This is a genomic window from Nesterenkonia sp. Act20 (assembly GCF_019173455.1).
GTDB lineage: Bacteria > Actinomycetota > Actinomycetes > Actinomycetales > Micrococcaceae > Nesterenkonia.
The window spans coordinates 229,016-286,559 of sequence record NZ_JADPQH010000001.1 but is presented as its reverse complement, the minus strand read 5'-3'; the positions used below and the strand labels follow the sequence as shown (position 1 = coordinate 286,559).

The window sequence follows — 57,544 nt, the reverse complement described above, 5'->3', positions numbered from 1 at the left end:
CTCCAGTGCTCGGTCCCGGTCACGACGAGCCCGACGCGGCGCTTCGAGTAGAGCAGCCCATGGGACTCCAGCACTTTCACGCTGTCCCGCGCGACGGTGCGGGACACCCCGAAACGCTGCTGCAGCGACTCGAGCGTGAGCACCGTGCCCGGACTCAACGCGCCGTCCACGATCTCGCGGCCCAGGGTCTCGGATATCGCGTCGCGGCCTACCCGGGCGACGGCGGAATTCTTCGGCACAGGACTGCTTTCTGATCGACCGATGGTGCAAACATGACACCTTTGGCTATAAAGGTGCTATCTTAGCTGGCACGTGGTTCCCGTCACAGGAGCCCCAGCACATGTCCTCAGCACAAAGGAATTCGATGACGAATCCCCCCACCAATCGTCGCCCGAGTAGAGCGGCTCCCCCTTGTCACCTCGTCGTGATGGGGGTCTCCGGCTCAGGCAAGTCGACGCTCGCCGCAGCGCTGGCCGAGCAGCTTGAGCTGCCCATGGCCGAGGCGGACGAGTTCCATCCCGAGGCGAACATCGCGAAGATGGCCGCCCAGACCCCGCTCACCGATGAAGACCGCTGGCCCTGGCTCCGCGCTCTGCGGGACTGGATGTCAGTCCAGGCCGAGACCGGTTGCGTCATCACCTGTTCGGCGCTGCGCCGAAGCTACCGTGATCTGCTGAGCACGGCCGAGGGGCGGGTGATCTTCCTGCATGTGGATGTCGACATCCCACGGCTGAGCACCAGACTCGCCCACCGCAGCGGACACTTCATGCCTCCGGAGCTGCTTGAATCTCAGCTGCAGACCCTGGAGCCCCTGGACCCGGAGGAAGACGGCGTGCGGCTGCCCAATGACACCACGATCGAGGATCTCCTCTCCGCCGCCCGCCATTGGCTCAGCTCCTCGCTGAACGTGGACTTCTCCGCAGACGCGGACCCTCTCACAGACCACAGCACTGATTGGAAGAACTCATGACCCTCGAAGGCTGGGAACAGACCCTCGGCACCGGACCGCTGCTCGGCATCGCCGCAGCCTCCATCGCGGTGCTCCTGCTGCTCATCATCCGATTCAAGGTCCACGCCTTCGTGGCCCTCATTCTCGTCTCGCTGCTCACTGCTGCCGCAGCGGGCATCCCCACGGGAGAGATCGTTCCGGTGCTGACCTCAGGGTTCGGCTCCACACTCGCCTCGGTCGCGCTCCTGGTGGGTCTGGGTGCCATGCTCGGTCGCATTGTGGAGGTCTCCGGCGGTGCCAAGGTTCTCGCGGACGCCCTGGTCACCCGATTCGGCGAGAAGCGAGCACCGTTCGCCCTGGGCGTCGCCTCTCTGCTCTTCGGCTTCCCGATCTTCTTCGACGCCGGGCTGGTGGTGATGCTGCCCGTGGTCTTCGCCGTGGGTCGTCGACTGGGCGGCTCGGTGCTGATCTATGGACTCCCCGTGGCGGGTGCCTTCTCCGTCATGCACGTCTTGGTCCCACCGCACCCCGGGCCCGTGGCCGCCAGCGAGTTCTTCGAGGCCAATGTCGGCATCCTGCTGCTCGTGGCGCTGCCCATCGCGATCCTGACCTGGTACGTCACCAGCTACCTCTTCGGCATGTGGGCGGGTCGCCGGTTCGAGCTGCCCATCCCGATGCTGCTGGGCCAGGCGGATGAAGAGGCGGAGAAGAATCCACCGAAGTTCTCCACAGTGGTGCTGATCCTGCTGCTGCCGATGCTGCTGATCTTCCTCAACACGGGACTGGACACCCTCTCCACGGCGGGTGTCATCTCGTCCGAACAGACCGATTCGGCCTGGTACGGCCTGCTGATCACCTTGGGCGCGACTCCGGTGGCGCTGATCATCACGCTGCTTGTGGCGGTCGCCGCTGTCGGCACCCGCGGTGGACGTGGCATGGGCGGCGCCCACGACGTCATGGACAAAGCGCTGGCTCCGGTCTGTGCCGTCATTCTGATCACCGGCGCCGGCGGCATGTTCGGCGGAGTGCTGCGTGAATCGGGCATCGGCGAAGCCCTGTCGGACTCCCTCTCAGGCATGGGCATCCCGCTCATCGTCGCGGGCTTCGTGATCGCCGGCGTGCTGCGCATCGCTCAGGGTTCGGCCACCGTGGCGCTGACCACCGCGGCGGGATTGCTGGCCACCGGCGTGGCCGCCGCAGACTTCAACGAGCTGCAGCTGGCCGCGATGGTCATCTCGGTGGCGGGCGGCTCGGTGATCGCCTCCCACGTCAATGACTCCGGGTTCTGGCTCATCTCTCGCTTCTTCGACATGGACGTGAAGACCACGCTGAAGACCTGGACCGTGCTCGAGACGCTCATCGGTGTGATGGCGTTTCTGCTGGCCTGGGCGCTCTTCGGTGTCGCCTCGCTGGTCTGATCATTCCAGCCTGACCTGATCGGAGAGACCCCGGCGCCGGCTCACCACGCTGTGCGCTGACGCTCTGACGGCCCGCCCCCGGGTCTGGCCTGACCAGGCCAGACCCGGGGGCGGGCCGTTAGAGTAGGTGCAATGACCCTGTCCAGGCCTGGAAGGACATCGCATGCCCGATGATCACCGGTACCGCGTGCCGAGCGCCGCCGAGTCCGTGCAGCAGCTCGTCGACATGCTGCAGCTGCAGCACCTTGACCCGAACGATGCCGCGGGAGCAGGTCCCAGCGCCGAGGACCACTTCCTGGGCCCGGTGTTCCAACAGGCATACTGGAGGGTCTTCGGTGGACAGGTCCTCGCGCAGGCCGCTACTGCGGCGATGCAGACGGTCGAGCCGGAGCGGCTGATCCATTCGGTGCACGGATATTTTCTGCGCCCGGGAGATGCCACCAAGCCGATCCAGGTCTCGGTCGAGCGGCTGCGCGACGGCGGCTCCTTCTCTGCACGCAGGAGCCAGGCCTATCAGGACGGCACCCCGATCCTCTCCATGATCGCCTCCTTCCAGCGCCCCTCCCCCGGAGTCGCGCACCAGCGCCGGATGCCGCAGAACGTTCCGAACCCCGAGGACCTCGCGGAGCCGCAGGAGCTCGTCGGCCATGTGAAACACCCGATTGTGCACGAATGGGCGCATGGCCGGCCCTTCGACATCCGGCACGTGGACCGGCCGATCTACCTGGAGGCAGACTTGGACCCGCATGCCACCAGCGCCGTGTGGCTGCGCACCAAGGCTCCGCTGCCCGATGATCCCAATATCCACCGTGCGGCGATCCTCTATGCCTCGGACTACACGCTGCTGGAGCCGATCCTGCGTCGGCATGGACTTTACTGGGCCAAGCCAGAGATGAAGGTGGCTTCGCTGGATCATGCGATGTGGTGGCACCGCGATGCCCGTGCCGACGAGTGGCTGCTCTACGTCCAGCAGAGCCCGAGTGCGCAGAATGCTCGCGGGCTGGCGCAGGGCTGGATCTATAGCCGCGATGGAGCGCTTGTGGCATCGGTGGCCCAAGAGGGCATGGTCCGTCCACCGGAAGGTCTGCGTCCGAAGCTCTCTGAAAAGATGCAGCAGACCCTGGTCCACAGCTCCCGAGCCACCCGGGAGGTCAACAAGAAGTACTCCCAGACCTGGTCCTCGCGCTACCTGGACAGCTGAGTCAGCTGCTGCCCACCAGGGCCACGCTGCGATAGGCCTGCAGCGTCGCGGCGGCGGTCGCTTCCCAGGAGTAGGAGCCGGCAGTCGCCGCGGCCGCCGCGCTGTAGCGGCCCCATGCGCCGCGGTGACGCACCAGCCAGCGAAGGTGTCCCGCCCATTCCGCGGGATCCAGGCTGGGAATGAGTCTGCCGCTGCGACGATGTCGCACCAGCGAGGAGAGCCCGCCGACGTCGTGCGCCAGCACCGGAGTGCCGCAGGCCATGGCCTCCAGCGCCACCAGTCCGAAAGACTCGCTGTAGGAGGGCATCAGCACGGCGTCGCTTCGCCGGAAGAGCTCGGCGAGCTCCTCGTGCGGCAGCGGGGGCACCGCGTGCACCGAGTCCGCCACGCCCGCGGCGGCGGCCGCTGCCTGCAGATCAAACAGGTCCTCTCCGCTCTGAGCGCCGGCGACGACGAGCTCCACCGGGATCTCGGGGAGCATGCGGCGAAGCTCCCCGAGCGCCTCGACGGCAACCTGGGGGCCCTTATGCGGCTGCAGCCTGCCTGCGAAGGCCAGGCGCAGCGGTCTTGCTTCGAGCGGGCCGCTGCGCGGATCTTCGCCATACGGAGGGTGGAACACGTTCAAGTCGACACCGGGCCTGACCAGTGCGATGCGGGTTCCGTCGAGCTCGAAGAGCCGCTTGAGGTCAGCGATCTCACGGTCGGTGTTTGCCGTGACGAGGTCGGCCGCCGCCGCGATGCTGGCCTCGGCGAGCCGACGCTGCGGATTCTCCACCGTGCTGGGATCGCGTTCGCGCTTGACCGCGGCGATCGTGTGCATGGTGTGCACCAGGGGCGCTCCGAGCTCCTGGGCGATCTTGATGCCGGCGAGGCCGGAGATCCAATAGTGCGCATGGACCGCGCTGATCTGGGCGGAGTCTACCGACTCGAGACTGCGCAGCGCTCGCTCGGTCAGCGCGTCGATCTGCCCGACCAGGAGCGACTTCTCGGACCGTGCCCGGGAGCCGACGGCGAGGGTATGGATGCGGCGACCGTCCTGAAGCTCTTCGAGCCGGTCGGCGTGCAGCGGCCGCTCGGCGTCGGCGTCGGTGGTGACGATGTCCACCGCGACGCCTGCCTGAGCCAGTGCCCGGCTGAGCTCATTGACGTAGACGTTCAGGCCGCCCGCATCACGGCTGCCGGCCTGGGCCAGCGGAGAGGTGTGCAGACTGATCATCACCACACGCATGAACCGGTGACCGGTCTGTGGTGCTCCGCAGAGCGCCGAGGGGACGCAGTCGGTGGACATGTGGCTCTCCATGACGCCGCGCGAAGTCTTGACGCGGCTGAGGGTGTGATGGTTCGGTGCTCATGCTACAGCGCGGTCATGGTCGGAGGTATTCCGCGCACTGCTGGGCGGCGTGCTCGCCGGGCAGCTCTCGGCTCAGCACCCAGAGCCCCTCGTCGTCTTCGATGACCGTGTCGAAGCCCAGCCGCTCCGCGCGAGCGAACGCCTCCGTCGGCGTGAGCGGATCCGATCCTCCCAGCTCCTCGACCTGCTCATCGATGATGATCCAGGTCAGCTTCGCCTCGTCGGTGGTCCCGTTGAGGCCCACCGAGGTGCGGTCCACCAGATGCGGCACCGCGGTATCGGCCGCCTCCACGCAGACACCGTCGGGGACCGCCTCCACGGCGCGCTGGTGCGCCTGTGCACGCTCATCCATGCTCCAGTTCTCCGCCGTGACCGTGCGCTGAAGGGGAAACACCCCGGGAAATGCCAGCGTGCCCACCATCCCCACCGCTATGACGGCGCCCGGAAGCACCAGCGCCAGCGTCTTGAGCCGTGGCCAACGCAGAATGAGTCGGCGGGCGACGTCGAATCCGGCGAGCAGAAAGATCGGAGCCAGGATCGCGTCGTACTGATAGATGACCTCCCAGACGTTCTGCCGATCGTTGAACAGCCGCGAGAGCAGGATCGGAGCCCCAAGAATCACATAGGGCGAAGCCAGCGGCAGCAGGAGCAGGGGCAGGAAATGCAGCGCCCACAGGCCCAGCTTCACCGGGTGATCGAAGAGCAGACCCACGGCGTTCCACGGCTGGGTCAGCAGGAAGGCCACCGCCGCTCCCGCGCTGGGACCCAGCGCGGTGAACTCCCAGTATCCGAACTCACCGGCGGCCGAGAAGTGCGGGATCACCACTTCGACGGCGAACCAGTATCCCGCGACCCCCAGCCCGGCGGTGGCCACCGCAGGCGCCCAGGCCCGCTTCAACGCCAGCACCATGGCCAAGGCGATCAGAGTGACCCCCATGTCTTCGCGGACCAGCAGCAGCAGCGAGCCCAGTCCCGCTGCGAGCCACATTCTGCGCCGCTCGATGGCCCAGATGACCCAGCCGATGATCGGCACGCCGAAGGCGATCTCGTGGAAGTCCCAGTTCACCAGCGCCTGGAAGGGCCAGAAGAGAAGCAGCGCGACGGCGGCGAGCAGCGCTGGAACATGGCTGAACCACCCGCGGACGACCAGATAGACGGGCAACGCCGTGGAGACCAGCAGCGCGACCATCGCGATGTTGAGCACCCGCGGGTCGTCCCAGATCCAGTACAGAGGGGCGAACGTGGCGATGATCGGGTGGAAATGGTCCCCCAGCAGGTGAAAGTCCTCGCCCTTGATCGGGACGATGGGCGCCTTGAACATCGCGTACTGGCGGACGGCCTGGTCGAAGATGCCGAGGTCATAGCCCTTGGCTTCGAAGTTGCGGAATCGCAGCGCGGAATGTGCCAGGTACAGCAGTGCGGCCGCCGTCACGACGGCGGCCAGCTGGAGTCTATGCGGTCTGGACAAGTGCCCCGGGGGGGATTCGAACCCCCGACCAGCGGATTAGAAGGCCGCTGCTCTATCCCCTGAGCTACCGAGGCATGGACGCGCAGGAAGAGCCCTCCCGCGCAGGTCCAGGCAGAGAGTCTACCTGGTCTCCCCCACCTGGGTTCTCCCACACTCGGTGGTTTTCCCCAGGGGAGGTCCCGCGGGGTCCAATGGCAGACATCTCCACAGACCGCAGCACTCGAGGGTGACCACCACTGCGATTGGACAGACTGGGGGCACCCCCACATCGCGGAAACGGCGCTCGAGGTGGGCGGGGAGCGCAGCTCCTACCCTGGCCGCCGTGAAGAGATGGAAGGCAATGATGAGCGAAACAATCACAGTGCGAGGGTTCCTCGGTGGCGAAGTAGAAGACTTCACGACCCAGCAGGGCCTGCCGATCTCGAATTTCCGACTGGGCTGCACCCCGCGCCGCTACGACCGCAAGTTGGAGAGATGGGTCAATGGGGAGACCAACTGGTACACCGTGTCTGCGTTCAGGCAGCTCGCCCAGAACATCAAGAGCAGCCTCTCGAAGGGAGATCCCGTCGTCGTCACTGGAAGGCTCCGGGTTCGCCAATGGGAGAACGACAAGGGCCAGCGTGGCACCTCGGTGGAGATCGACGCCGAATCGGTGGGCTATGACCTCACCTTCGGTACCGGGTCATTCACCCGACTCGCGTCGTCATCCACACACGAGGACGATGGGCGCGACTCCGCCGAGGGCGGCACTGCAGCCCACAGCTCCGAGAGCTCCGACACGAACCGGGAATCCGGCGATCGCGAGCTCCAGGGGACGGCGCAGGCGGCTCCCTTCTGACCGGCCGCCCTCCTCACCCGCAGCGGGCCACGGAAAGCGAAGGCCCGCCTGCATCGTGGGACGCGGGCGGGCCTTGGCTTCTGCGGCGGACTGTCTCAGTCGCGAGTGAGCTTGCGGTGGGTGACTCGGTGCGGGCGCGCTGCGTCAGCGCCGAGACGCTCGACCTTGTTCGCTTCGTAGGACTCGAAGTTGCCCTCGAACCAGTACCAGTTCGCGGGATCCTCGTCGGATCCCTCCCAGGCGAGGATGTGCGTTGCGACGCGATCGAGGAACCAGCGATCGTGCGAGATCACGACAGCGCAGCCGGGGAACTCCAGGAGGGCGTTCTCCAGTGAACCCAGCGTCTCGACGTCGAGGTCATTCGTGGGCTCATCGAGCAGCAGCAGGTTTCCACCTTGCTTCAGCGTCAGCGCGAGGTTCAGACGGTTGCGCTCACCTCCGGAGAGCACTCCTGCCTTCTTCTGCTGGTCGGGGCCCTTGAAGCCGAAGGCCGAGACATAGGCGCGTGAGGACATCTCCACGGCTCCGACGTGGATGAAGTCGAGTCCGTCAGAGACGACCTCCCAGAGGCTCTTCTCGGAGTCGATGCCGGCACGGGACTGGTCGACGTAAGAGAGCTTCACGGAGTCCCCCACGGCCAGCTTGCCGCCGTCGAGCTCTTCCATGCCCACGATGGTCTTGAACAGTGTGGACTTGCCGACGCCGTTGGGACCGATGACCCCGACGATGCCGTTGCGCGGCAGCGAGAAGGACAGACCCTCGATCAGCTGACGGTCGCCGAAGCCCTTCTGCAGGTTCTCGGCCTCGATGACCTGGGTGCCCAGCCGGGGACCTGGTGGAATCTGGATCTCGTCGAAGTCGAGCTTCTTCGTGCGCTCAGCTTCGGCGGCCATCTCCTCGTAGCGGTTCAGACGGGCCTTGGACTTGGCTTGACGCCCCTTGGTGTTGGAGCGCACCCACTCCAGCTCTTCGGAGAGCCGCTTGGCCATCTTGACGTCTTTCTTGCCCTGCACCTGAAGACGAGCCTGCTTCTTCTCCAAGTAGGTCGAGTAGTTGCCCTCATAGGGGTAGAGGCGACCGCGATCGACCTCACAGATCCACTCCGCCACGTGATCCAGGAAGTAGCGATCGTGGGTCACGGCGAGGACGGCGCCCTCGTAGGCGGCGAGATGCTGCTCCAGCCACAGCACCGACTCGGCGTCGAGGTGGTTGGTGGGCTCGTCGAGCAGCAACAGGTCTGGTTTGGAGAGCAGCAGCTTGCACAGGGCCACGCGGCGTCGCTCGCCGCCGGAGAGGACGCTGACGTCGGCCTCTGGGGGTGGGCAACGCAGGGCGTCCATCGCCTGCTCGAGCTGAGAATCTAAGTCCCAGGCGTTGGCCGCATCGATGGCCTCCTGGAGCTTGCCCATCTCGCCCATGAGGGCATCAAAGTCCGCATCCGGGTTCGCCATCTCCTCGGAGATCTGGTTGAAGCGCTGCAGCTTCTCATAGATCTCGCCGACACCCTCCTGGACGTTGCCGAGGACGCTCTTGTCCTCGTTCAGCGATGGCTCCTGCATCAGGATGCCCACTGAATAACCCGGGGAGAGCCGAGCCTCCCCGTTGGAGGGCTCATCGAGCCCCGCCATGATCTTCAGGATCGTTGACTTTCCCGCACCGTTCGGACCCAGCACGCCGATCTTCGCGCCTGGGTAGAACGACATGGTGACGTCGTCAAGGATGACCTTGTCGCCCACCTTCTTGCGGGCACTGACCATGGTGTAAATAAACTCTGCCATGGTCTCCAGGCTAGTCGGCAGACCGGAGTTTCTGCTAATGGGCCACTCTCACGCGGCCAGGCTCAGCTGATCAGGTCAAGCTGATGCGGGCTGCGGCCGGTGGCACTGCGCAGTTCCACGCGCCAGCGCTGCGACGCCAGCTCGGCCACGTCCTCGACGCCGAACTCTGCGCCCTGAGCCTGCGGGGCCCGAAGCACCATCCCAGCCAGCAGACCCCTGGCGTGCTTCGCGAAGTGCGTGACGACCTTGCGAGTGCCGTCCCGCTCGGTGACGCTGTTCACCACCAGCGTCTGCTCAGGTGCTGGGCGATAAACCTGGGCGTACGAGCTGGAGCGGGCATCGACCACGAGCTGATCTCCCACCATCGCATCGAGCGGCTGCTTCAGTGCGGCCCTCCAGAAGCTCCCCAGAGGCCCGGGGCGGGTGTGCGCCGCGGCAGCCCCCGGGCCCTCTCCGGTCCCCGAGCCGGTCAGCGTCACTCCCATGGAGAGTCGATACGCAGGAATCCGGTCCGTCAGCGACGTCACCCCGAACAGACCTGAGAAGACCAGCACGTCGCGCCGGGCTCGCGTGAGCTGCTGCGAATCCAGTGAGCCGGCGTCCAGGGCTTCGTAGAGCACACCTGTGTAGATCTCGTGCGCGGGAGCCGTCGGCGCACTGAACAATTCGGTGTTCGCCCGCACCTCCGCCATGATCCGGGTGCCGACTTTCAACGTCTCCTGTGCGTCCTCGGTTCCGCTGAGCGCGACCAGAGCGCGCATGACCTCACGGCGCTCGTCGGCCAGCTCGGGCAGGGCGAGGCTCTCCGGATCCACCGGCGGCGCGCTGTGGTCTTGAGGGGGCGTCTTGCCTTCAGAGGGCGGGAGGAAGATCAACACCGATCCAGGCTAGCAACGCTCTGGACAGGGCAATGTCGGCCGAGTTCGACGCCGTGGAGAATCGCCGCTGATCCCGTAGGATGATGAGCCGGGACGGGTCGGTCAGACCATCGCGGCCCAGACTGCGGCCCGCTGTTCACAGCGGATAACTGTCTGCGCGCCGAGGAAAGTCCGGGCTCCACAGGGCAGGATGGTGGGTAACGCCCACTCGGGGAGACCCGCAGGCCAGTGCCACAGAGAAGAGACCGCCCGCGGCACTCGATGCCGCTGGTAAGGGTGAAACGGTGGTGTAAGAGACCACCAGCGCCTCAGGTGACTGAGGCGGCTCGGCAAACCCCATCCGGTGCAAGGTCGAACAGGATGTGCTTGAAGGCTGCCCGCCTGAGCATCCGGGTTGATCGCTTGAGGTCCGTGGCAACACGAGGCCCAGATGGATGATGGTCCCGGCAGGTGAGCAATCACGCGCCGGACAGAACCCGGCTTATCGACCGACCCGTCCCCCATCTCTCCTGGCACCCGCTTCCTCTCATTCCTCCGGGGTCAGTCCCGCACAGCGTTGGGCTAGACTCGCTTCCGGACACATCGGCGTGTTCACCCCGCATGGCGTGAGGCCAGCAAGGAGCGAGTTCGCGCGCGGTCACCCGATGGGTCCGACTAGACAATGACGTCTTAAACGTGAGGACACATCTGAACATGCCCACTGAAGCAGAACAGCACCTGCGCAGCTGGAGAGACCGAGAGTCGCAGGCGGAGGCCATGATTCCGCTCATCGGCCAGCTCTACCGAGACAACAATGTCGTCACCGGGATCTACGGGCGCCGCCTGGTGAACCGGTCGGCCATCGACATCCTCAAAGCCCACCGCTTCGCCCGCCAGGTGGACGAGACCGAGCTGCCCGTCTCGGAGACGCTTCCATTGGTCCGGGCGCTGACTGAGCTGGACCTCGGCGCCGCGAGCATCGACATTGCACGTCTGCATGCTCGCTATCGGAGCTCCGCCCACGCCTCCACCGGCGATCTCGACTCCTTTCTGCGTGAGGAGCTGGCCGAGGTTCTCGGACGCGCAGGTGTCGGGCTGGCCCCACCCCGCGACGTCGTCCTCTATGGCTTCGGCCGGATCGGACGCCTGCTTGCCCGCATCATCGTCGGAACAGCCTCCTCGGCCTCGGGGCTGCGACTGCGCGCCATCGTGGTGCGCCAAGGCGGAGCCGATGACCTCGCCAAGCGCGCGTCGCTGCTGCGTCGCGACTCGGTCCACGGGCCTTTCGAGGGCTCGATCAGAGTCGATCAGGAGAATCAGGCGATCATCGCCAATGGCACGTTCATCAAGGTCATCTATGCCTCTGATCCTGCCGCAGTGGACTACACCGCGCATGGAATTTCTGACGCGGTTCTTGTCGACAACACGGGCAGGTGGCGCGATGAAGAAGGGCTGAGCCAACATCTGCGTGCCAGGGGCGTCTCGCGGGTGCTGCTGACCGCTCCGGGCAAGGGCGAGCTGAAGAACATCGTCTTCGGGGTGAACCACGAGCAGATCGGTGCGGAGGACCAGATCCTCTCGGCCGCCTCGTGCACCACCAATGCGATCACCCCGGTGGCGAAGCTGATGGATGACGCCTACGGCATCGATCACGGGCACGTGGAGACCGTCCATTCCTACACGAACGACCAGAACCTGATCGACAACTTCCACCCCGGTGAACGCCGGGGCCGGTCCGCGGCGCTGAACATGGTGCTGACAGAGACCGGCGCCGCGAAGGCAGTGGCCAAGGCGCTCCCGCACCTCAGCGGCAAGCTCTCAGGAAATGCCATCCGCGTGCCCACGCCAGATGTCTCGATGGCGATCCTGAACCTTGAGCTGGAACGAGCGACGACGAAGGATGAACTCAACCGCTTCCTGCGTCGGGAGTCTCTCGAGGGCCCGCTGCATAAACAGGTCGACTACATCGATTCCGCTGAGGTGGTCTCCACCGACTTCGTGGGCACCCGCGCCGCAGGCATCGTCGATGGACTGGCCACAATCGTCAACGGTCGACAAGCGATTCTCTATGTCTGGTACGACAACGAGTTCGGTTACTCCGCTCAGGTGGTCCGAGTCCTCGAGCACATGACCAACAGTGCCCCGGTGAAGTACCCGCGGGTGGAACCGGGGCTCCTCGCATCGAGCAACGGAGCCGCGCTGCCCGCGAGCTAGCACGGATCAGCACGGATCAGTGCTTCGGTCGAATCCGGCTCTTGCTGGGATCCCACGCGACACCGGCGGCGCAGGCGTCCATGGCTTCATTGCTCAGGGCGTCGGCGTCGCCGTTGTCCTTTCGCGGGATCCAGGTGTAGCGCACCTGCATCGGATTCATGATGGTGGCGGCCTCGGCGGCAAGGCGTCTCATATCCTCGTGCTTGATCTTCCAGCGCCCGCTCATCTGTTCCACCACGAGCTTGGAGTCCAGCTTGACCTCCACGAAGGCTTCAGGATCCAGCTCCCGGGCCAGCCGCAGACCTTCGATGAGCCCGGTGTACTCGGCGACATTGTTGCTCGCCTTCCCCAGTGGCGTGGCCTTGGTGGCCAGGATCACCCCTGCCTCATTGCGGACCAGGGCGCCGGAGCCGGCGATTCCAGGATTGCCGCGGCTGCCGCCGTCGGCCTCGACGAACAGAGTGGTCATGGCTCACGCACCTTCATGGGCTGCTGGTTGCTGACGGGCTGCTTCCCGCCCCGGTTCGAGGCGAGTGTCGGTGTGCCGGGATCAGGGCTGAGGTCAGTGTCCCGGGGTCAGGACGAAGTCCCAAGGATCGGTGTTGATTCCGCTCACCGCGACCTCAACATCGTATCCGCGATCGCGCAGCGCCCGGTCAAGTGCCTCGGCTGCCGCCGGCAGCCACAGCCATTCGGAGGCGAAATGGGACACATCGATCAGATAGGGGCGTTGCTGGGCTGCGGCCTCGCGCGCCTCAGAGGCCGGGTGATGGCGCAGGTCAGCAGTCAGGAAGACATCCGCCTGAGCCTGCGCCGCGGCGCCCAGCAGGGAATCGCCGGCTCCTCCGCACAGCGCCACCCGCTGGACCAGGGCGTCCCTGTCCCCGGCGACTCGCACTCCTCCCGCCACCGCCGGCAGGACGGAGAAGACGGTGGAGGCGAAATCGGCAAGAGTCACCGGCGCCGTGAGGGTGCCTATCCGACCCAGTCCCTCGTCCGCGAGACCTGCCTCGGCTGGCCGAAGAGGTTCTGTGTCCTGAACCCCCAGCAGACCGGCGAGGACGTCGTTGACTCCCCCGATCGCAGAATCGGAATTCGTATGTGCGCTCAGCAGCGCACAGCCAGCCTCGATGAGATCGTGGACGAGTTCGCCCTTGAAGTGTCCCGCCTCCACCGAATGCACCCCGCGCAGAAGCAGCGGGTGATGGGTGATCAGCAGATCCGCTCCACTCGTGCAGGCCTCGGTCACGACAGCCTGCACGGGGTCCACAGCAAAATGGATGCGCCGCACTTCCCGGTCGCGGCGACCGGTGACCAGACCCACCGCATCCCAGGATTCCGCCAGCGCCTGCGGCCACAGCTCCTCCGCAATGCTGAGCACCTCCTCCAACAGCGGCGCCGGGCCGCCGGAGGAGGACTGAACCGGACGCTGGACTGGGCTCGAGGACATACCTCAGTTCTACAGGGAACTGGCCAGGAATACAGTGCGGCACACGGGGGGTTGTGCTGGTCATGGAAAACTCACTCAAGACCGTGGTCCTCGCCGCAGGGTGCTTCTGGTGCCTGGATTCCGTGGCGCGCAGGCTCAGCGGTGTCCATTCGGTCCGCAGCGTCTACACCGGAGGCACCGGCCCCGCGATCTACGAGGCGGTGGCCTCGGGATGGACCGGACACGCCGAGGCGGTGGAGATCAGCTACGACCCCTTGGTGCTTCCCGATCAGGTGCTCTATGACGTCTTCTTCTCGAGCCACGATCCGACCACTCTGAACCGCCAGGGCTACGACGTGGGCACGCAGTACCGGTCCGCCATGTTCTATTCCACAGAGGACGAGCATGAGGAGTTCGCCGCTGCGATTCAGCGGGCGCAAGACTCCTTTGACCAGCCCATCGTCACGACGTTGGAGCCCCTGGGGCCGGTGCACGAGGCCGAAGAGGTCCACCAGGACTTCCACTCTCGTCGACCTGAAGTCGGATACTGTCAGGTCATCATCGACCCCAAGGTCGCGAAGCTCCGCAGAGACTATGCTTCATGGTTGAAACCCGAGGAAGAAAGGTCCACCCGCTAATGGCGAAGATTCTTGACGACATCACCCAGGCAGTCGGCAATACGCCCCTTGTGCGGCTCAACCGCCTGGGAGCAGACCTGCCCGGCAACATCGCCGTGAAGCTCGAGTTCTATTCACCGGCGAGCTCCATCAAGGACCGCATCGGCGCTGCCATAGTCGACGCCGCTGAGGCCTCGGGAATGCTCAAGCCCGGCGGGACCATCGTGGAGGGCACCTCCGGCAACACCGGAATCGCCCTCGCGATGGTCGGAGCCGCGCGGGGATACCGCGTGGTGCTGACCATGCCAGAGACCATGTCCACGGAGCGTCGAGTGATGCTGCGGGCGTACGGAGCCGAGATCGTCCTGACACCCGGCGCCGAGGGCATGCGCGGGGCCGTGGAGCGGGCCAAGTCCATCGTCGAAGAGACCGAGAACTCCATCTGGGCCCGCCAGTTCGCCAATGAGGCAAACCCTGCCGCGCACTACCGGACCACCGGAGAAGAGATCTGGCGCGACACCGACGGCGAAGTCGACATCTTCATCGCAGGCATCGGCACCGGCGGCACCATCACCGGAGCCGGCCGTCGGCTCAAGGAATACAAGCCCGGAATCCACCTGGTGGCGGTCGAGCCCGAGGACTCCCCCATTCTCTCCGGCGGCAAGGCCGGGCCCCACAAGATCCAGGGCATCGGTCCGAACTTCGTTCCAGACATCCTGGACCAGGAGATCTACGACGAGGTCTACCAGGCCAACCTCGAGAAGGCCGTCACCATGGCGCGCGACCTGGGGATGCAGGAGGGAATCCTGGGCGGAATCTCCACCGGCGCCAATATCGCGGCCGCACTGGAGCTGGCCTCCCGCGAGGAGAACCGAGACAAGCTCATCGTGACCATCGCCTGCGACTTCGGTGAGCGCTACATCTCCACGCTGCTCTACGAAGACATCCGCGGCTGATCCCGGCGTGCGTCGCCACGCCGGGCTCTGGCCTGACTTCCCTCTGATCTATTCCGAAAGGTGATGACCCCTTGGGCCCACTGAAGCGTCTGCGCGAGGACATCAAAGCTGCGCGTGAACACGATCCGGCGGCCCGCAGCTCCGCCGAAGTGGTCCTCGTCTACTCGGGCCTGCATGCCGTGTGGTCTCATCGGGTCGCACACCGTATGTGGCGCCACGACGGTCTCAAGACGCCGGCGCGGATGCTCTCCCAGTTCACCCGAGGGGTCACCGGTATAGAGATCCATCCCGGGGCGCAGATCGGCCGGCGATTCTTCATCGATCACGGCATGGGCGTGGTGATCGGCGAGACCGCGGAGATCGGCGACGACTGCATGCTCTATCAGGGTGTCACCTTGGGTGGTCGGTCTCTGGAGCACACCAAGCGTCATCCGACGCTGCGCGACGGCGTCGTGGTGGGCGCGGGCGCGAAGGTCATCGGACCGGTGGAGATCGGGGCAGGCTCTGCCGTGGGCGCAAACGCCGTGGTGGTGAAGTCCTCACCACCGAACTCGATTCTCACTGGGATCCCGGCCAAGGCCCGTCAGCGAGGCGTGGCCGAGAAGAAGCCGCATGTCGATCCCGCCGAGTACGCGCTGGATCCGGCGCTGTTCATCTGAGCGGCGCCCGCTGCCCCTTCATCTGCGTCGCCTCACTGCCCGGCGAGGCGGCGCAGAATGACCTCTGCTGACTCCTCACGAGTCTCGGTGAACCCGGTGCCGGCCCACAGATTGATGCCCTCCGGATCTCCGACCTCGGCAAAGGCACGACGCAGCGGGGACGTCAGGTGATGCAGGGCCGGAAAGCCCAAGGGCGCCTGGGCCGTGAGATCGCCGGTGAACGCGTTGGGCAGCGCGCGAGCCGGCCGCCCAGAGAAGGCTGTGGTCACCACGGTCGAACGCTCCGCGCTTGCCTGCGCCAGTGCCTGTTTATGCGCCTCATGGGCACCACTTTCACCCGAGCGCAGCAGCACGGTGCCCACTGCCGCAGCCTCAGCGCCCTGGACCAGCACGGCGTGCACCGCCTCTGGCGTAGACAGTCCCCCGGCCGCCCAGAGCGGCAGTTCGGTGCGCACACGTACATTCCCCAGAAGCTCCCGCAGACTGACCCGCTGCGGTTCACGCACGGGGTTCCAGCTGCCATGATGTCCTCCGGCCGCGCCGGACTGGACGATCAGCCCGTCGGCTCCGGCTGCCTGAGCCCGCGCGGCCTCGCTGGCGTCGGTGACGGTGACCATCACCTTGGCGCCAGTGGCCTGTAGGCGCCGCACGTCCTGCTCGGCGGGCAGCCCGAAGGTCAGGCTCACCACCGGGACCGGCTCTCTCTCGAGCAGCGCGAGCTTTTCGTTCCACCCGTCGTCGTCGGCCCGGGCATCACCGGGCAGGACCACCTCAGCCAGACGCTCCCGAATCGATGCCGCTTCGGCATCGTCGTACGCCCGGCCCGCGTACTGCGTGATCCAGCGTTGAAGTGCTGAGCGGTACCGCGCGAAGTCCTGGCCGCTCACCGGAACGGGATTCGGCACGAAGAGATTGACCCCGAACACCGACGTTTCCGACTGGACCGCGCTGATCTGCGAGTGAAGCTGCGCGGCGCTCTGGTATCCCCCGGCGAGGAATCCCAGGCCTCCGGCTCGGGAGGCTGCGATGACCAGCTCGGGGCGGCTCGGCCCGCCGGCCATGGGTGCCGCCACCAGTGGAGTGGCGGCACCCAGCTGGGCCAGCAGGCCCGTGGCGCGCAGACTCATGGGGTCACCCCGACCAGTGCGGAAAGCCGATCCAATAGTCCGGGAACCCTTCTGTCGAGCAGGGGGTCAGGCCTCGATCTCGCTGCGGTCACCAGACCACTGGGTGTGGAAGGTCCCTTCCTTGTCCACCCGCTGGTAGGTGTGCGCGCCGAAGTAGTCACGCAGTCCCTGAGTCAGCGCGGCCGGCAGGCGATCGCGGCGCAGACTGTCGTAGTAGGCCAGTGAGGAGGAGAACACCGGTGCCGGCACTCCGTAGGTCGCGGCGGCGGCCACCACGCGGCGCCAGGCGGGAAGGCACTCGTTGACCGCTTCGTTGAACTCCGGCGCCAGCAGCAGGTTCTTTGGCTGCTCCTCGCGGGGAGCATCGTAGGCCTTCATGATGGTGTCCAGCAGATCGGCGCGGATGATGCAGCCGGCACGCCAGAGCGACGCGATGGCCTTGAGGTCCAGTTCCCAACCGAACTCCTCCCCGGCAGCGACCAGCATGTCCAGACCCTGCGCGTAGGCGACCAGTTTGGAGGCGTAGAGCGCCCGGCGGACATCCTCGACGAAGTCCTGGCGGTCCTCCGCGCTGCCGTACTTCTCCTGCGCAGAGAGCGTCTCATCGATCCCTGCGCTGAAGGTGGCATTGGTGACCGCGCGCAGCTCCCGCTGCGAGGAGATGGATCGTGCGAAGACGGATTCAGCGATGGCAGTCACCGGGGAACCGACCTCCAGGCCGGAGATCGCCGTCCAGCGTCCCGTGCCCTTCTGCCCGGCGGAGTCCACCACCACATCGACGAGCGGGTGGCCCGTGGTCTCATCCTCCTGCTCAAGAACCTCAGCGGTGATCTCGATCAGGTACGAGGCAAGGTCCGTGGTGTTCCACTCACGGAAGACCCCGGCCTGCTCGCGCGGCTCGATCCCGGCCAGGGATCGCATCAGATCGAAGGCTTCACCGATGACCTGCATGTCGGCGTATTCGATGCCGTTGTGGACCATCTTCACGTAGTGCCCGGCGCCATCGGTGCCGATCCAGGTGCAGCATGGTTCGCCGTTGTACTTGGCGGAGATGGTCTCGAGCATCGGGCCCAAAGAGTCGTAGGACTCGCGGGAGCCGCCGGGCATGATGGAGGGCCCGTTCAGGGCGCCCTCCTCACCGCCGGAGACGCCCACGCCGACGAAGTGCAGACCCTTGCCGCGCAGAGTCTCCTCGCGGCGGCGGGTCTCTTCGAAGAAGGAGTTTCCGCCGTCGATGATGATGTCACCCTCGTCCAGAAGCGGCACAAGGTCCTCGATGACAGCGTCCACCGGAGCGCCGGCCTTGACCATGATCAGGACTCGCCGGGGACGCTCGAGGGACTCCACCAGTTCGGCGAGCGTCTCGGTGCGGATGAACTCGCCCTCGCTGCCGTGAGCCTGAAGGAGCGCGTCGGTGCGCGATGCAGAGCGATTGTGCAGGGCTACGGTGTAGCCGTTGCGAGCCAGATTGCGAGCCAGATTGGCTCCCATCACAGCTAGGCCGGTCACTCCGATGTGGGCACTCATGCATTCTCCTTCGTCGAGGTCGATCAGACAGTCTCTTCCCATCCAGGCAGGGTGGGCGCTGCAATTTCGCGGCTCCCACCCAGGTCTGCGAGCGGCGGTGCGCGCGCTGAGCTGACATGGGATCCCGCCATCGTGAACCTCGATGTCCGCGTGGCGAGCACGTTCACTCTACCGCGTCGACCCCGAGCGGGCCCGTTGTCCGGCCATGAGGAAATCAGTCGCCCACGGCATCGCGGCCGCGGCGGACGATCAGCGGGTCCGGTTCGCCCACGATCTCGTGGTCCTTGCCCTCGTATTCGAACTGGGAGAGGAAGCAGCGCATCGCATTGAGCCGGGCGCGCTTCTTGTCATTGGACTTGATCGTCATCCAGGGAGCGTGGTCGGTATCGGTGCGCCGGAACATCTCTTCCTTCGCCTCGGTGTAGTCCTCCCAGCGGTCGAGTGACTCCAGGTCCATGGGAGAGAGCTTCCACTGCCTCACAGGGTCGATCTGCCGAATGGCGAAGCGCGTGCGCTGCTCCTGCTGCGTGACCGAGAACCAGAACTTCGTCAGGTGGATCCCGGCATCGACGAGCATCTGCTCGAACTGCGGAGCCTGCCGCATGAACACCTCGTACTCCTGCTCCGAGGAGAACCCCATGACGCGCTCCACTCCGGCTCGGTTGTACCAGGAGCGGTCGAAGAGCACCATCTCTCCAGCGGTGGGCAGATGGTCCACGTAGCGTTGGAAGTACCACTGCCCGAGTTCCCGGTCCGAGGGGCGGTTCAGCGCCACCACGCGCGCCGTCCGCGGGTTCAGGTGCTCGGTGAAGCGCTTGATCGTGCCGCCCTTGCCGGCGGCATCACGTCCTTCGAAGACCAGGACATGTTTGAGCCCGTAGTCCTCGGCCCAGTACTGGAACTTCAGCAGCTCCACCTGCAGGTGATACTTCTCGATCTCGTAGACATCCCGGCCGAGCCGTTCAGCGTAGGGGTAGTTCTCGTGCCAGGTCTCCACGGCCCGACCCTGCGGGTCGATCAGGTCCGGGTCAGGGGTATGACCGTCCTGGACCGTGTATCCGCCGTCGCGCAGCTCGTCGATGAACTCGCGGAGATTCTTGCGCGCCGTACCGTCGACCTGGAAGATCGGATCATTCATCAGAACAGCCTTTCTCGAGATTCGGCTCGCCCCAGCCAAGCAGAGGTGCGTGAACACGCCGTTAACTGGTCTGTTAACTGTTCTGGCTGAACCTGGACTCCAGCTGTGAGTCCGAGAGGCTCCGCCGAGCGGGGCGCTACAGCGTCTCCTCACCCATCTGGCCGGCGCGGGCCAGAGCGGTCAGCCGCGAGACCGTGCGGTGGTACTTCTTCATATATCCGCCGGACATCATCTCTTCGGTGAAGAGCTGGCCGAAGGACACCCCCGAGGCGATGATCTTGACGTCCTGGTCATAGAGCCGGTCGGCGAGCACGACGAAGCGCAGCGCCAGTGCCTGCGCCTCGATGGTCTCGACGTCCTTGAGCACCAGCACATCGACATCATCGACGAGCTGGCGATACCGGCTGGGGTGCACGCTGGTCATCCGCTCACACAGTGCGCCAAAGTCGTCGACCGCGATCGCGGCCTCTGGGTAGTGCTCAGCGGCGAAGTCTTCGATTTCGCCGGTGCTCAGCGGAGCGGGGGCCTCGGGCAGTCCGCGGTGGCGGTAGTCCTCGCCGTCGACCTTGATGACGGTGAACTGGTCCGCCAGCACCTGGATCTCGCGCTGGAAGTCTGCGGCCGCGAAGCGACCCTCCCCGAGTGACCCGGGCAGCGTGTTCGAGGTGGCCGCGAGCTTCACTCCGGCGTCGGCGAGCTCTCGCATGAGTCGCGACATCAGCACCGTGTCCCCGGGGTCATCAAGCTCGAACTCATCGATGCAGACCAGGGTGTAGTCGCTGAGCACATCCACGGTGCGCCGAAAGGACAGGGCGCCGACGAGGTTGGTGTACTCCACGAAGGTCCCGAACGCGCGCTGACCCTCGACCGCGTGATACAGCGAAGCGAGCAGGTGCGTCTTGCCCACCCCGAAGCCGCCATCGAGGTAGATCCCGGCGGGCTCCTGGGCGCCCGAGGCGCCCCGGCCGAACAGCTTGCCCCAGAAGCCGCCTGCGGCGGGCTTGCGCCCGGCAGTCGCAGCGAACTCACGCAGCGCGTTGACAGCCTTCTCCTGCGAAGGGTGCGCGGGGTCGGGGATGTACGAGTCGAAGGACACCTCGGAGAACCGGAAGGAGGGCTTCAGACCTTCGAGCAGCTGACCCACTCCGAGCTGAGGGGTCCGCTGGCTCAGCGGAGTGACATTGGTCGGCATGTGACCACTCTACCCAGGACTCTTCGTTTGACCCGCCGATTCCCTATCCTGGAGAGAGACCCTCGCCGCGGCGTCGACGAACACATGAAGGAAGGTTCTGCACACCATGACCGAAGCAAAAGACTTCTCCCAGTACGCCCACCCCGAGGCACTGGTCTCCACCGACTGGGTGGCGCAGCATAAAGACGATCCCAGCGTGGTGCTGCTGGAGTCCAACGAGGATGTCCTGCTCTACGAGACGGGACACATCCCCGGGGCCCAGAAGATCGACTGGCACACCGACCTCAATGACTCCGTCACCCGTGACTTCCTCGGCCCTGCGCAGTTCGCCGACTTTGCTGCTTCCAAGGGGATCACCCCCGAGACCACCATCGTCTTCTACGGCGACAAGTCCAACTGGTGGGCCGCCTACGCACTCTGGGTCTTCACCCTCTTCGGACATGCAGATCTGCGTCTGATGGACGGCGGTCGGCAGAAATGGGTCTCCGAGGAGCGCGAGCTCACCACGGAGTCGACTCCGGCCACCCCGGCCGAGTACCCGACACCCGCGGCCCGCGATGATTCGACGTTCCGCGCGTTCCGCGAAGACGTGTTGGAGCATTTCGGCAAGCCCCTGGTGGACGTGCGGTCGCCGATGGAGTATTCCGGGGAGCGCACCCATATGGAGGGCTACGAGCAGGAGGGCGCCATGCGCGGGGGTCACATCCCGTCGGCCGCCTCCGTGCCGTGGGCCAAGGCTGCGAACGAGGACGGCACCTTCCGGTCCCGGGCTGAGCTCGAGGAGATCTACACCGAGCGGGCCGGGCTGGGCACCGCCGATGAGGTGATCGCCTACTGCAGGATCGGAGAACGTTCCTCGCATACGTGGTTCGTGCTGCAGCATCTGCTGGGCTATGAGAACGTGCGCAATTATGACGGTTCCTGGACCGAATGGGGCAACGCCGTGCGGCTGCCAATCGCCACAGGTGATCAGCCCGGAGAGGCACCCACCCGATGAGCACGACGGATCCAGAACGCGCTGCGGCGAGCACCGACTCTGAGCCCAGCGCGCTGCCCGAGCAGCTGGCCGAAGTGATCGAGGAGTTCGCCGAGCTCGAAGAGCGGCAGAAGCTGGAGATGCTGCTGGAGTTCTCCCGGGAGCTCCCGGAGCTTCCCGAGCGCTATGCCGGTAGCTACGACCAGATGGAAGAGGTCGTGGAGTGTCAGTCCCCGCTGTTCCTCACGGTGGAGTACGACGACGACGCCGGAACGGCCGAGCTGTTCTTCGCGGCGCCCCCTGAGGCTCCCACTACTCGAGGGTTCGCGGCGATCCTGCATGAAGGACTCAGCGGGCTGAGCTACGAGCAGATCCTCGGCGTGCCCGACGATCTCTCCGAACGGCTGGGGCTCGCTCGGGCGATCACTCCCCTGCGGCTGCGCGGGATGACGGCGATGCTGGGCCGGATCAAACGTAATATCCGGGCTCACCTGGCCGGGACTGCCCCGGGGCAGGCCGGCTGAAGAGGTCGAGGAGCCATTCGAACACCGTCGCGTCCCAGCGCTGCGGGTCGTGGTTCCATTCCTTGACGTGACGGGCCTGCGCGAAGGAGACATAGCTGACCTTCGGGTTCTTCCGGGCGAGATCCCGGGAGGGCCCGTAGGGCACGATGTTGTCGTCGACGCTGTGCATGATCAGCACGTGGTGGCGCAGCTGCTCGGCGCGGTCGATCCAGTTCATCGCCTGCAGATCCACCGGGGCGGCGAGTCCGGTGACGCGCCGCCCGCCAGGATTGGAGATGAACCACTGGCCCAGCCTCCCCACCGAGGACGGGATTCGGTTCGCGCGGGCCTGGAAGGCCAGCACGTCCATCCAGTCGATGACCGGGCCGGTGAGCACAAGTGCGCGGATGTGTTCGGCGAACCGTGACCGGTCAGCTGTCTGCAGGGAGATCGCACCGCCCATGGACCAGCCCAACAGGACGATGTCCTCCGCGCCGCGCTCCAGCGCATACTCGATCGCCGCTTCAACGTCCTCCCACTCGGTGACGCCCAGTCCGTAGCGACCATCGGAGGCGTCGGGGGCCTCCCCGTCATTCCGATAGGAGATCAAGAGGGTGTCGATGCCCAGCGCTGAGGTCGCCGCCAGGGCGCGGATCCCCTCCGTGCGGTTGCTGCCGCGGCCGTGAACCCCGATGGCCCAGATGTTGCGTCCGGCCAGCGGAGGCTCTTCGCCCTCGGGCCGGCCCGCTGCACGAGGCTGGGGTGGGACGTGCCAGGCCGGTGACGGTCCGCCCGGCAGCGTGATGACGACTTCCTCGCTTTCGAAGCCTGCGTGACTCGGATTCAGGTAGACCACGGAGGTCCACCAGCCACGGACCGCCGTGCGGAGATCTCCGCCATAGACCTTCTCCACCGGCCGTGTCACGGTGCCGCCCTTGGGCTCCAGCGCGGAGATCGGTCCGATGCGCGCCAGGGATCGGCCCCCATGGAAGAACAGGCCGTAGGTGCCATCCACCACCGTCTCCGCGGTGATGGGCAGAATCACCTCATCACCTTCGGATCCGCGGGTGACTGCCAGGATTTCGAGATCCTCGGCTCGTTCCCGCACCGGGGTCACGACGGCGCGGGCGAAGTACCCGGCGAGTCCCGATGCGGCGGCTGCCAGCGTCATGCCGGCCGCCAGTCCGGTGCCGGTCCCCAGCGTCACCGCTCGGATCCACGGAGTAGGCGCGTGATGCGTCGTCTTGGCGGCAGATCTCTGGCGTCTCCACCATGGTCTGACGCGCCGAGCATCGGAACTCTCGAGTGCGGCCGGTGCACTGTGCTCTTTCAGCCTGGACTTCATGACGATCAGCTTACGCGCGCCCGCGGATCATGATGAGATAGAGACATGAGTGAGAATCAACTTCCTGGACCCTCCGACGATCAGTGGCGCGAGAGGCTGAGTCCGCAGGAGTTTCAGGTGCTTCGCGAAGGCGGCACCGAACGCGCCTATACGGGCGAATATTGGGACAACAAGGCGGCTGGGATGTACTCCTGCCGGGCCTGCGGGGCGGCCCTGTTCACCTCCACCGAGAAGTTCGACTCCCGCTGCGGCTGGCCGAGCTTCTTCGAGCCCGCCGCGGACGCGAACATACGGTACCTGCGAGACGTCTCGATGGGTATGGAACGGGTCGAGGTGCGCTGTGGCTCCTGCGACTCCCACCTCGGGCATCTCTTCACCGGTGAGGGGTTCGACACCCCCACGGATCAGCGCTACTGCATCAACTCCATCTCTATGGACTTCCACCCGAGCGAGGAGAGCTGAGCGTGACGGTGACCGATGCACCCGCCCAGGTTCTCGACGCCTCCTTCGCCTCGGACAATGTGGCCGGCGTGTCGCCTGAGATTCTGCAGGCTCTGAGCCGGGTCAATCCGGATTCGGCACTGCCCTACGGGGCGGATCCCATCACGGCCGAGCTGCGCGAGGTCACCAAGGAGATCTTCGGCCCCCGAGCCGAGATCCTGCCGGTCTTCAACGGCACCGGCGCCAACGTGGTCTCGCTGCAGGCTCTGCTCCCCCGCTGGGGGGCCGCGATCTGTTCCGTGCAGGCGCATGTGAACAATGATGAAGGCGCCGCACCTGAGCACGTGGGCTCGCTGAAGCTGCTCCCGCGGCCTACGCTGAGCGGCAAGCTCAGCGCCGCCGATGTCGAGGCCGAGATGAAGAACCTCGGATTCGTCCATGCGGCGCAGCCGCTGGCAGTGACGCTGACCCAGTCCACGGAGCTCGGCACCGTATACACGCCTGAGGAGATCTCCTCCATCGCCGCCGCAGCGCATGGTCACGGGCTCGGCGTGCATATGGACGGCGCGCGGATCTCCAACGCCGCCGCGGCTCTGGGCTGCTCGCTCGGCGAGGTCACCACCGAAGCTGGGGTCGACGTCGTCAGTCTCGGCGGGACCAAGAACGGCGCCATGGCGGCCGAGGCCGTGGTGGTCATCGATCCAGACCGGGTTCGCGGCACGGACTACATCCAGAAATACTCGATGCAGCTCGCCAGCAAGCAGCGCTACGTCTCAGCCCAGCTGCTGGAGCTCTTCGGCACCGATCTGTGGCGACGCAACGCCACCCACGCGAATTCGCAGGCCGCCACGCTGGGCCGCGCGCTCAGCGAGATCGAGGGAGTCACTCTCTCGCGTCCCACCGAGGTCAACGCCACCTTCCCGGAGGTTCCGGTGGCCGTCGCCGACGCGATTCGGCAGCGCTATCTGGTCCACGTCTGGGACACCGCGGCCAGCGGCAATCCGGTGCTGCGCATCATGTGCTCCTGGCACACCAGCGACGCGGAGATCGAGGCCCTGGTGGAGTGCGCGCGGCGCGCCTAGCACGCCAGGCTGACTGCGGTTTCTAGTCTTGGGGCGTGACAGCATTCGGTCCCAGCTCAGGACCCGACCAGCCCGGGGCGACCCGCACCGGTCCGAGCGACGCACGCGGAGCTTCTGGCATCGAGGGGCTCCCCGAGACGTTTCTGCATGCGCTCGGTGAGCTCCGCCGGGCGTCTCCGCGAGCTGAGGCCCATGTGGCGGAGGTGCCTGCCCCCTCCAAGCTGGCGCCCTACGCGGTGGCCCTGCGCGCCGAAGTCCAGACTCCCAGCGTCTCCTCGCTCGGCTCCCACCCGGCGAGCAGGCTGCGGCCGCAGCCTGCGGACCCCGAGATTCTCGCCACCGGACGCTTCATCCTGCTCCACGATCCCGCCGGACAGCAGGCCTGGGGTGGGGCCTTCCGAGTGGTCATCTACATCCGCGCCGAGCTCGACGCCGAGATGGGCAATGACCCACTCCTTGGTTCGGTCGCCTGGACCTGGCTGTGCGATTCCCTGGCCCAGCACGGGGTGGAGTACAGTCATGCGGGCGGCACGGCCACCCGCATCCTCTCCGAGAGCTTCGGGAGCATGGAGAACCGTCAGCCCAGCAATGACGTGGAACTGCGCGCCTCCTGGAGCCCCACAGGGCCGAGATTCGGATCGCACCTCCAGGCGTGGGCCGATATGGTCTGCTCCTTCGCCGGGCTGCCGCCGCTGCCCGATGGAGTGATCGCCCTGCCACATATCAGGAGGAGCTGACGACGTGTCGGATCCCTCGATGGACGCCCCCGAAGCGGTACCGCCGCCGCTGCTGACCGAGCCCGAAGACGGGGTCCCCTTCGTCATCGACACCGAACGGGGACTGCAGCGCTGCGCCGAGGCCCTGGCCCAAGGCATCGGTCCAGTGGCCGTGGACGCAGAACGCGCCTCGGGCTTCCGCTATGGTCAGCGCGCCTTCCTGGTCCAGCTCAAGCGCGAAGGCTCCGGCCTCTGGCTCATCGACCCCGAGCCCTTCAGCACGCTCGCTCCAGTGCAGGAGGCCCTCCAGGACGTCGAGTGGATTCTGCATGCAGCCACGCAGGACCTTCCCTGTCTGGCCGAGCTCGGCATGCACCCGCACCGCCTCTTTGACACGGAGCTCGCCGCTCGGCTGAGCGGACTTCCCCGGGTGAGCCTGGGCGCCGTCGTCGAGTCGCTGCTCGAGGTGCGCCTGGCCAAGGAGCACTCAGCCGCCGACTGGTCCAAGCGCCCGCTTCCCCAGGACTGGCTGCGCTATGCCGCACTCGACGTCGACCTGCTGATCCCGCTGCGTGAGCGGCTGCTCGACCTGCTGCGTGAGCAGGGAAAGCTGGATTGGGCGCAGGAGGAGTTCGAATATCTGCGCACCCACCGCCCAGTGACCATGCCGCGCAGCGAGCGGTGGCGCAAGGCCTCGGGTGTCAACAAGCTGAAGTCACCGCGCAAACTTGCGGTGCTGCGCGAGCTCTGGGCCGCGCGGGAGAACATGGCGGAGTCCAAAGACGTCTCCCCCGGTCACATCCTTCCGGATTCTGCACTGGTCGCGGCCGCCGATGCCATGCCGCGGACGGTTCCGCAGCTGCTCGGCGTCCGTGGTTTCCATGGACGCGCCGCCAAGCGGGAAGCCCCGAAATGGCTGCGCGCCATCGAGTCAGGGAGCAAGGATGAGGATCTTCCTCCCGCGCAGCGCCGCGCGGCAGGACCGCCTCCGCCCCGGGCGTGGAAGGATCGCAATCCGCTCGCCTTCCGGCGCTATCGAACCGCTCGTGACTGGCTCACCCACCACGCCGATGAGCTCGACCTCATGCCCGAGACGCTGCTGACTCCTGCGGTGCTCAAACAGCTGTGCTGGACGCCACCTGAGGTCATCGACCTGAACGGCGTCAGTGATGCGCTGCGTGAGCTCGGTGCACGGGAATGGCAGATTGCGCAGTGCGCTGCCATCGTGACCGTGGCGATGCTGGATCCGGAGCCCCTGGACGCCTTCTGAGGACCGGTCCGAATTCCGCATCGACTTCGGTTTCCCCCGTGGTTACCCGCGGGTAGTATGTGAGCTGAGACTCATCCGAGGCGCGGGATGCCCGCGCTCACCCTCACGTCACGGAGGCCACGACATGGCAGCAGCGCACGCCCACGACATCCCGGAAGACGCCCTGGACTTCTCCAGGTTCACCGACCTTGCATCGGTCTTCGGCGATGAGGTCATCACCCACAGTCGGGTCGAGGACATCGAGCTTCCTCACGGGGCGGGCACGTTCCTGCTCATCCGGCTGGACAATGACCGTCCCAAGCGTCCGTCCACGCTGGGCCCCAGCAGCCTGATTGAGTTCGGCGAGACGCTCGCCGCCGCGCTGCCGCGGGCTCGCGCCGGTGAGATCTCCGGTGTCGGTGTGATCGGCAAGCCAGGGGTGTTGGCCGCCGGAGCCGATCTCGGGGCCGCAGAGCGCGTGGACTCCGCAGATCACTCCTACGCCATGGCGGACCTGGGACACCAGGCCTACCGACTTCTGGAGGACTTCCCCGTCCCGAGCTTCGCGTTCATCAACGGCACCGCCCTCGGCGGTGGGCTGGAGATCGCACTGGCGGCCCAACATCGCACCGTGTCCGCAGCGGCCAAGGGAGTCGGGCTGCCAGAGGCTTTCCTGGGGCTGGTCCCCGGCTGGGGCGGCGTGTACCGGCTGCCGCGGCTCATCGGTCCCGAGGCGGCGGTCCAGGTCATCTTCTCCAACGCGCTGAGCAACAATCGCACACTCACCGGAGGCAATGTCTTTTCGCTGGGCATCGCCGACCAGCTCCTGGACGCTGAGAACTTCGAGGCGGACAGCCTGGACTACGCAGCGCGCATCATCAGCGCAGACCCCACCACCACCGACGCGCTGGCCGCGCACCGCAGCCACGACGACACTCCCGAGGCCTGGGAGCGCGCGATCGCGTCAGCCGAGCGCACCGTCGCCGCGAAGCTGGGAGACACTGCTCCGGCCCCGCTGCGCGCCCTCGAGCTCTTCCGCCGGGTGCCGGAGCGCAGCCGCGAGCAGAGTCGCGAGGCCGAATGCATCGCGCTCGGTGAGCTGATGCTCACCGACGAGTTCCGCAACACTGTGTACTCCTTCCTGGGCCTGCTGCAGAAGCGAGCCAAACGTCCCGCGGGAGTTCCCGAAGCGGCTCCCCACAGCATCGCCAAAGTCGGCGTCGTCGGCGCCGGTCTGATGGCATGCCAGCTGGCCATGGTCTTTGCACAGCAGCTCAAGGTCCCTGTGGTGCTCACCGATGTGGACCAGTCCCGGGTGGACAAGGGGCTCGCGCATATCGAGTCGCAGATCGGCAGGCTCGCGGAGAAGGGCCGGCTCAATCCTGAGCAGGCTGCCGCGGTACAGGGTCTGATCACCGGGTCCACTGACAAGTCCGTGTATGCCGACGCCGATTTCGTGATCGAGGCGGTCTTCGAGGAGATCGGTGTGAAGAAGCAGGTCTTCGCGGAGCTGGAGCGGATCGTACCGGCCCAGACCATCCTCGCGACCAACACCTCCTCGCTCTCGGTGACAGAGATGGCCGCTGACCTTCGGCACCCGGAACGGGTCATCGGCTTCCACTTCTTCAACCCGGTGGCGGCCATGCCGCTGGTCGAGATCGCTCGTGCGCCGCAGACCGCGGATGTTCCCATCGCCACGGCCTTCCAGCTCGCCTCAGGCCTGCGCAAGACCCCGGTGCTCACCAGCGACTCCACCGCGTTCGTGGTCAACCGCGTGCTCCTGCGTCTGATGGCGGAGGTGCAGCGGGCCTTCGACGAGGGAACCGATGCGGCCACGGCTGATGCCGCGCTGCGGCCCATCGGACTGCCGATGAGCCCGTTCACCCTGCTCGCCATGGTGGGGATCCCCGTGGCGCAGCATGTCACCGAGTCGCTGCACAGCAGCTTCGGTGAGCGGTTCCACGTCTCGGCGAACCTGCAGCGGCTCATCGACTCCGGGGTCACCGAGATCTGGAGCACCGACGAGGCCGGCCAACCGTATATCAAGGACAGCACCCGTGAGCTGTTGCGCTTCGGCAGCTCGCCGCGCAGCGCAGAGGAGCTGCTCATCATCGTGCAGGACGCGTTGGCCGAGGAGATCTCGATGATGCTCGATGAGGGCGTCGTCTCTTCCCGCGAGGATATCGACCTCTGCATGATCCTCGGAGCCGGCTGGCCGCTGCACCGCGGGGGCATCACCCCGTACCTGGACCAGGTTGGCGCGAGCCAGCGCGTGAACGGAAGGACGTTCGGATCATGACTCACGCCTCCTGCGGCCGCCGCAGCTTCCTGCACAGCTCCGCGCTCGGCGCAGCCGCCGGGGCGGCGGTGCTGAGCGGCTGCGGCAGTCCCGAGAGCACGTCTCCCCCGAGTCCGGCGGTGGAGACCCCGCCCAGTGACGTGCCCTGGACAGACGTGCTGCCTGCCGCGGAGCTGCCCGTGGGCACGAGCAGTGAAGCCTCGGTCGGTGAGATTCAGCTCGTGCTGCACCGCAGCGAGGAGGCCACGGTCCATGCCTTCTCTGTCGTGTGCACGCATCAGGGCTGCGCAGTGGCCGCCGAGCAGGAGCACTACGCCTGCCCCTGCCACGGCTCGGTGTTCAACCTGCAGACCGGGGCGCCCGAGGGCGGGCCTGCTCAGGAGCCGTTAGCGAGCTACCCCGCTGAGATCAGCGGGGACACCGTGCGCGTGAAGGTATAGTCTCAGCCGAGGCGAAGCTCCACCTTCGAGGCGGGCACATCTGAGCCGCGGACTGCGGACTTCACAGCATCGCGGGCCTTGCCCTGGTGCAGGGTGGAGAACCGCATCACGCTGGCGTGTCCGTTCTCCTGAGTCTCCACCTCGGGATCACTGACCGCGCCGAGTCCACGCCAGGCGAGCGCAGCGAGCACCTCGCGATGCACCGTCTGGACGTTGCGCTCCTCAGAGGAGCTGGGCTGCCGCGCTTTCAGCGGATAGATCAGTCGAAGTTCGGTGAGCGATTCCGCCGGAGCCTCCTCGAAGCCATCCTCGCGACACTGGGCCTGAAAGCTCTCCAGCAGCTGATCTGCTTCCTCGGAGCCTGCCTTCTCGGCGGTGATCTTGCCATTGGTGCCGAGCGCTCCGTAGTGGATGACGAACTCCTGCGCGGTCTCGTCGAACCATGCTTCGCGGTAGGTCCAGGTCTGTTCTTCTCGGCGGTACAGGGTGAGCAAGGTCAGGCCTTTCGGATGCGGAGACTGGGGATCTGACCGGTGGGGAATGTCTCACCGGGCAGCGGACGTGCGTAGGGCACCTTGGTGCCGAGCACCTGGCCCACGGCGTCCTGGGTGATCTGCTGCGCGGTCAGTCCGACGCGCGCCAGCACCTCGCTGCGGCTGCCGTGGGCGAGGAACTCCACCGGAAGACCTACTTCGTTCAGACCGGTGTCCACTCCGGCCTCACGCATGGACTGCCGAATGCGTGATCCGACGCCGCCGGCCTTGACCCCATCTTCGATGCAGATGACGGTGCGATGCCGTGCAGCCAGGGAGACCACGGACTCCGGAACAGGAAGCACCCAGCGCGGGTCCACGACGGTGGCGCTGATGCCCTGATCGGCGAGCCGCTGGGCGACATCGAGGGAGAGCTCGGCCATCGTGCCCACAGAGACGATGAGCACGTCGTGGGAGTACGCCGTCTCGGCCTCGGAGCTGGTCGTGGGGCGCCACAGCACGTCCACGCCGTCCTCGAGGCGCTCGAGCGCCTCGATCTCTCCATTGACCGAGCCCTTGGAGAAGCGCAGCACAGTGGGAGCGTCGTTGACCGCGACGGCTTCTCGGAGCTCCTCCCGCAGCCGGGTGGAGTCACGGGGAGCGGCGATCTGCAGGCCGGGCACGATCTGCAGCAGCGAAAGATCCCACATGCCGTGGTGACTGGGCCCGTCGGGCCCCGTGACACCTGCCCGGTCCAGGACCACCGTGACACCGGCTCGGTGCAGCGCGACATCCATCAGCAGCTGGTCGAAGGCTCGATTGAGGAAGGTGGCATAGATCGCCACGACCGGGTGGAGCCCGCCGAAGGCGAGACCTGCCGCAGAGGTCAGTGCGTGCTGCTCGGCGATGCCGACGTCGAAGACCCGTTCAGGGTGCTTCTGCGCCAGGCTGCGGAGCCCCACGGGGATCGTCATGGCACCGGTCAGCGCCACGATGTCCTCCCGCTCGTCGGCGATCGCGGTGATCTCCTCCTCGAAGACGGAGGTCCAGGACCGGGCTCCCCCGCGGTGCACCGGCTCCCCGGTCTCGGGATCGATCACCCCGACGGCGTGGAACTGGTCGTTCTCATCAGCCCGGGCCGGGGCATATCCGCGGCCCTTCTCGGTCAGCGCATGCACGATCACCGGACCACCATAGTTCTTCGCGTCCGTGAGGGCCTCTTCCAACGCACCCTGGTCGTGACCGTCCACCGGGCCGATGTACTTCATACCGAGATCCTCGAAGAGCCCCTGAGGAGCCCAGAAGTCTTTGGCGCCCTTCTTCGCCGCATGCAGGCTGCGGTAGACCATCTGGCCGACCGGCCCGCCGTTCTGCAGCCTGTGCTTGGTCCCGTCCAGAACAGTCTCATAGGTGCGGTGTGTGCGGACCTTGTCCAAGAACCCGCGCCGCAGCCGGCCGAGCTGGTTCGCCAGCCCGCCCACGGTCGGGGCGTAGGAGCGGCCGTTGTCGTTGACCACGATGACGACTCGGCGGTTCTTGTCCGCAGCGATGTTGTTCAGCGCCTCCCATGCCATGCCGCCGGTCAGCGCACCGTCCCCGATCACCGGGATGACGCAGCGGTCGCTCTCCCCCGCCAGCACTCGGGCCTTGGAGATTCCATCTGCCCAGGAGAGGGAGGAGGAGGCATGGGAGGACTCCACGATGTCGTGCACCGACTCGGAGCGATCGGGATAGCCGGCGATCCCGCCTGCCTGTCGCAGGGTGGAGAAGTCCTGGCGCCCGGTGAGCAGCTTGTGCACATAGGACTGGTGGCCGGTGTCGAAGATGATCGAGTCACGTGGTGAGTCGAAGACGCGGTGGATCGCCAGCGTCAGCTCGACCACGCCGAGGTTCGGCCCCATGTGCCCGCCGGTCTTGGAGACATTGGCGATGAGGAACTGCCGAATCTCCGCGGAGAGCCTCTCCATCTGCTCGTCGGTGAGCTTGGACAGCTCCTGCGGAGACGTGATGGTCTGCAGAATACTCATGGATCGAGTCTACCTCGCGCGGCCCGCTCCGCCCCGGTGCCCCTGGGCGCGTGACGCGGGGGTGAGGCGCACGATGAGACGCACGATGAGGCGCAAGGTGAGACAGAGGAAGGGGCGCCCCGACCAACAGGTCGAGGCGCCCCTTCCTCACAGAGCCGCTCAGGCGAAGAGACGCCCGGGCTCAGCTGCTCTACTGCCTGGCAAGCTGACGCAGCACATACTGCAGGATGCCGCCGTTGCGGTAGTAGTCGGCCTCGCCGGGAGTGTCGATGCGCACGTCGGCGTCGAAGCTGACCTCATCACCGTTGTCCTTGACCGCAGTGACCTTCACGGTCTTCGGCGTGGTGCCCTCGTTGAGCTCGGTCACGCCGGAGATCGAGTAGGTCTCGAAGCCGTCCAGACCCAGCGTCTCGGCTGACTCACCCTCGGGGAACTGCAGCGGCAGCACACCCATGCCGATCAGGTTCGAACGGTGAATCCGCTCGAAGGACTGGGTGATGACCGCCTTCACACCGAGCAGGCTGGTGCCCTTGGCGGCCCAGTCGCGCGAAGACCCTGAGCCGTACTCCTTGCCTCCCAGGACCACCAGCGGGGTGCCCGCCTCCTGGTAGTTCATCGCCGCGTCGTAGACGGCCTCCTGCGGGGCGCCTTCCTGGGTGAAGTCGCGGGTATAACCGCCCTCCACGCCGTCGAGGAGCTCGTTCTTGATGCGGATGTTCGCGAACGTGCCGCGGATCATGACCTCGTGGTTGCCTCGACGGGAGCCGTAGGAGTTGAAGTTCTTGCGCTCCACCCCGTTCTCCAGCAGGTACCTTCCGGCGGGGGTGTCGGACTTGAAGGAGCCGGCCGGGGAGATGTGGTCCGTGGTGACCGAATCGCCGAGCTTGAGCAGCACCCGGGCGCCCTCGATGTCAGTGACCGCGTCGGGTTCCAGCGTCATGCCCTCGAAGTAGGGGGGCTTGCGCACGTACGTTGACTTCTCGTCCCAGGCGAAGGTGGAGCCTTCCGGGGTCTCCAGCTCCTGCCAGCGGTGGTCTCCGTCGAAGACCGTCGCGTACTTGGAGGTGAACATCTCGGTGTCGATCGACTCCTCGATGATCTTCTCGACCTCCATGGGGTCCGGCCAGATATCGGCGAGGTAGATGTCCTTGCCGTCGCCGTCCTGGCCCAAGGGCTCGTTCTCGAAGTCGAAGTCCATCGTGCCGGCCAGCGCGTAGGCCACCACCAGCGGCGGGGAGGCCAGGTAGTTCATCTTCACATCGGGGTTGATGCGCCCCTCGAAGTTGCGGTTTCCGGAGAGCACCGAGGTGACCGCGAGGTCCTGCTCCTGGATCTTCTGCGAGATCTCCTCCTCCAGCGGACCCGAGTTGCCGATGCAGGTGGTGCAGCCATAGCCCACCAGGTAGAAGCCGATCTTCTCGAGGTACTCGGTCAGTCCGGACTTCTCGTAGTAGTCGGTGACCACCTTCGAACCCGGAGCGAGCGAGGTCTTGACCCACGGCTTGCTGGCAAGGCCCTTCTCCACAGCGTTGCGCGCCAGCACACCGGCGGCGAGCATCACGTTGGGGTTGGAGGTGTTGGTGCAGGAGGTGATCGAAGCGATGGAGACTGCCCCGTGATCCAGCTCAAACTCCCGTCCATCGGGCATCGAGACCGGCGTCGGATTCGACGGGCGACCATTGGCGTGCGCGTCGGAGGTCTCCCGCGGCTTATCGGACGCGGACTGTTCTTCCGTCGCCGAGTGCGAGGGCGCGTCGGAGGCCGGGAAGGACTCCTCGGAGGTCTCATCGACATGCCCGTTGGGCTGCGAGGCCTCTGCGTAGTTGTGGATGTCCTTGCGGAACTGCTGCTTGGCGTCGGTCAGCTCGATCCGGTCCTGCGGACGCTTCGGCCCGGCGATCGAAGGCACCACGGTGGAGAGGTCGAGCTCCATGTACTCGGAGAAGCGCAGCTCGCGGGAGGGATCGTGCCACATGCCCTGTTCCTTGGCATAGGCCTCCACCAGTGCGAGCTGGTCCTCGGTGCGACCGGTCAGGCGCAGGTAATCCATGGTGACCTGGTCGATCGGGAACATCGCCGCAGTGGAGCCGAACTCCGGGGACATGTTGCCGATTGTGGCGCGATTGGCCAGCGGCACAGCCGCCACACCTTCGCCGTAGAACTCGACAAACTTGCCGACGACGCCGTGCTCGCGCAGCATCTCGGTGATGGTGAGCACCACGTCGGTCGCCGTGGCGCCGGCGGGGATGGAACCGCTGAGCTTGAAGCCGACCACGCGGGGAATCAGCATGGAGATCGGCTGGCCGAGCATCGCGGCCTCGGCCTCGATCCCACCCACGCCCCAGCCCAGGACACCCAGGCCGTTCTCCATGGTGGTGTGCGAGTCAGTGCCCACGCAGGTGTCAGGGTAGGCACGCAGCGCGCCGTCGACCTCTCGGGTCATGATGGTGCGCGCCAGGTTCTCGATATTGACCTGGTGGACGATGCCCATGCCCGGGGGGACGACCTTGAAGTCGTCGAAGGCAGTCTGACCCCAGCGCAGGAACTGGTACCGCTCGCCATTGCGCTGGTACTCGATGTCCATATTGCGTTCCATGGAGTCGGAATTGCCGAAGGAGTCGATCTGCACCGAATGGTCGATGACCATCTCGGCCGGAGCCAGCGGATTGATCTGCTCAGGCTTGCCGCCGAGCTCCTTCACTGCCTCACGCATGGTCGCCAGGTCCACGACGCAGGGGACGCCGGTGAAGTCCTGCATCAGCACACGCCCGGGGGTGAACTGAATCTCGGTGTCCGGCTGAGCATTCTCATCCCACTGTGCGAGGGCCTTGATGTGCTCCTCGGTCACATTCGCGCCGTCTTCGGTGCGGAGGAGATTCTCCAGCAGGACCTTCAGGCTGTAGGGAAGGGTCTCGGCCCCGTCCACAGCATTGAGTCGGAAGATTTCGTAGTCGGTGCCATCGACGCTGAGTGCGCCCTTGGCCCCATAGCTGTCCACATTTTTCACGCGGGACTCCTCTGTAGTTGCCAGTCGTGCCGTCCCGGACAGGTCAATATCCGGGCCGATGAATCGGGTTACATTCTACTCTTTCAGATTTCTGTGAAGCCCGTCATGTCGGCGCAGTCCTGACGCCGAGCAGCCGCGCCCGGGCTGTTCACCTGCGGCGAGACCGGGTGAACAGCGCGACCGACTCCATATGGTGGGTGTTCGGGTACAGGTCGAAGACCCGCAGGTCTCCCAGCTTCCATCCGCGGGCCAACAGAGATTTCGCATCCCGGGCGAAGGAGGACGGCTCGCAGGAGACATAGAGGATCTCCCGGGCAGCCGTGGCGTCCAGGGAGGCGACCACCTGCTCCCCTGCACCGGCCCGCGGGGGATCGAGGACGATGACGTCCCGGTCACGAAGCCGCTCGCCCACGCGCTCCACCGAGGACTGGATGACCTCGACGTGGGGCGTCTGCGCGAACAGCGCCTGCGCGCTGCGGCTTGACCCTGGCGCACCCTCCACGCTGAGCACCGAGCCCGTCTCCCCGGCGAGCTGCGCGGCCCAGGCCGTGAACAGCCCGGCACCGGCGTAGAGGTCAGCCACACGGGCTCCTGCCGGCACGTCTGCCATGGCATGGACCGCGGACACCAGTGCCGACGGGGCGTTGCGGTGGATCTGCCAGAAGTCCTCGGGCTGAACCTGGACCGTGGAGGTCGTGCCCTGCGGCCCACCCAGCGGAAGCGGCTCGGTGATCGTTCGGGCTCCGGCGATGACCGCGTAGCTGGCCCGGCGCGGGGCCGCGGGGCTTGGATCCGTCGACGCACCCTGGTCGGTGGCGGGGCGCGCTCTTCCGCCGCGTCCCCGGCGGCCCGGGGTGCTTCGCCCGCGGCCGCGGGCGGGGGTCGGCTCAGGCTCAGGGGTGACCAGCACGACGTTGGCGATTCCCGGCTCCCGGTGGTGCAGCTGAAGAAGCCTCGAGCAGAGGTCCTCGCGCTGGGCATCGGGGAGTCCGGCGCGGGCCTGGACCAGCAGGGTCACCTCGGCACCGGCCGCCGCGGCGACCGCGTCCACGCGCTCGGCGCCGAGAAAGCTCCACCCGAAGATTGCGCTCTCGTGGATCGAGTCCACGGCGAGCGGCATGCCGCGCAGCTCGATCAGCTCGTTGCTGCGGTGCGGCTTCATGCTGAGCGCACCCTCGGCACTCACCGCGAAGCTCACCCGAGTTCGCCAGTGCAGCCCGTGATAGGGGCCTTCGGAGAGGACATCCTCCACATGCAGCTCTCCGTCACCGGTCGCCAGCTTCAGGTGCTGATCATGGATGGAGAAGCCGCCGATGCGCTGCACCGTGTCTCGGAAGACCTGCGCCTTGAGCCGACGCTGATGCTGATCCGTGATATGCCCGAACTCAGCCCCGCCAACGGGCAGACGATCGTTCTCGTGGGCGCGCAGGGAGTCCGCGAGTTTCCAGATATGCCGGCGTCGATAGTCCGCGGGACTCAGCACCTCGACGACGTCGGCACGCCAGTACTTGGCCCCGGGCCCACCTTCGGTCACGCGCGCGCGGACCGTCTCTCCGGGGATGGCGTGGCGCACAAAGACGACTCTGCCCTCGTGTCGGGCCACACAGTGGCCGCCGTGCGCCATAGGACCGATGTCAAGCGTCAGTGTTTGCGTCATGGATGCCTCAGCTGTTCCCCTCGGTGCGCGGCCACTCAGCTGCGGGCTCGGTGGACTCGGCATTCGCGGCGGACTCGCCCGGCCCGGCGGGCGGGGCAACTGCGGGCCGGGTGATCATCCATCCGACCCAGAGCGCCAGTGCGTAGAGCGGGATGCCCATGACGAGGCGGGCGGTGCCGAGTCCTGCGACGTCGTCGGCCAGGTACAGCGGGATCTGCACCAGCAGGCGCAGCCCAGGGACCGCGAGCAGGATCCAGGTGGCCAGCGCATACCGACGACGACGCACCGGGTCCTTGCGCCATTCGAACGCCTCTCCCCGCACGATGCCGAAGAGCAGGCCCAGGAAGGGCCACCTGACCAGGATCGAGACCAGGAAGGCCAACAGGTAGCCGGCGTTGATCAAGAAGCCCCAGGCGTAGAAATCGCGCGCATCGCCAGAGCGATAGGCGACGAATGCGCAGATCAGAATACCGATGAGTCCCGCCAACGACTGCACCAGCGAGCCCTTCTGCACCAGGCGCACCACAGCGAACGCCACGCCGACGGCCACGGAGCCGATCAGTGACGCCGGGAGGTCCTCAGTGACCAGGAAGGCGACCAGGAAGGCCACCGAAGGCAGCGAGCTCTCGATGAGGCCGCGAACTCCCCCGATCGAGGCCATCACGTCCAGGGAACCGTCAGAGCTGGTCCTGACCCGCGACCCGGCGGCGCTCTTGAGCTGCATCTCCCCATCCCGGGAGACTTGGCGTGACCGGGGCTGCCCGGACGAATCAGGTGTCATTGCTGACCGGGGCTGCTGCAGGGTTGGGACTCGGAGCGTCATCGCGACGCTGCGCCCGATTGCGCGGAACGGCGACCCGCTTGGCGCCTTCCGGGGGCTGAAGCCGGAGAAGCTCGCGCGGAGGCAGCGGATCGTCGCCGCGGACCACGACGATCTTGGAGAAGAGCTCCTCCACTGCCCGGGCGGCGGAGGCGTCGATCGCTCCGCGGCCTCCCACGACGCCGCGAAGGAACCAGCGCTGGCCCTCGAATCCGATGAAGCGCGCCACGCGCCAGCCCTTGCGCCCATCCTTGAGAACCGTCGGCACACGGGCGGCGAGCTCCTTGCCGAAGCGACCGTCGACCTGCTTGACCTTGCCGTTCTGCTTGATCACGGAGTCCTGGATCTGCTCGAGCACCTCGTTCCAGGTGCCACCGGACTTCGGAGCGGAGAAGGGCTGAACCTGAATGCTCGCCTGCTCGACCATGATGGTCAGCGCGACGACGCGCTTGGTCTTCTGGTCGATGTCCAGACGCACCTGCTGGTTCTTCGCCGCCGGAATCAGCAGTGAACCGAAGTCGAGGTAGCCCTTCTTCGACTCGATCTCGCTGAAGTCCCGGGGCCCGTGCAGCTCGGCCGTGCTCGCATTCGACTCCTCCGAGGACGCCGCCGGAGGGGCGGCAGCATCTGGTGCGTCCGTCGCTGTGTCCATGGGTGCGCTGACCTCTTCGGTCGCGTCGTTCGATGCTGTCTTCTTCTTGCCGAAGAGCATGCCTGTCCTCCTGGTAGGTTCTCGGCTGGTCTATCGCCCGGTGGAGCCGAAGCCGCCGGCACCACGCTCGCTGGCATCCAAGTCGGCCACCGGCATGAAGTCGGCCTGATCGACCTGCTGAAGAACCAGCTGGGCGATCCGGTCCCCGCGCTCAAAATGCACCGTCTCGTGCCGGTCCGTGTTGAGCAGGCATACCTTGAGTTCACCACGATACCCAGCGTCCACAGTCCCTGGTGCGTTCAGCACGGTGACCCCGTGGCGAACGGCGAGGCCGCTGCGCGGGTGCACCAGACCGACCCAGCCCTGCGGCAGCGCGAGCGCGATGCCGGTGGGCACGAGGCGGCGCTCACCCGGCGCAAGCGTGAACTGCTCTGCACTGAGCAGGTCCGCCCCGGCATCGCCGGGATGGGAGTAGAGCGGCAGGCTCAAGCCGGGGTCCAGCTGTCTGACGGGGACTGAGATGCGATTCACAGCCCCGAGTCTACCTTCGGGCTCAACCCGAGAGGTCCGCCGGACATGCGACGATAGTGGCATGAGTGACACGAGTGGTCTGAGTGCTGAAGCGTCCTCCCCCGCGGAGCAGGTTCCCGTGTACAGCGAGAAGCTGTGGCCGGCCTGGTGGCTGTGGGTCGCCGGAGTGCTGCTGGGGGCCTCGATCTCCCTGATCTTCTTCCCGATCAGTGTGACCTTCGGGCTGATCACTGCGGTCATCGGGATCGCGCTGGTGATCTTCGGGCTGGTCATCACCACCCCGCGCATCGAGGTCTCTAAGGAGTGGCTGCGCGTAGGACGGGCCCGGATCCAGCGGGTCCATCTGGGCAAGATCGTGGCCCACACCGGCGATGCCGCGCGGGAGCAGCTGGGCCCAGGCTTCGATGCGAGCTCCTACCAGTGCATCCGCGGCTGGATCGGCCCCGTCGTGACCGTGCAGATCCTCGACCCCCAGGATGCGACGCCGTATTGGATCTTCTCCACCAGAAAGCCGAACGCCGTGCTCCAGGCACTGGGCTCGCGGGAGCCCGTGCAAGAGCACGGCGTCAGTTTCGAGTGAACCGGGCTCGCTGGCGCCCGGTCATCGCCTTCCCTCACCTATGAGTCTTGACCGCCTGCTGGATCACTCAGGGTTCTGGAGGCACGTCTGCTGGGGGCGGATCAGCCTTCGCAGTCCTTGCAGAAGAACATCCCGTTCTCTTCGCGAGCGACCTGTGAGCGGTGACGCACCAGGAAGCAGGAGGAGCAGGTGAACTCGTCGGACTGCGCAGGCAGCACACGGACCTGCAGCTCTTCGTCGGAGAGGTCGGCCCCGGGGAGCTCGAACCCTTCCGCTGCCTCGGTCTCGTCCTCATCGACCACGGAGGACTGACGCGAGGTGTTGCGGTTCTTCAGCTCTTCGATCGAATCTTCGCTGGTCTCGTCATCGTTCTTCCGCGGCGCGTCGTAATCAGTTGCCATAAGAGGTGCTCCACACTCCGAATTCTTGAGATCGAAGCGCTCGATGAACGGCTTCGTGGGGAAGCTGAGTGAGCGCGATTTCCCAGTGGCGTGGCCCCCTGTCGGACCGGGCTGACGCCCGTTCCGCAGCACACGTGGGAAATTCTGGTCGGACAGATTGTGTCCCATCCGGACCCCAGGACCAAATCCTGTCCGACCGTTGAGCCCTGGGCTGACATTTGGCGATCTGGAGCTGTCATTGAGCTGTATCCACCCGGTGAGAATGGTCTTCTGAGCTGACCTGCAGAGCACTGTGGGACACGTGGGGCGCTTGTCGGAGGCAGATGCACCTCGCGCAAGGACCACACAATGTCACGAGAACCGCAGCAAGGCAATCCTTCCAGGAGTGGTTGAGCAGTTCGGTCGCTTTTGCACCCCACCGCGATACAGTGGCCCGAATAGCCACCAGCTCGTTCTTCGGAGGAAGCCCAAATGCAGCACCTGCGCATCGTCGGGGTCAATGAAGGGGAGAACGATCCGCAGCTCATCCTTTCCGACGACTCAGGTCACGAGTTCGCGCTGCCAGTGGACGAGGCGCTGCGTCAGGCCGCAGCCCGGCCGACCGTGCGACCCCACAGGACAGGTCCCTCTACCCAGCCGCTGAGCCCGCGAGAGATCCAGGCACGGCTGCGCTCTGGCGCGACCGTGGACCAGGTGGTGGCCGCCTCAGGACTGAGCACCTCTCATGTCGAGCGCTACGCAGGGCCGGTCCAGGCCGAGCGAGCGTATATGGCACAGCGTGCGCAGACCACGCAGATCGCACCCGCCTCTGCCGCCGAGGCCCACCGGGTCGCCTTCGGCGATGCTCCAGCGACCTTGGCCGCCATGGTCAAGGTCCGGCTGCGTGCGATGGACGTGGACCTTTCCACGGTCAGCTGGGACGCCTGGCGCCGTGAGGATGGCCTCTGGCAGATCACCTGCGAGTTCGACGTCGACTCTTCCACGACCCATGGTCCGGGCATCGGACTCAAGCCGCCCGCCGAATGGGTCTTCCAGGCCGAGACCCGTCATCTGCGTGCAGCCAACCGCTGGGCCGAGTCGCTGAGCATTCTGGGGCCTGATACCTCCCAGACCGACCAGAGCTCCCAGTCCCCGCGGTCGCGTCGACTCACCGCCGTGGACACCCCCTTCAACGTGGAGGACTCCGGGCGCGGCTCACGCAGTCAGACACGAGGTTCTGACGTCACGCACTCCGCCGCAGGCAGTGCTCACCAGTCCCGGGGCGGCGCCGGCTCAGACAGTGCGCGGACGGCTGAACGCGGATCCAACGTCCCCGCTGGTCGCTTCGCCGGCTCTTCGCGGCGCGGAGGAGAGTCCGCTCCGCGCGGGGAGGGACACGAACACGAGGATCTGCTGGAGGTGCTTCGGGCCCGCCGCGGTCAGCGTCTCGGTGCAGACGCGGAGGCAGATGACCGCCTCGCGCTGATGCTCAATCGTCCGGACCCGCAGGATCGCGGCGGCGCGGACGGCTTCGGGGCCGACGCTGCCCGAGAGGACGGTGATGAGCATTCCACGGTCCCGCTTCCCCGGCTTCGCCCGGTCGCCGACGATCACGCGAGCCGGAAGACTGTTCCCGACGGGTCCGTTCCCCAGGACGGCGAGCTGCACCCGGGTGACGACCGCTCAGCACGTGATGCGGAGTCCTCTGAGTCCGAGGATGCGCCGGCGGCTCCCGGCGAGGCCGCCGCAGAGGAGGGGGTCGATGCATGGGGTTTCGCCTATGACCAGACCCAGCGCTCCCCTGCCGCGGATTCCGAGGTGGACGACCCCTCAGCGGACGCCGAGCGGCCTGGAGCCAGCGGCCAGGAAGCGCAGCCTGATGAGGAGGCGGCTTCGGTGAAGCCCCGCCGAAAGCCTGCTCCCCGGCGTGCGAACATGCCGAAATGGGACGATATCCTCTTCGGTTCGAAGAACGACTGAACCCCAGCGGCGAGCTGGTCTACGCCCCTGAGAGCCGCACCAGCGGCACGCGACGTTCGGCTTCGGTGAGTGAGCCGTGCTGCCCGACCATCTCGAGCGGGCCCGTGCCGACCCGGTCTGTGTGAAAGAGCGCCATATCGCTGTGCGCTGCGACCAGCACGTCCCCGATCCTGCCGGCGACCCGCTCCTGGACCGGGCCGAACCATCCGGCGGCGCAGGCCTCGGTCTTGGTGAGCACCCAGGCGCGGTCGCCGAACTCCTCGATCCACGCGGCGGCGATCTCCCCCGGCTCGGCGTCCGGCTGCGCGTAGAGCTGGACAAGTCGGGGTTCGCCGCCGGTGTGCCGCACTCCTGCGAGCAGGTCTTCACGCGCTGAGAAGTCGATGCGGTGCTCGGGGGCGATGTCCACCATCCCGTGATCGGCGGTGAGCAGCACCGATGCCTGATCCCCATAGCGCCTCGCCAGATCGGCTGTGAACCTCTCCGCCTCGGCGTCGAGCATCTCCAGCATCTGGAGCCACTGCGGGGAAGCGACACCGTAGCGGTGACCCGTCTTGTCCAGCTCATCGACATAGAGGTAGATGAGCTGCTTGGGGGCGGGACCCTGCCGCACCGCTCCCTTGGGGGGCCGCTGATGGGCGATCCATTCCGCGGCGCGGCTGAAGCGGGCATCCATGCGCGCCGCCCCGGTGAAGTCCCCACCGGAGAGCACTGCCTGGGTCAGCTGGGACTCAGCGAACTTCGGTCGCGAGGCGGTGAGCACGGAGGCGCCGGCGGAGGCCGCGCGCTGCAGCACCGATGCATGGGGCTGCCATTGAACTGGGTCCACCTCGGCGTCCCAGCCACCGAGCATGTTGACCACCCGGTCCAGCTCCGGAGCGAGCACATCGTAGCCGACCAGGCCGTGTTCACCGGGGGTGGCGCCTGTGCCCAATGAGGCCAGGGAGGCCGCCGTCGTCGTCGGAACCCCGACGTCGAGGACCGAGGCGCGCGACGCCTGCCGCCAGGCGGAGGCGATGAATCGGGCGTGGCCCGAGTAGCGGGCCAGCAGTGCATCACCGAGTCCATCGACCATCAGGACCACGGTGATGTTGGCCGCTGGCAGCCCGAGCCGGTTCTCGAATCCCTGAAGTCCCAGGGCGGAGGCGGCCGAAGTCATCACGTGGCGCAGGTGGGCGCCCTCGTAGTCCGGCGGCGTCGGGAGGGAAAGACTCATCGGGCCCCGCCGCTCAGCGGGCGTGCTTGACGCAGGCGCGGCGCAGGGCCCGCACGAAGCTGCGCGCCTCGTCGACGGCGGTGTCACCCTCAGCGGTGGCGGCGATCCGCAGCGCGATGTCCTCGGGCACCCAGCTGCCGGTGTCGCCATGGTCTGCGACGCATTCGGGGTTGCCGCAGTCCGCGGGGTAGCTGTCGAAGCGCGCCCCACCTGTCCAGGTCAGATTCAAGGAGACCTCGGCCAGTGATCTGTCAGGGGTGAAATGCTCGGGATGCCTGTGCACCTCGGAGAGGATCAACGAGCGGATCCGGCTCACCGGCACCACTTCCGTGGAGATCCGCGCCACGGTGTCGGCGCGCGGGGGATGTGGAGAGTCCCCGTGGTCGAAGGCTGGACCGTCCTCAGCCTCGAGGTCATGGTCATCGAGGTGAGCGACGACGACGACCTCCTCGGCCAGCGCCACCACGGTGATGTGACGGTGGACCTCTTCCATGTCGAAATGCGTGTCTACATGCACGATCTGGTGTGTGGCCTCACGCCCGTCGAGCGCTTCGGTGATCGTATGGTGCACCAGGGCGGGATAGAAGCCGCCGCGCTCGATGGCCTCCTTCAGAGAGAAGGTGGAGGCGGCGGTGCGGTGCTTCTCGCCGGAACCGTGCTGGCTGAAAGTCATGGGATCCATGGTATCCGTTGCAGGGATTCGCGGGCGCGGTCCACATACGGGATACTGGTGCGGTGCCAGGAAACGCGACTTTTCATCACCGCAACGCTTCCCTCCTCTCTGTGACGGAGGTCCAAGCGCCTGAGGTCCTCACGTCCAAGGACCTCGACAAGCGACTGGGGGATGCGCTCAAACGTCTCAGGCTGCCCACGGGGCTGCTCCACCGAGTCGCCGGGGTCAAGGCGCGGCGGAACTGGTCCAAGCCAGGCGATGTGCGCGCCGGCACCGTCGAGGCCGGGCGCAGGGCGCTGGCCGCGGCCGGGATAGCCCCCGATCAGGTCTCGATGATGATCAACACCTCGGTCACCCGCGAGCACCTTGAACCGTCTGTGGCTGTGGGCATCCACCACGATCTCGGCCTCCCCACCTCGGCGATGAACTTCGACATCACCAATGCCTGCCTCGGCTTCGTCAACGCCATCACCCTGGCGAGCTCGATGATCGACGCCGGTCAAGCCACCTATGTGCTGATCGTCAACGGCGAGGATGCCAAGAAGGTCCAGGACGCGACCGTCGAACGCATCAACTCCCTGGAGAAGATGGCTTCCCGGGATGACTTCATGGCCGAGTTCGCGTCGCTGACCCTGGGCTCCGGTGCGGCAGCCGCCGTCGTCGGCCCGGCGGACCAGCACCCCGAAGGGCACCGCATCGTCGGCGGAGTGACCCGCGCGGCGACTCAGCACCATGCGCTGTGCGTGGGCGACCACCACGGCATGTTCACCGATGCCCGTGGCCTCCTCGACGGCGGCCTGGAGCTGGTCATGGACGCCTGGACCGATGCCCGGGAGCACTTCGACTGGGACTCCATGGACTCCTACATCACCCATCAGGTCTCCCAGCTGCACACCTCCTCCATCGTCAAGGCCGCCAAGCTGGACAAGAAGCGTGTGCCCGTGACGTACCCGGACCTCGGCAATGTGGGGCCCGCCTCGCTGCCGATCACCCTCGCCCGCGAGTCCGAGCGGCTGCAGCGCGGAGACCGCGTGCTCTGCATGGGAGTGGGCTCCGGGTTGAACACCGCGATGCTGGAGATCGAATGGTGAGTCTGCGCCGCCGCTTCTCCCCCATCGAGGCCGCGCCCGCACGGCTGCCCGCCGACCATGCTCCCGACGCGGGTCTGGCCTTTCCGGGGCTCGATCCGCAGTGGTCGCGTCTGGTGAGAGCCAAGACCGACGACGGCGCACGGACCTTTCACGTCCTGGACACCGGGCCGGCACTGGCTGCCCTCGGGATCACCCCCACCGGGACGATCCTCGCCGTGCACGGCAACCCCACCTGGTCCTATCTGTGGCGCTCTGTGCTCTCGGCCTCGCTCGAGCGTGCCGCCGAGGGCTCCGCCTGGCGGGTCATCGCACCGGATCAGCTCGACATGGGATTCTCCGAACGACTGGCCCATCCCGTGGCACCGGCGCCCGATGCACCCAGCTACCGTCAGCTGCAGACGCGCCTGGGAGACCTCGACGCGCTGATGGACGCGCTCGAAGTCGACACCTCCACTCTGGTCACACTGGGCCATGACTGGGGCGGGGTGATCTCGTTGGGCTGGGCTGTGCGTCAGCGCGGACAGGTCGATGCCGCCATCACCTTGAACACCGCCGTGGATCATCCCATCGCCGAGCCGGTGCCTGCCGCCCTGCGCGCCGCGATGGCGCCGGCGGCGCTCCCCGCCGCCACGGTCACCACAGACGCCTTCCTGCGCGTCACGCTCGGCCTTGCCGAGGAGACGCTGCCGGCAGCGGTGCGCGAGGCCTATCGCGCCCCCTACACCTCGCGGAGCGGACGCGGGGGCATCGGAGGCTTCGTGGCCGACATCCCTGCGCTGAGCTCCCACGGATCACGCGCAGCGCTTCAGGAGATCTCGGCCGGGCTGAGCGAATGGGACAAGCCCACGCTGCTGCTGTGGGGACCCAAGGACCCGGTCTTCCAGGACCGCTACCTCGCCGATCTGCAGGCCCGCGTCCCGCACGCCGACCTGCACCGCTTCGAGGGCGCCGGGCACATGCTCGTGGAGGACCGCGACATCGCCGCCCCGCTGTTCACCTGGCTCGAGGACCACTTCGGGCAGGGCCCTGCTGCGATTCCGGGGCGGGGCAGCCAGCGCAGCCCGGAGCCCGCCGGAACGATCCTGGGTCTGCACGAGCAGCTCACCTCGCTGAGCACCTCCGCGCGGCGCCGGGATGCCGCCGTCGTCGATATGACCGCCGAGGCCGAGCCGTGGAGCACCGCCGAGGACGCCGCCACCGGCAACCGGGCGCTGAGCTGGGAGCAACTCGCCCGGCAGGTGGATGCACTCGCGGTCGGCCTGCGCGCCACCGGTGTCCGTCGCGGTGATCGCGTCTCGCTGCTGGTCCAGCCCGGAAACACGCTGACCGTGATCCTCTACGCCTGTCTGCGCTTAGGCGCCGTGGCAGTGGTGGCCGACGCCGGCCTGGGCGTGCGCGGAATGACCCGCGCAGTGCGCAGCGCCCGTCCCGACTGGATCATCGGAGCCCAGCCCGGACTCACCCTGGCGCGCAGCCTCGGCTGGCCGGGCCGGCGGATCAGCGCCCAGAGGCTCACCGCCCGTCGAGAGCGGCTGCTGGGCACCGTGGCCTCAGTAGAGTCCCTGCTGAGCCGCCATGAGGGTGAGTCCCTGGAGAACGAGCCGCATCCTGCCGCCGAGGACCCGGCCGCGGTGCTGTTCACCTCTGGATCCACCGGGCCTGCCAAGGGCGTGGTCTACACCCACGAGCGTCTCGGCGCCCTGGTCGCGCTGCTGGTCGAGCAGTTCGACATCCGACCCGGTGCATCGCTGATCGCGGGCTTCGCCCCGTTCGCGCTCCTGGGACCCGCCATCGGCGCGACCTCAGTCACTCCGGAGATGTCGGTGACGAAGCCCGCCACATTGACCGCGACGGCGGTGGCCGACGCGGCCCTGGCCGGCGAAGCCAGCATGTTCTTCGGCTCACCGGCGGCGCTGCGCAATGTGGTCGCCACTGCCGCGGGACTCTCCGCGCTGCAGCGCCGAGCACTCGGGAGGATCTCCCTGGTGCTCTCAGCCGGCGCGCCGGTGCATCCGGACCTGCTGAACGCGGTCCAAGACATCTTCCCGGCCGCCGAGATCCACACCCCCTATGGCATGACCGAGGGACTGCTCCAGGCAGACATCGAACGCCGTGGCGTGCTCGACGCGATGACCACGGCCCAGTCCGGGGTCTGCGTAGGCTCGGCGGTCGACGGGGTCCGGTTCGCCCTGGCGCCGCTGGACTCCGTCGGCGTTCCCGCCGAGGTGCTGGTCGAGCCTGCTGATGCCGAAGGCGTGCTCGGGGAGATCGTCGTCTCGGCCGCTCATCTGAAGGCCGGCTACGACCGGCTCTGGTTCACCGACCGGATCTCGCGCCGCGACACCCACGACGGGCTGCTCTGGCACCGCACCAACGACATCGGTCACTTCGACGCCGACTCCAGGCTCTGGATCGAAGGGCGCCTGCAGCATGTCCTCACCACGGCGGCGGGCCCGATCGGTCCCGGCACCGTGGAGACTCCGGTGGATGCGCTGCCCGAGGTCGCCCGAAGCGCCGCCGTTCCGGTGGGACCACGCGGCACCCAGGCAGTCGTGGTGATCGTCGAGCCCGAGTCTGAGTCCGAATCTGAGCGGGCCGCCCTCCGCGAGGGACGATCCCCCGTGGCGGAGGTCTCCTTCGCCGCCAGGGTGCGAGCGGCCGTCCCGGAAATCCAGGTCGCCGCGGTGCTGGTGCTCGATGAGCTTCCCACCGATGTGCGGCACAATTCCAAGATCGACCGCACCGGTCTCGCGGCCTGGGCCGAGCGTGTGCTCGCCGGGGAGAAGGTCGGCGCCCCGTGACCCGCTGCATCGAGCCCGGCGCCCGGGTCCTGGTCACCGGGGCCTCCGGCCTGCTCGGGCGCAGCGTGGCGCAGCGACTGGTCGCGGAGGGCTACGCCGTCAGCGTGCTGCAGCGCAGCGCCTCGGCGCTGGAGGGCGTTCGAGAAATCCGCGGTTCACTGGCTGATCCTGCCGCGGTGGCGCGGGCCACGCAGGGTCAGGACGCGGTGGTTCATATGGCGGCGAAGGTCTCGGTCTCCGGAGCGCACGAGGACTTCGTCGAGGTCAACGTGCGCGGGACCCAGCGACTCCTGGACGCGGCGCAGGCCAGCGGTGTGACCGATTTCCTGCATGTCTCGTCCCCCTCGGTGGCTCACGCCGGGGCCTCTCTGATCGGGGCCGAAGCAGGCCCCGCGGACCCCCGCCGCGCGGTGGGAAGCTACGCGCAGACCAAGGCCGAAGCCGAGCTGATCGCCGAGGCCCGCGGCGCGAGCGGGTTCAATGTCCTGGTCCTGCGACCGCATCTGGTCTGGGGCCCGGGCGATGGACAGCTCACCAGCCGCATCATCGAGCGGGCCCGTTCGGGACGCATGCCGATCCTGGGCTCCGGAGCCGCGCTGGTCGACACCCTCTTCATCGACAACGCCGTGGACGCCTTCCTCGCGGGGCTGCGCCGGCTGCCGCGGATCGCCGGGCAGCGCCTGGTGCTCACCAACGGCGAGCCACGCCCCATCGGCGAGCTCATCACCGGGATCGCCGCCGCAGGGGGCGCGCCCGCGCCTCGACTGCGCCTGGCTCCTGGACTCGCGAAGGGGGCCGGCGCCGTCGTCGAACGCCTCTGGGCGCTCAGTGAGAGGGTCGCCGGTCCGCGGACCGATGAGCCGCCGATGACGAAGTTCCTCGCCGAGCAGCTCTCCACCGCGCACTGGTTCGACCAGCGCGCCACCCAGCAGGCGCTGGACTGGACGCCGCGGATCAGCATCGATGAGGGCCTGGAGAGGCTGCGCGAGCACATCCAGCGCACCGGAAGCGTCCTCTGACCCCTCCCCTCCTGGGCAGTTGAGTTCTCCGGTACCAACGTATCCGCCGGAATGCTCAACCGCCCGGGAAGAATGCGGTCATTCACAGTTCTCCAGGCGGGCTGGTCCCGTCTCGCGCGTTGCGCGACCGTGGAGCCATGACCGACGACTCCCGCGCCCCCATCGAGCTCCTGCGCTCCTGCTGGCAGCCGGATGATCTGCACAGCGCCACGCGACTCTCCGCCCTTGTCGCGTCCGGGCAGCTCCTGCGGGTCCGCCGCGGGGTCTATGTTGAGGCTGCCGCCTGGGTCCGCTCCCCGTCCTGGGTGCGCGCCGAGATCGCGCTCGCCGCGATGGCCCGGCGTCTGCCGGGCGCACTCTTCTGCCGCTAATCTGCCCTCCTGCTGCATGGATTTCCGCTCGCCGAAGTGCCGCAGCACGTCATCCTGCGGACCACGGATCCCAGCCTCGTCGGCATCAGCCGACGCGGGTCCATGACCGGAACCACGTCACGGGACAGCTGGCTCCTCGGCTACCGCGCGGGCCATCCCCACGACGACGTCAGCGCGGCCGTCCTGCTGAACCTTCCGACCCGGCGCATCGAGCCCGTGCTCCCGCACGGCATGACGCGCGCGGGCCTGCGCAAGGCTCAGCGCGGGGACGCCGGTGTCGCCACGCAGGTGCGCGTCCCCATGACGGCGCTGGGATCCGTCAACGGTCCGGCTCAGGGCTATCGGGCGGAACCGGTGGAGCTGGCTCTGCCGGACACCGTCTCGCGCATGGCCTTCCGCAACGCCGTGGCGGTTCTCGATGCGCTTCTCGGGCGACGCGCATCGGGACACTTGCCCAGCAGCAGCGAACCCCTGACCTGGGGCGAGGACTTCCTCTCCCAGCGGCTGACGGCGCGATGGAGGGCCGCCCTGGTTTTCGCCGACGGCGCCGCGGAGAGCCCAGGCGAGTCCGTCTCACGCGCCCTCATTCACGAACAGGGGTTCGTGCCACCCGCTCTGCAGGTGCGGGTCGCCACAGACCTCGGGGAGGAGCGCGTCGACTTCGAATGGACGCTCCCGGGCCGCTCAGGTCATGCGCCGCGCCGGATCGTCGGCGAGTTCGACGGTCGCGGCAAGTACTTCGACGAGACGATGCTCGAAGGCCGGACCGCCAAGGAGGTGCACTATGCCGAAAAGCTGCGTGAGGACGCGCTGCGTCGGACCGGCCGGAAGGTGGTTCGCTGGGGCTGGGCGGATCTGAGCACCCCGGACATCCTGACGAAGAGGCTGCTGCGAGCAGGGGTCCCGCGCAGTAGCTCCCGCGCAGACGGCCAGCCGCGCCGCTCCCCCTGGGCAGATGAGTGATCCCGTCCCGACATAGCTACCGGATCACTCAACTGCCCAGGAGGAAGGGTCAGTATCGGCTGATCGCTCGACGGGCGGAATCCGTGCGCTGCTCCGGGTTCGCGATCTCGATCGCCGCATGCAGCACCTGAACGCCCGCCGGTGAGGCCAGCACCGGAGTCAGCTGCAGGGACGCCACCTGCGGGTGGTTGTCCTTGAGCATGGCCACCCGCTGCAGAGTGTCCTCCAGTCCCGCGATGTCCACCGCAGGAACGCCCTTGTACCCGAAGAGCCGCTGAGCGGCGCGCGGACGACGCACGAGGCCGCGCAGGTCCTGATCCGTCAGCGGGGGAACCGCGTGCGCCCAGTCGTCGAGCAGCTCCACGGCGTCCCCGGAGAGCCCGAAGGACACGACCGGGCCCATCAGCGGATCCTCGATGGCCCGGACCACGCAGCCCTGACCAGCCGGTGCCATCGACTGCAGCTCCAGGCCGGCGGCAGCATAGTCAGCGAGCACATGACGCATCTCTGCGATCGCGCGGCGCAGACCCTCGGGGTCCTCGATGTTCAGCTGGACCCCGCCCAGGTCGAGTCGGTGTCGCAGATAGGTGTTCGTGGACTTCACCGCCACCGGATAGCCCAGCTGTTCGGCTGCCGCCAGCGCTTCGGCCTCGGTGGAGAACGCCACAGAGCGCAGCATCGAGATGCCGTAGACCCCGAGCAGCTCCGCACAGCGATCCGCGTCCAGCGATTCAAGCTGGGCGCCCTGGACCCCGTCGAGCCAGCCGTCCAGCAGCTCGTCCCCGCGTCGCGAAGCGGCGGTTCCCTCCAGGCCCTTGGGCACGTAGGCCTCACCGATGCCCGCAGAGCGCCACCGCTGGTAGCGCACGATCTTGGCCAGGGCCACCAGGGACCGCTCGGGCGAGGAGAACACGGGGAACCCCTGCTGCAGCGATCCGTCCTCGATCACCGGAGCGGCGTTGCCGATATGGTTCAGCGGCACGCCCGCGTCGAGCACCCCGATCCAGGACGCCACCATCGGCTTGGTGTGCTGCCGGGCGGTCTGTGAGATGAGCCTGCTGTGGTCATAGTGCTCGCCGGTCACGGCCGGCTGCAGACACAGCGCGACGGCGTCGATGTCCTCGGCGGTGAAGAGCTCCTCGAGCGCCCCTGCCAACGCGGCGTCGGCGGCCGCACGGGGCAGATCGAGGTCCAGATCCCCGACGACGCGGACCGCCGTCAGTCCGAGCGTGTCGGCCGTATCGGCCAGGATCCTTCCCATGGACGGAGAATTCGACAGGATCCCGATCCGATCACCCCCGGGCAGCGGCTGGGTCGCCAGCACCTGCAGCACGTCCATGAGCGAGTCATGATTGCCCACCTGAATCACCCCGGAGTGCTCCAGCATCGAGTCCACGGCCCCCATCGGGGCGCGCGTGGTGCGCACCTCATGACCCGGAGGCAGACTGCGACCCATCACGTCTGACTTGGCGACCACCACAGGCTTGGTCCGCGAGAGCCGCCGGGCGATTCGGGAGAACTTGCGCGGATTGCCGAAGCTCTCGAGGTAGACCCCGACCGCGCGGGTGGAGTCATCATCCTCGAAGTACTGCATCGCGTCATTGCCGGAGAGATCCGCCCGGTTGCCGGCGGAGATCACCGAGGAGAGGCCGAGCTCTCGCCGATTGGCCTGGGCGAAGAGCGAGACCCCGATCGATGCCGACTGGCTGAACAGTCCCACCCCGCCGCGCAGCGGCATGGTGGGTGAGAGCGAGGCGTTCAGCGAGACATCCGGATCGGTGTTCATCAGACCCACCGACGCGGGCCCGATCAGGCGCATCCCCCAGCGCCGCGCCAGTCGCACCAGCTCACGCTGGTCCAACGGTCGATGATCGGGCCCCTCAGCCGGAGCTCCCAGTTCGGGTGCGGTGACCACGAGAATCCCCTTGACGCCGTTGCGACCACAGTCGGCGACGACCTCGGCCAGCTGCTCGGCCGGCACCGCGACCACGGCGAGATCGATCTGCTGCTTGATATGGGCCAATGAGGCGGAGGCCTCCACTCCCCCGACCTCGAAGGCCTCAGGGTTGACCGAGTGGACCCCACCGGTGAAGTGACTCTCGATGAGGTTCTGGACCAGGTGGTATCCCACCGACCCGTATTCACGAGAAGCGCCGATGACGGCCACCTGCTCCGGCGCCAGCAGCTCGGCCACGCTGCGCGACTCGGCGCGGTGTTCCCGCGCCTCCATCACCGCTCGGGACTTCTCCGTAGGGTCGATGGGGAACTCGAGCATGACCACGCCGTCCTCGAAGCGGCGCTGGGTCTCATATCCCGCCTCGGAGAAGACGGTGAGCATCTTGCGGTTCTCCGGCAGCACCTCCGCGGAGAAGCGTTCAAGCCCGCGTTCGCGCCCTGCGGCCGCCAGGTGCTCCAGCAGCACCGATCCCAGTCCTCGGCCCTGGTGCTTGTCCGAGATGTTGAAGGAGACCTCTGCCTCGCTGGTGCCCTCGATCCGGTCGAATCCGCCGACCCCGATGATCTCCTCATCGAGCAGGATCACCATTGCGACGCGGTCCACGTGATCGACCTGGGTGAAGCGGATGAGCTCCTTCTCGGTCAGTGCAGACTTGAAGGTGAAGTATCGCAGGTAGATTGAGGAGTCGGACTGCGCCGCATGCATGCGCTGCAGCCGTTCGGAGTCCTGGGGACTGATCGGTCGAAGATGCGCCGCGGCCCCATCACGCAGCACGACATCTGCTTCCCAGTGCGCCGGATATCCGCCGGTTCGAGGTGACTCGCCCATAGGATCAAGACTAACCATCACGTCACTGCAATGGATACTGCCCTCTGGCAGGCACCTGCCCTCCGACAGAAACAGGATCAGCTCCCCCGCTATGGCCCGCCAATCCAAGAGCGCCGAGACTCCCCCGGTGACGCCGGAGAAGAACATCATCGACATCGACGTCTCTGCGGAGATGGAGACCTCCTTCCTGGAGTACGCCTACTCGGTGATCTATTCGCGCGCCCTGCCCGACGCCCGGGACGGGCTCAAGCCCGTGCAGCGCAGGATCCTGTACATGATGTCGGACATGGGCCTGCGGCCCGAGAAGGGCCACGTCAAGTCCGCACGCGTGGTCGGTGAGGTCATGGGCAAGCTGCATCCCCACGGCGACGCCGCGATCTATGATGCGCTGGTGCGCATGGCGCAGCCCTTCGCGCTGCGCCTGCCGCTGGTCGATGGACACGGCAACTTCGGCTCCCTCGACGACGGCCCGGCGGCCCCCCGCTACACCGAGGCGCGGATGACCGCTGCGGCGCTGTCGATGACTGCAGATCTCGATGAAGACGTCGTGGATTTCGAGCCGAACTACGACAACCAGCTCACCCAGCCCGGCGTGCTCCCCAGCGCGTTCCCGAATCTGCTCGTCAACGGAGCATCGGGGATCGCCGTCGGCATGGCGACGAACATGGCTCCGCACAATATGCGCGAGGTCATCAACGGTGCCAAGCACCTGATTCTGCACCCCGCGGCCACGGTGGAAGACCTCATGGTCCACATCCCGGGCCCTGACCTGCCCTCCGGCGGGCGGATCGTGGGATTGGACGGGATCGCCGACGCCTACCGCACCGGGCGCGGCTCCTTCAAGACCCGGGCCAAGGTCTCCATCGAGCAGGTGTCGGCGCGCAAGACCGGGATCGTGGTGACCCAGCTGCCGTACATGGTCGGCCCCGAGAAGGTCATCGAGAAGATCAAGGACGCCGTCCAGGCGAAGAAGCTCACCGGCATCTCCGATGTTCTGGATCTGACCGACCGCAAGCACGGGCTGCGGATGATCATCGAGCTCAAGGCGGGCTTCAACCCGCAGGCGGTGCTCGCGCAGCTCTATAAGCAGACGCCGCTGGAGGATTCCTTCGGCATCAACAACGTGGCCCTGGTCAACGGCCAGCCCCGCACGCTGGGTCTGCTGGAGATGCTCCAGGTCTACGTGGACCACCGTCTGGACGTGGTCCGGCGGCGCAGCGCCTACCGGCTGCGCAAGCGTGAGGACCGCCTGCACCTGGTCAAGGGCCTGCTCATCGCGATCCTGGACATCGACGAGGTCATCCAGATCATCCGTGCCGCAGACGACACCGGCGCTGCGCGCCAGCGGCTGATGCAGATCTTCGAACTCACCCAGGCCCAGGCCGATCACATCCTTGAGCTGCGGCTGCGCCAGCTCACCCGCTACTCGGCGCTGGAGCTCGAACAGGAGAAGGAGCGCCTGGAGGCGGAGATCGCCGAGCTCCAGGCCATCCTCGGGTCTGAACAGCGTCTGCGCAGCCTGGTCGCCGAAGAGCTGGACGAGGTGGCCGCCAAGTACGGCGACGACCGACGCACCGAGCTGCTCGACGCAGAGGCAGCCCCCGCCGCAGCAGCTGCGCCGGCAGAAGCCGGTCCGGCCGCCGGCTCCACCAGCCTGCAGATCCCGGATGCCCCCTGCTGGGCCGTGCTCTCCACCTCGGGTCAGTTGGCGCGAACCACGAATCGCAGCACGCTGGTCCATCCCTCCCGGCGCGCCCGGCACGATGCGCTGACCTCCGCCGTATCCACCACGGCGCGCGGAGAGATCGGCGCAGTCACCTCCACTGGTCGCATGGTCCGGGTGCCGGTGATGGACATGCCGGCGATCGAGATGTCCTCCGGTGCGGTGAACCTGACCCACGGCGTCAAGGCGAAGGAGTTCCTGCACCTGGAGAAGAACGAGGAGCTGCTCGCCTTCGTCCCACTGGACGCAGTCATCGCCCTGGGCACCGCGCAGGGGCGGGTCAAGCGCGTGAACCCGGAGTACCCGCTCAATCGGGACGACTGGGAGGTCATCTCGCTCAAGGGCGAGGGACGCACCCAGGATCGTGTCGTCAGCGCCGCAGTGGCCGAGGACGACGCCGATCACCTCTGCTTCATCACCGCAGGAGCGCAGCTGCTGCACTTCGAGGCCGGACTCGTCCGGGCCCAGGGGCGCACCGCCGCCGGCATGCTGGGCATCAAGCTCGCCGAGGGGGATGCGGTCATCGGCTTCTCCGTGGTCCCTGCGCACGCCTTCGCGGAGACGACAGAAGACGACGACGCCGTCGATTCAGCCCAGCCAGCAAGCTCCAATGCCCTGGTGGTCACCCTGGCCGCCGGAGACACCCCCCTGGAAGGGTTCGAGTCGGGGAGCATCAAGCTCACCGACCTGGCGGAGTTCCCGGCCAAGGGTCGCGGCACCGCGGGCGTGCGCTCCCACCGGTTCATGCGGGGAGAGGATCACCTTCGGCTGGGCTGGGCAGGCCTCGGTCCCGCTCTGGGCGCCGCGAAGAACGGCACTGCGCGGAATCTTCCCTCGGAGATGGCCCGCCGTGACGCCTCGGGCGTCCCGCTGGAACGCGCCGTGGACGCCGTCGCTCCGAGTCCCGAGACGCTGAATCCGTCCACCGCCGAGTGACCGTGACACACCATTACTACAGCGTGTAGAAATCACCCCTGGGCAGGAGTATCCTGGTGCCTTACCTGCACGTAGGCGCAGCCCCCAGGGCGCTCCCAGGTGCACCGTTGTTGTCAGACCACTGTTGTGACAGTCGATAAGGAGCACCCGAAGATGGCCACTCTCGGAGGACTTGAGCGCTCAGTCATGAGCCTGCTCTGGGACAGCGCCGAATCCCTCAGCGCCAATGATGTGCGCGATCGTCTGGGCGAGGATCTGGCCGTGACCACGGTGCTGACCGTGCTCTCCCGGCTCGAGCGCAAAGAGATGGTCCGGCGCGAGCGATCCACGAGGCCGCACCGCTATTCGGCCACCGCCTCCCGCGAAGAGCACACCGTGGAGATGCTCAACGAGGTCCTGGGCACTGCGGGTGATCGTGAGGCCGTGCTGGCCCGGTTCATCGGGACCATCCCCGATTCCGAGGCAGCCGCGCTGCGGCGCCTGCTGCAGAACTGAACCCAGCACCGTTCCCCACTAAACTGAATCGGTGACCCTCCTCGCCGCATGCCTCGCCGCCCTGGCCCTCATGCTCGCGATCCCTGTGCCGCGGCTGCTCCGGGAGGCCGAGTTCCGCTCCCGCTCCCCCTGGGCAGCGATGCTGCTGTGGCAGGCCATCGCCCTGGCCGGGGGCGTCTCCATGGTCAGCGCCCCAATGGTCTACGGCCTCGGACCATTCGGGGATTCGGTGCCCGCCGCCGCTTCCAAGGTGCTGGGGCTGATGGCCACCGCAGATTTCGCGGCTCTGACGGACCTGGGAGTGCACCCAGGACACATCTTCGCGCTGTGCCTGAGCGTGCTGCTGGGCGGGCACCTGCTGCTGACCCTGCTGCTGACCTATGTCCGCGTGCTGGGCCAGCGCCGCCGTCACCGCGACGTGGTGCGTCTGCTCTCCACCCCGGTGGACGGCAACCGGGCCGCCGTGCTGGGAAGGCACCTGAACCTGTCCGCAGAGCTGGGCGATGCCCATGTGCTCGAACATGAGGCCCCGCTGGCCTATTGCCTGCCTGGACGAACGCATGCCGGCTCCGTGACGGTGCTCTCGCGAGGACTGCTGAACCAGCTCTCGGCGGCCGAGCTGGGCGCCGTCGTCGCGCACGAGAAGACCCATCTGCAGCAGCGTCATCACTTCCTCACCATGGCCTTCGAGGCGTGGTACCGCGCGCTGCCCTGGCTGCCCACCACCCGGCATGGCCGCGCTGCGGTGACCGAGCTGACCGAGATGCTCGCCGACGACGGCGCCCTGCGCGCCCACACGCGTCAGGACCTGCTGCGCGCACTTGCGCTGAGCTCCGCCGGCCCGGATCACCAGGATGTCCTTCGCGAGGGAACTCAGACCGTGGCCGAGAGCCTCGCCCCGGCTGAAGCAGAGACCGCACGCGGCCCCGAACCCGGCCCCGATGCTGAGTCCACGAGCGGCGACGATGCAGAGTCCAGGCTGATCACCACGGCGCGGCTGCGCAGGCTCCTTGCACCACCGGCGCCGCTGTCCCGGCCAGCCCTCGGGGGCGTGATCGGCAGCGCGGCAGCACTGGTGCTGGTTCCAGCGGCGGCCCTTCTGCTGGGCGCCTGAGTGCTGGGCGCCGGGATCAGACGCAGCACGGCGACCGAGCGCTAGCTGTTCGCCGCCAGGAAGTCCTCTGCGCCGCCGACAAGCTCGGTGTGACCCTGCGCCAGATCTTCGCGTCCCACCAAGGACGCGATCTCCGCCGCGAACTCCTCGACGCTGTAGAGCCGACCAGCGGCCTCACGGCGTGAGGCGATCGCACCCGGCTCGGCACGTTCGAGCAGCGTCGCCGTGATGGTGCCTTCGATCATGTCGCCCGAGACCACGGTGAGCGTGATGCCTTTGGCGTCGAGCTCCGGGATCAGCTCCCGAAGCGCATCCTCGCCAGCCCGCTTGGACCGAGCCACGGGCTCGTAGGAGTCCATCGTGGCGGTCTGCTTGATGAAGTGCGCCTGGTGGCTCGTGACGAACACGATCTGGCTGCCCTCGGGCATCACCTCGATCGCGGTACGCGCCATCTGGACCTGAGCGTCGCGGTTGAGCATC

At 67.0% G+C, this 57,544-nt stretch carries 50 protein-coding genes, 1 tRNA gene and 1 other RNA gene (2 of these 52 cut by a window edge); 27 read left to right on the top strand and 25 right to left on the bottom strand.

All coding sequences use genetic code 11. From position 1 onward, the window contains the following. Positions 1-239 carry the 5' end (the start) of a FadR/GntR family transcriptional regulator gene (locus IY716_RS13930; RefSeq protein WP_369699547.1) on the bottom strand. It extends 463 nt beyond the left edge of the window, so only the first 239 of its 702 coding nucleotides appear in the window; its start codon is at positions 237-239; its stop codon lies beyond the left edge, outside the window. Positions 240-364: 125 nt separating this feature from the next. Here IY716_RS13930 and IY716_RS01290 point away from each other — a divergent pair, with 125 nt between their 5' ends. The 3 genes from IY716_RS01290 to IY716_RS01280 all read left to right on the top strand — a co-directional run bounded on the left by IY716_RS01290 (position 365) and on the right by IY716_RS01280 (position 3,568). Beyond that, positions 365-970 carry a gluconokinase gene (locus tag IY716_RS01290; protein WP_218219850.1) on the top strand — a complete coding sequence of 202 codons (606 nt, stop codon included), beginning with the start codon at positions 365-367 and terminating at the stop codon, positions 968-970. Beyond that, positions 967-2,367: a GntP family permease gene (locus IY716_RS01285; protein ID WP_218219849.1), complete on the top strand. Its 1,401-nt coding sequence runs from the start codon at positions 967-969 to the stop codon at positions 2,365-2,367. The genes IY716_RS01290 and IY716_RS01285 overlap by 4 nt, the downstream gene beginning before the upstream one ends. Before the next feature lie 163 nt (positions 2,368-2,530). Beyond that, on the top strand, positions 2,531-3,568 hold the full coding sequence (locus tag IY716_RS01280; RefSeq protein WP_218219848.1) for an acyl-CoA thioesterase II: 1,038 nt from the start codon (positions 2,531-2,533) through the stop codon (positions 3,566-3,568). 1 nt (position 3,569) lies between these two features. Here the strand turns inward: IY716_RS01280 and IY716_RS01275 are convergent, their stop codons facing one another. The 3 genes from IY716_RS01275 to IY716_RS01265 form a co-directional block, all read right to left on the bottom strand. Further along, positions 3,570-4,856, bottom strand: a complete 1,287-nt coding sequence (locus IY716_RS01275; protein ID WP_218219847.1) for a glycosyltransferase — start codon at positions 4,854-4,856, stop codon at positions 3,570-3,572. 76 nt (positions 4,857-4,932) lie between these two features. Further along, positions 4,933-6,387: a DUF2079 domain-containing protein gene (locus IY716_RS01270; protein WP_255316387.1), complete on the bottom strand. Its 1,455-nt coding sequence runs from the start codon at positions 6,385-6,387 to the stop codon at positions 4,933-4,935. 1 nt (position 6,388) lies between these two features. After that, positions 6,389-6,461, bottom strand: a tRNA-Arg gene (locus tag IY716_RS01265). 269 nt (positions 6,462-6,730) lie between these two features. Here IY716_RS01265 and IY716_RS01260 point away from each other — a divergent pair. Next, positions 6,731-7,225: a single-stranded DNA-binding protein gene (locus IY716_RS01260; protein ID WP_218219846.1), complete on the top strand. Its 495-nt coding sequence runs from the start codon at positions 6,731-6,733 to the stop codon at positions 7,223-7,225. Positions 7,226-7,320: 95 nt separating this feature from the next. Here the strand turns inward: IY716_RS01260 and ettA are convergent, their stop codons facing one another. Then, positions 7,321-9,003, bottom strand: a complete 1,683-nt coding sequence (gene ettA, locus IY716_RS01255) for an energy-dependent translational throttle protein EttA (protein ID WP_218219845.1) — start codon at positions 9,001-9,003, stop codon at positions 7,321-7,323. A gap of 62 nt (positions 9,004-9,065) precedes the next feature. Beyond that, positions 9,066-9,881: a peroxide stress protein YaaA gene (locus IY716_RS01250; RefSeq protein ID WP_218219844.1), complete on the bottom strand. Its 816-nt coding sequence runs from the start codon at positions 9,879-9,881 to the stop codon at positions 9,066-9,068. Between the two features lie 94 nt (positions 9,882-9,975). Here IY716_RS01250 and rnpB point away from each other — a divergent pair. Together rnpB and IY716_RS01240 are read left to right on the top strand one after the other, a co-directional pair. After that, positions 9,976-10,381, top strand: an RNA gene (rnpB, locus tag IY716_RS01245) — RNase P RNA component class A. Positions 10,382-10,574: 193 nt separating this feature from the next. Further along, entirely contained in the window at positions 10,575-12,074 is a 1,500-nt protein-coding gene (locus tag IY716_RS01240; RefSeq protein ID WP_218219843.1) for a glyceraldehyde-3-phosphate dehydrogenase, read from the top strand. Between the two features lie 16 nt (positions 12,075-12,090). On the opposite strand, the gene IY716_RS01235 is transcribed toward IY716_RS01240, so the two are convergent. After that, on the bottom strand, positions 12,091-12,543 hold the full coding sequence (locus IY716_RS01235) for a reverse transcriptase-like protein (protein ID WP_218219842.1): 453 nt from the start codon (positions 12,541-12,543) through the stop codon (positions 12,091-12,093). Between the two features lie 93 nt (positions 12,544-12,636). Continuing rightward, positions 12,637-13,524 carry a Nif3-like dinuclear metal center hexameric protein gene (locus IY716_RS01230; RefSeq protein ID WP_218219841.1) on the bottom strand — a complete coding sequence of 296 codons (888 nt, stop codon included), beginning with the start codon at positions 13,522-13,524 and terminating at the stop codon, positions 12,637-12,639. A 62-nt stretch (positions 13,525-13,586) separates the two neighbouring features. Here IY716_RS01230 and msrA point away from each other — a divergent pair, with 62 nt between their 5' ends. The 3 genes from msrA (at position 13,587) to epsC (ending at position 15,735) form a co-directional block, all read left to right on the top strand. After that, positions 13,587-14,141 (top strand): peptide-methionine (S)-S-oxide reductase MsrA, encoded by a 555-nt coding sequence (msrA, locus tag IY716_RS01225; RefSeq protein WP_218219840.1) that lies wholly within the window; start codon positions 13,587-13,589, stop codon positions 14,139-14,141. Beyond that, positions 14,141-15,076: a cysteine synthase A gene (gene cysK / locus IY716_RS01220; RefSeq protein WP_192590382.1), complete on the top strand. Its 936-nt coding sequence runs from the start codon at positions 14,141-14,143 to the stop codon at positions 15,074-15,076. The genes msrA and cysK overlap by 1 nt, the downstream gene beginning before the upstream one ends. 71 nt (positions 15,077-15,147) lie before the next feature. After that, complete coding sequence (gene epsC / locus IY716_RS01215; protein ID WP_218219839.1) at positions 15,148-15,735, top strand: serine O-acetyltransferase EpsC; 588 nt, start codon at positions 15,148-15,150, stop codon at positions 15,733-15,735. Between the two features lie 32 nt (positions 15,736-15,767). Here the strand turns inward: epsC and IY716_RS01210 are convergent, their stop codons facing one another. From IY716_RS01210 to zapE, 4 genes are all read right to left on the bottom strand, one after another. After that, positions 15,768-16,862 carry a nitronate monooxygenase family protein gene (locus IY716_RS01210; RefSeq protein WP_255316386.1) on the bottom strand — a complete coding sequence of 365 codons (1,095 nt, stop codon included), beginning with the start codon at positions 16,860-16,862 and terminating at the stop codon, positions 15,768-15,770. Between the two features lie 66 nt (positions 16,863-16,928). Then, positions 16,929-18,389, bottom strand: coding sequence for an NADP-dependent phosphogluconate dehydrogenase (gndA, locus tag IY716_RS01205; RefSeq protein ID WP_218219838.1), 1,461 nt, complete (start codon positions 18,387-18,389; stop codon positions 16,929-16,931). A gap of 214 nt (positions 18,390-18,603) precedes the next feature. Beyond that, positions 18,604-19,527 carry a polyphosphate kinase 2 gene (gene ppk2, locus IY716_RS01200; RefSeq protein ID WP_192590378.1) on the bottom strand — a complete coding sequence of 308 codons (924 nt, stop codon included), beginning with the start codon at positions 19,525-19,527 and terminating at the stop codon, positions 18,604-18,606. A gap of 136 nt (positions 19,528-19,663) precedes the next feature. After that, a complete protein-coding gene (gene zapE / locus IY716_RS01195) occupies positions 19,664-20,719 on the bottom strand; it encodes a cell division protein ZapE (protein WP_218219837.1) in 1,056 nt (351 codons plus the stop codon). Positions 20,720-20,825: 106 nt separating this feature from the next. Between zapE and IY716_RS01190 the strand changes: the two genes are divergently transcribed. Both IY716_RS01190 and IY716_RS01185 read left to right on the top strand, forming a co-directional pair. Further along, positions 20,826-21,716 (top strand): sulfurtransferase, encoded by an 891-nt coding sequence (locus tag IY716_RS01190; RefSeq protein WP_218219836.1) that lies wholly within the window; start codon positions 20,826-20,828, stop codon positions 21,714-21,716. Beyond that, complete coding sequence (locus IY716_RS01185; protein ID WP_218219835.1) at positions 21,713-22,219, top strand: SufE family protein; 507 nt, start codon at positions 21,713-21,715, stop codon at positions 22,217-22,219. Before IY716_RS01190 ends, IY716_RS01185 begins: the two co-directional genes overlap by 4 nt. Here the strand turns inward: IY716_RS01185 and IY716_RS01180 are convergent. Next, a complete protein-coding gene (locus tag IY716_RS01180) occupies positions 22,164-23,405 on the bottom strand; it encodes an alpha/beta hydrolase family protein (protein WP_369699546.1) in 1,242 nt (413 codons plus the stop codon). The genes IY716_RS01185 and IY716_RS01180 overlap by 56 nt on opposite strands. A 183-nt stretch (positions 23,406-23,588) precedes the next feature. On the opposite strand from IY716_RS01180, the gene msrB reads away from it, so the two are divergent. The 6 genes from msrB (at position 23,589) to IY716_RS13625 (ending at position 29,770) form a co-directional block, all read left to right on the top strand. Next, positions 23,589-24,005 carry a peptide-methionine (R)-S-oxide reductase MsrB gene (gene msrB / locus IY716_RS01175; protein WP_218219833.1) on the top strand — a complete coding sequence of 139 codons (417 nt, stop codon included), beginning with the start codon at positions 23,589-23,591 and terminating at the stop codon, positions 24,003-24,005. Positions 24,006-24,007: 2 nt separating this feature from the next. Continuing rightward, a complete protein-coding gene (locus IY716_RS01170; protein ID WP_369699545.1) occupies positions 24,008-25,066 on the top strand; it encodes a low specificity L-threonine aldolase in 1,059 nt (352 codons plus the stop codon). A 119-nt stretch (positions 25,067-25,185) separates the two neighbouring features. Next, the gene (locus IY716_RS01165; RefSeq protein WP_218221331.1) at positions 25,186-25,803 is read left to right on the top strand and encodes a DUF3000 domain-containing protein; all 618 of its coding nucleotides are present in this window, start codon (positions 25,186-25,188) and stop codon (positions 25,801-25,803) included. A 19-nt stretch (positions 25,804-25,822) separates the two neighbouring features. Beyond that, the gene (locus tag IY716_RS01160; protein WP_218221330.1) at positions 25,823-27,052 is read left to right on the top strand and encodes an HRDC domain-containing protein; all 1,230 of its coding nucleotides are present in this window, start codon (positions 25,823-25,825) and stop codon (positions 27,050-27,052) included. A gap of 124 nt (positions 27,053-27,176) precedes the next feature. Continuing rightward, positions 27,177-29,330 carry a 3-hydroxyacyl-CoA dehydrogenase NAD-binding domain-containing protein gene (locus tag IY716_RS01155; RefSeq protein WP_218219832.1) on the top strand — a complete coding sequence of 718 codons (2,154 nt, stop codon included), beginning with the start codon at positions 27,177-27,179 and terminating at the stop codon, positions 29,328-29,330. After that, positions 29,327-29,770, top strand: coding sequence for a Rieske (2Fe-2S) protein (locus IY716_RS13625; protein ID WP_255316385.1), 444 nt, complete (start codon positions 29,327-29,329; stop codon positions 29,768-29,770). Before IY716_RS01155 ends, IY716_RS13625 begins: the two co-directional genes overlap by 4 nt. Positions 29,771-29,772: 2 nt before the next feature. Here IY716_RS13625 and IY716_RS01145 read toward each other — a convergent pair whose 3' ends face one another. From IY716_RS01145 to dut, 7 genes are all read right to left on the bottom strand, one after another. Further along, positions 29,773-30,264 (bottom strand): hypothetical protein, encoded by a 492-nt coding sequence (locus IY716_RS01145; RefSeq protein ID WP_218219831.1) that lies wholly within the window; start codon positions 30,262-30,264, stop codon positions 29,773-29,775. A gap of 2 nt (positions 30,265-30,266) precedes the next feature. Then, positions 30,267-32,270 (bottom strand): 1-deoxy-D-xylulose-5-phosphate synthase, encoded by a 2,004-nt coding sequence (gene dxs, locus IY716_RS01140; RefSeq protein ID WP_218219830.1) that lies wholly within the window; start codon positions 32,268-32,270, stop codon positions 30,267-30,269. Between the two features lie 190 nt (positions 32,271-32,460). Beyond that, on the bottom strand, positions 32,461-35,277 hold the full coding sequence (locus IY716_RS01135) for an aconitate hydratase (protein ID WP_218219829.1): 2,817 nt from the start codon (positions 35,275-35,277) through the stop codon (positions 32,461-32,463). 148 nt (positions 35,278-35,425) lie between these two features. Beyond that, positions 35,426-36,934, bottom strand: a complete 1,509-nt coding sequence (locus tag IY716_RS01130) for a class I SAM-dependent RNA methyltransferase (RefSeq protein WP_255316384.1) — start codon at positions 36,932-36,934, stop codon at positions 35,426-35,428. 7 nt (positions 36,935-36,941) lie between these two features. Continuing rightward, positions 36,942-37,658: a DUF3159 domain-containing protein gene (locus tag IY716_RS01125; RefSeq protein WP_255316383.1), complete on the bottom strand. Its 717-nt coding sequence runs from the start codon at positions 37,656-37,658 to the stop codon at positions 36,942-36,944. 46 nt (positions 37,659-37,704) lie between these two features. Further along, on the bottom strand, positions 37,705-38,466 hold the full coding sequence (locus IY716_RS01120) for a DUF3710 domain-containing protein (RefSeq protein WP_218219827.1): 762 nt from the start codon (positions 38,464-38,466) through the stop codon (positions 37,705-37,707). Between the two features lie 30 nt (positions 38,467-38,496). Beyond that, on the bottom strand, positions 38,497-38,937 hold the full coding sequence (gene dut / locus IY716_RS01115; protein ID WP_369699544.1) for a dUTP diphosphatase: 441 nt from the start codon (positions 38,935-38,937) through the stop codon (positions 38,497-38,499). Positions 38,938-38,998: 61 nt separating this feature from the next. Between dut and IY716_RS01110 the strand changes: the two genes are divergently transcribed. Beyond that, positions 38,999-39,517, top strand: a complete 519-nt coding sequence (locus tag IY716_RS01110; protein ID WP_218219825.1) for a DUF3093 domain-containing protein — start codon at positions 38,999-39,001, stop codon at positions 39,515-39,517. Positions 39,518-39,618: 101 nt separating this feature from the next. Here IY716_RS01110 and IY716_RS01105 read toward each other — a convergent pair whose 3' ends face one another. Then, positions 39,619-39,918: a DUF4193 domain-containing protein gene (locus IY716_RS01105; RefSeq protein WP_036475539.1), complete on the bottom strand. Its 300-nt coding sequence runs from the start codon at positions 39,916-39,918 to the stop codon at positions 39,619-39,621. Between the two features lie 471 nt (positions 39,919-40,389). Between IY716_RS01105 and sepH the strand changes: the two genes are divergently transcribed. After that, positions 40,390-41,877, top strand: coding sequence for a septation protein SepH (gene sepH, locus IY716_RS01100; RefSeq protein WP_218219824.1), 1,488 nt, complete (start codon positions 40,390-40,392; stop codon positions 41,875-41,877). Positions 41,878-41,896: 19 nt separating this feature from the next. Here sepH and IY716_RS01095 read toward each other — a convergent pair whose 3' ends face one another. After that, complete coding sequence (locus IY716_RS01095) at positions 41,897-43,093, bottom strand: alkaline phosphatase family protein (protein ID WP_218219823.1); 1,197 nt, start codon at positions 43,091-43,093, stop codon at positions 41,897-41,899. Positions 43,094-43,106: 13 nt separating this feature from the next. Beyond that, on the bottom strand, positions 43,107-43,766 hold the full coding sequence (locus tag IY716_RS01090; RefSeq protein WP_218219822.1) for a DUF5998 family protein: 660 nt from the start codon (positions 43,764-43,766) through the stop codon (positions 43,107-43,109). A gap of 62 nt (positions 43,767-43,828) precedes the next feature. On the opposite strand from IY716_RS01090, the gene IY716_RS01085 reads away from it, so the two are divergent. The 5 genes from IY716_RS01085 (at position 43,829) to IY716_RS01065 (ending at position 50,011) form a co-directional block, all read left to right on the top strand. Then, a complete protein-coding gene (locus IY716_RS01085; RefSeq protein WP_218219821.1) occupies positions 43,829-44,857 on the top strand; it encodes a 3-oxoacyl-ACP synthase III in 1,029 nt (342 codons plus the stop codon). Further along, positions 44,851-47,658 (top strand): alpha/beta fold hydrolase, encoded by a 2,808-nt coding sequence (locus IY716_RS01080; RefSeq protein ID WP_218219820.1) that lies wholly within the window; start codon positions 44,851-44,853, stop codon positions 47,656-47,658. The genes IY716_RS01085 and IY716_RS01080 overlap by 7 nt, the downstream gene beginning before the upstream one ends. Continuing rightward, positions 47,655-48,677, top strand: a complete 1,023-nt coding sequence (locus tag IY716_RS01075; RefSeq protein WP_369699543.1) for an NAD-dependent epimerase/dehydratase family protein — start codon at positions 47,655-47,657, stop codon at positions 48,675-48,677. The genes IY716_RS01080 and IY716_RS01075 overlap by 4 nt, the downstream gene beginning before the upstream one ends. 137 nt (positions 48,678-48,814) lie before the next feature. Beyond that, positions 48,815-49,048 (top strand): type IV toxin-antitoxin system AbiEi family antitoxin domain-containing protein, encoded by a 234-nt coding sequence (locus IY716_RS01070; RefSeq protein ID WP_218219819.1) that lies wholly within the window; start codon positions 48,815-48,817, stop codon positions 49,046-49,048. 36 nt (positions 49,049-49,084) lie between these two features. Then, entirely contained in the window at positions 49,085-50,011 is a 927-nt protein-coding gene (locus IY716_RS01065; RefSeq protein WP_218219818.1) for a hypothetical protein, read from the top strand. A gap of 49 nt (positions 50,012-50,060) precedes the next feature. Here the strand turns inward: IY716_RS01065 and IY716_RS01060 are convergent, their stop codons facing one another. Beyond that, the gene (locus IY716_RS01060) at positions 50,061-52,796 is read right to left on the bottom strand and encodes a bifunctional GNAT family N-acetyltransferase/acetate--CoA ligase family protein (protein ID WP_218219817.1); all 2,736 of its coding nucleotides are present in this window, start codon (positions 52,794-52,796) and stop codon (positions 50,061-50,063) included. A 91-nt stretch (positions 52,797-52,887) separates the two neighbouring features. Here IY716_RS01060 and IY716_RS01055 point away from each other — a divergent pair, with 91 nt between their 5' ends. The 3 genes from IY716_RS01055 to IY716_RS01045 all read left to right on the top strand — a co-directional run bounded on the left by IY716_RS01055 (position 52,888) and on the right by IY716_RS01045 (position 57,064). Then, entirely contained in the window at positions 52,888-55,455 is a 2,568-nt protein-coding gene (locus IY716_RS01055; protein ID WP_218219816.1) for a DNA topoisomerase (ATP-hydrolyzing) subunit A, read from the top strand. Positions 55,456-55,608: 153 nt separating this feature from the next. Further along, complete coding sequence (locus tag IY716_RS01050; RefSeq protein WP_218219815.1) at positions 55,609-55,950, top strand: BlaI/MecI/CopY family transcriptional regulator; 342 nt, start codon at positions 55,609-55,611, stop codon at positions 55,948-55,950. A gap of 31 nt (positions 55,951-55,981) precedes the next feature. After that, positions 55,982-57,064, top strand: a complete 1,083-nt coding sequence (locus IY716_RS01045) for a M56 family metallopeptidase (protein ID WP_369699542.1) — start codon at positions 55,982-55,984, stop codon at positions 57,062-57,064. Positions 57,065-57,105: 41 nt separating this feature from the next. Here the strand turns inward: IY716_RS01045 and IY716_RS01040 are convergent, their stop codons facing one another. Then, positions 57,106-57,544 carry the 3' portion of an SDR family oxidoreductase gene (locus IY716_RS01040; RefSeq protein WP_218219814.1) on the bottom strand. 323 nt of this gene lie beyond the right edge of the window, so 439 of the gene's 762 nt are visible here — the last part of the coding sequence; its start codon lies off the right edge, out of view — the gene reads right to left on this strand; its stop codon occupies positions 57,106-57,108.

Bases quoted from the DNA above. Each gene is read 5' to 3' on its own strand.
- IY716_RS01280 (WP_218219848.1), top strand. From the start codon at position 2,531: ATGCCCGATGATCACCGGTACCGCGTGCCGAGCGCCGCCGAGTCCGTG.
- IY716_RS01240 (WP_218219843.1), top strand. From the start codon at position 10,575: ATGCCCACTGAAGCAGAACAGCACCTGCGCAGCTGGAGAGACCGAGAG.
- IY716_RS01055 (WP_218219816.1), top strand. From the start codon at position 52,888: ATGGCCCGCCAATCCAAGAGCGCCGAGACTCCCCCGGTGACGCCGGAG.
- IY716_RS01210 (WP_255316386.1), bottom strand. From the start codon at position 16,862: ATGAGTCTGCGCGCCACGGGCCTGCTGGCCCAGCTGGGTGCCGCCACT.
- IY716_RS01230 (WP_218219841.1), bottom strand. From the start codon at position 13,524: ATGTCCTCGAGCCCAGTCCAGCGTCCGGTTCAGTCCTCCTCCGGCGGC.
- gndA (WP_218219838.1), bottom strand. From the start codon at position 18,389: ATGAGTGCCCACATCGGAGTGACCGGCCTAGCTGTGATGGGAGCCAAT.
- IY716_RS01095 (WP_218219823.1), bottom strand. From the start codon at position 43,093: ATGAGTCTTTCCCTCCCGACGCCGCCGGACTACGAGGGCGCCCACCTG.
- msrA (WP_218219840.1), top strand. From the start codon at position 13,587: ATGGAAAACTCACTCAAGACCGTGGTCCTCGCCGCAGGGTGCTTCTGG.
- IY716_RS01285 (WP_218219849.1), top strand. From the start codon at position 967: ATGACCCTCGAAGGCTGGGAACAGACCCTCGGCACCGGACCGCTGCTC.
- IY716_RS01105 (WP_036475539.1), bottom strand. From the start codon at position 39,918: ATGGCAACTGATTACGACGCGCCGCGGAAGAACGATGACGAGACCAGC.
- ettA (WP_218219845.1), bottom strand. From the start codon at position 9,003: ATGGCAGAGTTTATTTACACCATGGTCAGTGCCCGCAAGAAGGTGGGC.
- IY716_RS01290 (WP_218219850.1), top strand. From the start codon at position 365: ATGACGAATCCCCCCACCAATCGTCGCCCGAGTAGAGCGGCTCCCCCT.
- IY716_RS01070 (WP_218219819.1), top strand. From the start codon at position 48,815: ATGACCGACGACTCCCGCGCCCCCATCGAGCTCCTGCGCTCCTGCTGG.
- IY716_RS01110 (WP_218219825.1), top strand. From the start codon at position 38,999: ATGAGTGACACGAGTGGTCTGAGTGCTGAAGCGTCCTCCCCCGCGGAG.
- IY716_RS01080 (WP_218219820.1), top strand. From the start codon at position 44,851: ATGGTGAGTCTGCGCCGCCGCTTCTCCCCCATCGAGGCCGCGCCCGCA.
- IY716_RS01235 (WP_218219842.1), bottom strand. From the start codon at position 12,543: ATGACCACTCTGTTCGTCGAGGCCGACGGCGGCAGCCGCGGCAATCCT.
- IY716_RS01190 (WP_218219836.1), top strand. From the start codon at position 20,826: ATGACCGAAGCAAAAGACTTCTCCCAGTACGCCCACCCCGAGGCACTG.
- dxs (WP_218219830.1), bottom strand. From the start codon at position 32,270: ATGAGTATTCTGCAGACCATCACGTCTCCGCAGGAGCTGTCCAAGCTC.
- IY716_RS01260 (WP_218219846.1), top strand. From the start codon at position 6,731: ATGAGCGAAACAATCACAGTGCGAGGGTTCCTCGGTGGCGAAGTAGAA.
- IY716_RS01275 (WP_218219847.1), bottom strand. From the start codon at position 4,856: ATGTCCACCGACTGCGTCCCCTCGGCGCTCTGCGGAGCACCACAGACC.
- sepH (WP_218219824.1), top strand. From the start codon at position 40,390: ATGCAGCACCTGCGCATCGTCGGGGTCAATGAAGGGGAGAACGATCCG.
- ppk2 (WP_192590378.1), bottom strand. From the start codon at position 19,527: ATGAATGATCCGATCTTCCAGGTCGACGGTACGGCGCGCAAGAATCTC.
- msrB (WP_218219833.1), top strand. From the start codon at position 23,589: ATGAGTGAGAATCAACTTCCTGGACCCTCCGACGATCAGTGGCGCGAG.
- IY716_RS01120 (WP_218219827.1), bottom strand. From the start codon at position 38,466: ATGCTCTTCGGCAAGAAGAAGACAGCATCGAACGACGCGACCGAAGAG.
- IY716_RS01050 (WP_218219815.1), top strand. From the start codon at position 55,609: ATGGCCACTCTCGGAGGACTTGAGCGCTCAGTCATGAGCCTGCTCTGG.
- cysK (WP_192590382.1), top strand. From the start codon at position 14,141: ATGGCGAAGATTCTTGACGACATCACCCAGGCAGTCGGCAATACGCCC.
- IY716_RS01160 (WP_218221330.1), top strand. From the start codon at position 25,823: ATGGACGCCCCCGAAGCGGTACCGCCGCCGCTGCTGACCGAGCCCGAA.
- IY716_RS01060 (WP_218219817.1), bottom strand. From the start codon at position 52,796: ATGGGCGAGTCACCTCGAACCGGCGGATATCCGGCGCACTGGGAAGCA.
- zapE (WP_218219837.1), bottom strand. From the start codon at position 20,719: ATGCCGACCAATGTCACTCCGCTGAGCCAGCGGACCCCTCAGCTCGGA.
- IY716_RS01130 (WP_255316384.1), bottom strand. From the start codon at position 36,934: ATGACGCAAACACTGACGCTTGACATCGGTCCTATGGCGCACGGCGGC.
- IY716_RS13625 (WP_255316385.1), top strand. From the start codon at position 29,327: ATGACTCACGCCTCCTGCGGCCGCCGCAGCTTCCTGCACAGCTCCGCG.
- IY716_RS01125 (WP_255316383.1), bottom strand. From the start codon at position 37,658: ATGCAGCTCAAGAGCGCCGCCGGGTCGCGGGTCAGGACCAGCTCTGAC.
- IY716_RS01090 (WP_218219822.1), bottom strand. From the start codon at position 43,766: ATGACTTTCAGCCAGCACGGTTCCGGCGAGAAGCACCGCACCGCCGCC.
- IY716_RS01185 (WP_218219835.1), top strand. From the start codon at position 21,713: ATGAGCACGACGGATCCAGAACGCGCTGCGGCGAGCACCGACTCTGAG.
- IY716_RS01155 (WP_218219832.1), top strand. From the start codon at position 27,177: ATGGCAGCAGCGCACGCCCACGACATCCCGGAAGACGCCCTGGACTTC.